Source organism: Actinophytocola gossypii (assembly GCF_025165815.1).
GTDB classification, from domain to species: domain Bacteria; phylum Actinomycetota; class Actinomycetes; order Mycobacteriales; family Pseudonocardiaceae; genus Actinophytocola; species Actinophytocola gossypii.
The window spans coordinates 56190-112468 of record NZ_JAFFZE010000012.1 but is presented as its reverse complement, the minus strand read 5'-3'; the positions used below and the strand labels follow the sequence as shown (position 1 = coordinate 112468).

The 56279-nt window shown below is 73.1% G+C and carries 53 protein-coding genes (2 of these 53 cut by a window edge); 28 read left to right on the top strand and 25 right to left on the bottom strand.

What is annotated here, in order from left to right:
- Window positions 1-505 carry the 3' end of a phosphoenolpyruvate--protein phosphotransferase gene (gene ptsP, locus JT362_RS14430; RefSeq protein ID WP_260191704.1) on the top strand. It extends 1139 nt beyond the left edge of the window, so 505 of the gene's 1644 nt are visible here — the last part of the coding sequence; its start codon lies beyond the left edge, outside the window; the stop codon is at window positions 503-505.
- Here ptsP and JT362_RS14425 read toward each other — a convergent pair.
- From JT362_RS14425 to JT362_RS14400, 6 genes are all read right to left on the bottom strand, one after another.
- Window positions 502-1413, bottom strand: coding sequence for a sulfite exporter TauE/SafE family protein (locus JT362_RS14425; protein ID WP_260191703.1), 912 nt, complete (start codon window positions 1411-1413; stop codon window positions 502-504). The genes ptsP and JT362_RS14425 overlap by 4 nt on opposite strands.
- Before the next feature lie 93 nt (window positions 1414-1506).
- Entirely contained in the window at window positions 1507-2442 is a 936-nt protein-coding gene (locus JT362_RS14420) for a hypothetical protein (protein WP_260191702.1), read from the bottom strand.
- Window positions 2443-2543: 101 nt separating this feature from the next.
- Window positions 2544-4844 (bottom strand): PEP/pyruvate-binding domain-containing protein, encoded by a 2301-nt coding sequence (locus JT362_RS14415; RefSeq protein WP_260191701.1) that lies wholly within the window; start codon window positions 4842-4844, stop codon window positions 2544-2546.
- 4 nt (window positions 4845-4848) lie between these two features.
- On the bottom strand, window positions 4849-8907 hold the full coding sequence (locus JT362_RS14410) for a TIGR02680 family protein (protein ID WP_260191700.1): 4059 nt from the start codon (window positions 8905-8907) through the stop codon (window positions 4849-4851).
- A complete protein-coding gene (locus JT362_RS14405; protein WP_260191699.1) occupies window positions 8904-10094 on the bottom strand; it encodes a TIGR02678 family protein in 1191 nt (396 codons plus the stop codon). Before JT362_RS14405 ends, JT362_RS14410 begins: the two co-directional genes overlap by 4 nt.
- A gap of 147 nt (window positions 10095-10241) precedes the next feature.
- Window positions 10242-11795, bottom strand: coding sequence for a TIGR02677 family protein (locus tag JT362_RS14400; protein ID WP_260191698.1), 1554 nt, complete (start codon window positions 11793-11795; stop codon window positions 10242-10244).
- Window positions 11796-11852: 57 nt separating this feature from the next.
- Between JT362_RS14400 and JT362_RS14395 the strand changes: the two genes are divergently transcribed.
- Both JT362_RS14395 and JT362_RS14390 read left to right on the top strand, forming a co-directional pair.
- Window positions 11853-12590 carry an isocitrate lyase/PEP mutase family protein gene (locus tag JT362_RS14395; RefSeq protein WP_260191697.1) on the top strand — a complete coding sequence of 246 codons (738 nt, stop codon included), beginning with the start codon at window positions 11853-11855 and terminating at the stop codon, window positions 12588-12590.
- A gap of 66 nt (window positions 12591-12656) precedes the next feature.
- Window positions 12657-13433, top strand: coding sequence for an SGNH/GDSL hydrolase family protein (locus tag JT362_RS14390; protein ID WP_260191696.1), 777 nt, complete (start codon window positions 12657-12659; stop codon window positions 13431-13433).
- On the opposite strand, the gene JT362_RS14385 is transcribed toward JT362_RS14390, so the two are convergent.
- Complete coding sequence (locus JT362_RS14385; RefSeq protein ID WP_260191695.1) at window positions 13411-14523, bottom strand: glycosyltransferase; 1113 nt, start codon at window positions 14521-14523, stop codon at window positions 13411-13413. The genes JT362_RS14390 and JT362_RS14385 overlap by 23 nt on opposite strands.
- Before the next feature lie 326 nt (window positions 14524-14849).
- Here JT362_RS14385 and JT362_RS14380 point away from each other — a divergent pair, with 326 nt between their 5' ends.
- The 8 genes from JT362_RS14380 (at window position 14850) to JT362_RS14345 (ending at window position 24513) form a co-directional block, all read left to right on the top strand.
- Window positions 14850-15191, top strand: coding sequence for a hypothetical protein (locus JT362_RS14380; RefSeq protein ID WP_260191694.1), 342 nt, complete (start codon window positions 14850-14852; stop codon window positions 15189-15191).
- 109 nt (window positions 15192-15300) lie between these two features.
- Window positions 15301-16287, top strand: coding sequence for a phosphate ABC transporter permease subunit PstC (gene pstC / locus JT362_RS14375; RefSeq protein WP_260191693.1), 987 nt, complete (start codon window positions 15301-15303; stop codon window positions 16285-16287).
- Between the two features lie 6 nt (window positions 16288-16293).
- Window positions 16294-17382, top strand: coding sequence for a phosphate ABC transporter permease PstA (gene pstA / locus JT362_RS14370; protein ID WP_260191692.1), 1089 nt, complete (start codon window positions 16294-16296; stop codon window positions 17380-17382).
- Window positions 17383-17412: 30 nt separating this feature from the next.
- Window positions 17413-19035, top strand: coding sequence for a phosphate ABC transporter substrate-binding protein PstS (locus JT362_RS14365; RefSeq protein WP_260191691.1), 1623 nt, complete (start codon window positions 17413-17415; stop codon window positions 19033-19035).
- A 25-nt stretch (window positions 19036-19060) separates the two neighbouring features.
- On the top strand, window positions 19061-21835 hold the full coding sequence (locus JT362_RS14360) for a hypothetical protein (protein ID WP_260191690.1): 2775 nt from the start codon (window positions 19061-19063) through the stop codon (window positions 21833-21835).
- Complete coding sequence (locus JT362_RS14355; protein ID WP_260191689.1) at window positions 21832-22833, top strand: sortase; 1002 nt, start codon at window positions 21832-21834, stop codon at window positions 22831-22833. Before JT362_RS14360 ends, JT362_RS14355 begins: the two co-directional genes overlap by 4 nt.
- Window positions 22830-23591, top strand: a complete 762-nt coding sequence (locus JT362_RS14350; RefSeq protein WP_260191688.1) for a lytic transglycosylase domain-containing protein — start codon at window positions 22830-22832, stop codon at window positions 23589-23591. Before JT362_RS14355 ends, JT362_RS14350 begins: the two co-directional genes overlap by 4 nt.
- A 151-nt stretch (window positions 23592-23742) precedes the next feature.
- Window positions 23743-24513, top strand: coding sequence for a hypothetical protein (locus JT362_RS14345; RefSeq protein ID WP_260191687.1), 771 nt, complete (start codon window positions 23743-23745; stop codon window positions 24511-24513).
- 68 nt (window positions 24514-24581) lie between these two features.
- On the opposite strand, the gene JT362_RS14340 is transcribed toward JT362_RS14345, so the two are convergent.
- A complete protein-coding gene (locus JT362_RS14340) occupies window positions 24582-25592 on the bottom strand; it encodes a substrate-binding domain-containing protein (RefSeq protein WP_260191686.1) in 1011 nt (336 codons plus the stop codon).
- Window positions 25593-25864: 272 nt separating this feature from the next.
- Here JT362_RS14340 and JT362_RS14335 point away from each other — a divergent pair, with 272 nt between their 5' ends.
- Together JT362_RS14335 and JT362_RS14330 are read left to right on the top strand one after the other, a co-directional pair.
- On the top strand, window positions 25865-26656 hold the full coding sequence (locus JT362_RS14335; protein ID WP_260191685.1) for a hypothetical protein: 792 nt from the start codon (window positions 25865-25867) through the stop codon (window positions 26654-26656).
- A gap of 1 nt (window position 26657) precedes the next feature.
- Complete coding sequence (locus JT362_RS14330) at window positions 26658-27503, top strand: phosphate ABC transporter ATP-binding protein (protein WP_260191684.1); 846 nt, start codon at window positions 26658-26660, stop codon at window positions 27501-27503.
- Between the two features lie 3 nt (window positions 27504-27506).
- On the opposite strand, the gene JT362_RS14325 is transcribed toward JT362_RS14330, so the two are convergent.
- The 4 genes from JT362_RS14325 to JT362_RS14310 all read right to left on the bottom strand — a co-directional run bounded on the left by JT362_RS14325 (window position 27507) and on the right by JT362_RS14310 (window position 30424).
- Window positions 27507-28541, bottom strand: coding sequence for a zinc-binding dehydrogenase (locus tag JT362_RS14325; RefSeq protein WP_260191683.1), 1035 nt, complete (start codon window positions 28539-28541; stop codon window positions 27507-27509).
- Between the two features lie 19 nt (window positions 28542-28560).
- The gene (locus JT362_RS14320) at window positions 28561-29334 is read right to left on the bottom strand and encodes a DUF8692 domain-containing protein (RefSeq protein ID WP_260191682.1); all 774 of its coding nucleotides are present in this window, start codon (window positions 29332-29334) and stop codon (window positions 28561-28563) included.
- A gap of 118 nt (window positions 29335-29452) precedes the next feature.
- Window positions 29453-29881, bottom strand: coding sequence for a DUF6292 family protein (locus tag JT362_RS14315; RefSeq protein WP_260191681.1), 429 nt, complete (start codon window positions 29879-29881; stop codon window positions 29453-29455).
- A 111-nt stretch (window positions 29882-29992) separates the two neighbouring features.
- Window positions 29993-30424 carry an Hsp20/alpha crystallin family protein gene (locus tag JT362_RS14310; RefSeq protein ID WP_260191680.1) on the bottom strand — a complete coding sequence of 144 codons (432 nt, stop codon included), beginning with the start codon at window positions 30422-30424 and terminating at the stop codon, window positions 29993-29995.
- Window positions 30425-30526: 102 nt separating this feature from the next.
- Between JT362_RS14310 and JT362_RS14305 the strand changes: the two genes are divergently transcribed.
- A complete protein-coding gene (locus JT362_RS14305; RefSeq protein WP_260191679.1) occupies window positions 30527-31144 on the top strand; it encodes an HSP18 transcriptional regulator in 618 nt (205 codons plus the stop codon).
- A gap of 21 nt (window positions 31145-31165) precedes the next feature.
- Here JT362_RS14305 and JT362_RS14300 read toward each other — a convergent pair whose 3' ends face one another.
- Window positions 31166-32872, bottom strand: coding sequence for a dihydroxy-acid dehydratase (locus tag JT362_RS14300; RefSeq protein ID WP_260191678.1), 1707 nt, complete (start codon window positions 32870-32872; stop codon window positions 31166-31168).
- A 28-nt stretch (window positions 32873-32900) separates the two neighbouring features.
- Here JT362_RS14300 and JT362_RS14295 point away from each other — a divergent pair, with 28 nt between their 5' ends.
- Both JT362_RS14295 and JT362_RS14290 read left to right on the top strand, forming a co-directional pair.
- Entirely contained in the window at window positions 32901-33941 is a 1041-nt protein-coding gene (locus JT362_RS14295; protein WP_260191677.1) for a zinc-dependent alcohol dehydrogenase, read from the top strand.
- A 102-nt stretch (window positions 33942-34043) separates the two neighbouring features.
- Complete coding sequence (locus JT362_RS14290; protein ID WP_260191676.1) at window positions 34044-34325, top strand: hypothetical protein; 282 nt, start codon at window positions 34044-34046, stop codon at window positions 34323-34325.
- Between the two features lie 56 nt (window positions 34326-34381).
- Here the strand turns inward: JT362_RS14290 and JT362_RS14285 are convergent, their stop codons facing one another.
- Together JT362_RS14285 and JT362_RS14280 are read right to left on the bottom strand one after the other, a co-directional pair.
- Window positions 34382-36592, bottom strand: a complete 2211-nt coding sequence (locus tag JT362_RS14285; RefSeq protein ID WP_260191675.1) for an FtsX-like permease family protein — start codon at window positions 36590-36592, stop codon at window positions 34382-34384.
- Window positions 36589-37257, bottom strand: a complete 669-nt coding sequence (locus JT362_RS14280) for an ABC transporter ATP-binding protein (protein ID WP_375546506.1) — start codon at window positions 37255-37257, stop codon at window positions 36589-36591. Before JT362_RS14280 ends, JT362_RS14285 begins: the two co-directional genes overlap by 4 nt.
- Before the next feature lie 549 nt (window positions 37258-37806).
- Between JT362_RS14280 and JT362_RS14275 the strand changes: the two genes are divergently transcribed.
- The 3 genes from JT362_RS14275 (at window position 37807) to JT362_RS14265 (ending at window position 40449) form a co-directional block, all read left to right on the top strand.
- Window positions 37807-39180 (top strand): MFS transporter, encoded by a 1374-nt coding sequence (locus JT362_RS14275; RefSeq protein WP_260191673.1) that lies wholly within the window; start codon window positions 37807-37809, stop codon window positions 39178-39180.
- Window positions 39181-39257: 77 nt separating this feature from the next.
- Window positions 39258-39665, top strand: a complete 408-nt coding sequence (locus tag JT362_RS14270) for a hypothetical protein (protein WP_260191672.1) — start codon at window positions 39258-39260, stop codon at window positions 39663-39665.
- A gap of 109 nt (window positions 39666-39774) precedes the next feature.
- Window positions 39775-40449, top strand: a complete 675-nt coding sequence (locus JT362_RS14265) for a DUF6766 family protein (protein WP_260191671.1) — start codon at window positions 39775-39777, stop codon at window positions 40447-40449.
- Here JT362_RS14265 and JT362_RS14260 read toward each other — a convergent pair.
- Window positions 40446-40979, bottom strand: coding sequence for an SRPBCC family protein (locus tag JT362_RS14260; protein WP_260191670.1), 534 nt, complete (start codon window positions 40977-40979; stop codon window positions 40446-40448). The two genes, JT362_RS14265 and JT362_RS14260, sit on opposite strands and share 4 nt — an antisense overlap.
- 109 nt (window positions 40980-41088) lie before the next feature.
- On the opposite strand from JT362_RS14260, the gene JT362_RS14255 reads away from it, so the two are divergent.
- Window positions 41089-42033 (top strand): TIGR03557 family F420-dependent LLM class oxidoreductase, encoded by a 945-nt coding sequence (locus tag JT362_RS14255; RefSeq protein ID WP_260191669.1) that lies wholly within the window; start codon window positions 41089-41091, stop codon window positions 42031-42033.
- 3 nt (window positions 42034-42036) lie between these two features.
- Here JT362_RS14255 and JT362_RS14250 read toward each other — a convergent pair whose 3' ends face one another.
- The 7 genes from JT362_RS14250 to JT362_RS14220 all read right to left on the bottom strand — a co-directional run bounded on the left by JT362_RS14250 (window position 42037) and on the right by JT362_RS14220 (window position 47618).
- Window positions 42037-42393 (bottom strand): DUF5313 family protein, encoded by a 357-nt coding sequence (locus tag JT362_RS14250; RefSeq protein WP_260191668.1) that lies wholly within the window; start codon window positions 42391-42393, stop codon window positions 42037-42039.
- A 29-nt stretch (window positions 42394-42422) separates the two neighbouring features.
- The gene (locus JT362_RS14245; protein WP_260191667.1) at window positions 42423-43103 is read right to left on the bottom strand and encodes a GAF and ANTAR domain-containing protein; all 681 of its coding nucleotides are present in this window, start codon (window positions 43101-43103) and stop codon (window positions 42423-42425) included.
- A 40-nt stretch (window positions 43104-43143) separates the two neighbouring features.
- Window positions 43144-43614, bottom strand: a complete 471-nt coding sequence (locus JT362_RS14240) for an STAS domain-containing protein (RefSeq protein WP_260191666.1) — start codon at window positions 43612-43614, stop codon at window positions 43144-43146.
- A gap of 225 nt (window positions 43615-43839) precedes the next feature.
- A complete protein-coding gene (locus tag JT362_RS14235) occupies window positions 43840-44382 on the bottom strand; it encodes a hypothetical protein (RefSeq protein ID WP_260191665.1) in 543 nt (180 codons plus the stop codon).
- A gap of 41 nt (window positions 44383-44423) precedes the next feature.
- Complete coding sequence (ligD, locus tag JT362_RS14230) at window positions 44424-45308, bottom strand: non-homologous end-joining DNA ligase (protein WP_260191664.1); 885 nt, start codon at window positions 45306-45308, stop codon at window positions 44424-44426.
- A 149-nt stretch (window positions 45309-45457) separates the two neighbouring features.
- Window positions 45458-46804, bottom strand: coding sequence for a DUF2252 domain-containing protein (locus JT362_RS14225; RefSeq protein WP_260191663.1), 1347 nt, complete (start codon window positions 46802-46804; stop codon window positions 45458-45460).
- An 88-nt stretch (window positions 46805-46892) separates the two neighbouring features.
- Complete coding sequence (locus tag JT362_RS14220; RefSeq protein ID WP_260191662.1) at window positions 46893-47618, bottom strand: anti-sigma factor antagonist; 726 nt, start codon at window positions 47616-47618, stop codon at window positions 46893-46895.
- A 181-nt stretch (window positions 47619-47799) separates the two neighbouring features.
- On the opposite strand from JT362_RS14220, the gene JT362_RS14215 reads away from it, so the two are divergent.
- Complete coding sequence (locus JT362_RS14215) at window positions 47800-48729, top strand: glycosyltransferase (RefSeq protein WP_260191661.1); 930 nt, start codon at window positions 47800-47802, stop codon at window positions 48727-48729.
- On the opposite strand, the gene JT362_RS14210 is transcribed toward JT362_RS14215, so the two are convergent.
- Together JT362_RS14210 and JT362_RS14205 are read right to left on the bottom strand one after the other, a co-directional pair.
- The gene (locus JT362_RS14210) at window positions 48726-49241 is read right to left on the bottom strand and encodes a hypothetical protein (RefSeq protein ID WP_260191660.1); all 516 of its coding nucleotides are present in this window, start codon (window positions 49239-49241) and stop codon (window positions 48726-48728) included. The two genes, JT362_RS14215 and JT362_RS14210, sit on opposite strands and share 4 nt — an antisense overlap.
- A gap of 170 nt (window positions 49242-49411) precedes the next feature.
- Window positions 49412-50983 carry an ABC-F family ATP-binding cassette domain-containing protein gene (locus tag JT362_RS14205; RefSeq protein ID WP_260191659.1) on the bottom strand — a complete coding sequence of 524 codons (1572 nt, stop codon included), beginning with the start codon at window positions 50981-50983 and terminating at the stop codon, window positions 49412-49414.
- Window positions 50984-51044: 61 nt separating this feature from the next.
- On the opposite strand from JT362_RS14205, the gene JT362_RS14200 reads away from it, so the two are divergent.
- The 7 genes in view from JT362_RS14200 to JT362_RS14170 are tightly spaced (at most 40 nt apart) and all read left to right on the top strand, a layout consistent with a single transcriptional unit that may run on beyond the window.
- A complete protein-coding gene (locus JT362_RS14200; protein ID WP_260191658.1) occupies window positions 51045-51734 on the top strand; it encodes a TetR/AcrR family transcriptional regulator in 690 nt (229 codons plus the stop codon).
- On the top strand, window positions 51731-52807 hold the full coding sequence (locus JT362_RS14195) for a calcium:cation antiporter (protein ID WP_260191657.1): 1077 nt from the start codon (window positions 51731-51733) through the stop codon (window positions 52805-52807). The genes JT362_RS14200 and JT362_RS14195 overlap by 4 nt, the downstream gene beginning before the upstream one ends.
- Window positions 52808-52839: 32 nt before the next feature.
- Window positions 52840-53364 (top strand): DUF1697 domain-containing protein, encoded by a 525-nt coding sequence (locus JT362_RS14190; protein WP_260191656.1) that lies wholly within the window; start codon window positions 52840-52842, stop codon window positions 53362-53364.
- A 30-nt stretch (window positions 53365-53394) separates the two neighbouring features.
- On the top strand, window positions 53395-54216 hold the full coding sequence (locus JT362_RS14185) for an endonuclease/exonuclease/phosphatase family protein (protein ID WP_260191655.1): 822 nt from the start codon (window positions 53395-53397) through the stop codon (window positions 54214-54216).
- A 40-nt stretch (window positions 54217-54256) separates the two neighbouring features.
- Window positions 54257-54466, top strand: a complete 210-nt coding sequence (locus JT362_RS14180) for a heavy-metal-associated domain-containing protein (protein ID WP_260191654.1) — start codon at window positions 54257-54259, stop codon at window positions 54464-54466.
- 1 nt (window position 54467) lies between these two features.
- On the top strand, window positions 54468-55361 hold the full coding sequence (locus tag JT362_RS14175; RefSeq protein ID WP_260191653.1) for a DUF8832 domain-containing protein: 894 nt from the start codon (window positions 54468-54470) through the stop codon (window positions 55359-55361).
- Window positions 55361-56279, top strand: the 5' end (the start) of a protein-coding gene (locus JT362_RS14170) for a heavy metal translocating P-type ATPase (protein ID WP_260191652.1). Its footprint extends 1352 nt past the window's final position; the window shows 919 of its 2271 coding nt (coding positions 1-919); the start codon lies at window positions 55361-55363; its stop codon lies off the right edge, out of view. The genes JT362_RS14175 and JT362_RS14170 overlap by 1 nt, the downstream gene beginning before the upstream one ends.

Below are 56279 nucleotides of genomic sequence, written 5' to 3'. Positions count from 1 at the left end.
GGTCGCGACCACGGCGGAGGCGGAGGAGTTCGCCGCCGCCGTGCGCACCGCGGGCCTGCCGGTCGCCGGCGCCATGATCGAGGTGCCGGCCGCGGCCCTGCGGGCGAACAAGCTGCTGGAGGTCGTCGACTTCGTCAGCATCGGCACCAACGACCTCAGCCAGTACACGCTGGCCGCCGACCGGATGAACGGCGACCTGGCCGACCTGCTCGACCCGTGGCAGCCCGCGGTCCTGGAGCTGGTGGCGTCCTGCGCCGACGCCGGCCGCTCGACGCACAAGCCGGTCGGCGTCTGCGGCGAGGCGGCCGGTGACCCGCTGTTGGCCCTGGTCCTCGTGGGGATGGGCGTCACCAGCCTGTCCATGTCCGCGCCGAGCGTGCCCGCCGTGCGCGCGATGCTGGCGGCCCACACGCTGGCCGAGTGCGAGCACCTGGCCCGCCTGGCCCTCGACGCCCCGGACGCCGTGGCGGCCCGCCAGGCCGTCGCCGCCGCCACCAACGGCTAGGACGCGGTCGCCGCCTCGGTCTCGGCGGCGGCCCGCTCCTCGCGGCGGTCGGCCAGGTAGGCGCGGACCGAGTGGGTGATGGCGGCGGCCCAGACGACGAGGACGACGCCGTACACCGCGTACCGGAGGCCGTCACCCGCGTCGATCCAGTCGCTCTTGAGCAGGGTGCGGACGTTGGTCAGGATGATGACGCCGCCGACCGCCGAGCCAAGGATCCTCGGCGGCAGGTGCCGGACCAGCCAGGCGGCGATCGGCGCCGCGATCACGCCGCCGATGAGCAGCGCGAACACCCAGGTGAAGTCGATGCCCGCGGAACCGAGGCCGACGAGGAACCCCGCGCTGGCGGCGACCGCGATCAGGAACTCGCTGGTGTCGATCGACCCGATCGTCTTGCGCGGCTCCAGGCGGCCGCTGGCCAGGATCGCGGGCGTGCCGACCGGGCCCCAGCCACCACCGCCGGTGGAGTCGACGAACCCGGCCACCAGGCCTAGCGGGGCGAGGAAGCGCTTGCGCAGCGGCTTGCCCAGGTTGTGCTTGGGCAGCCCGAACGTGGTGAACCGGGCCAGGATGTAGACCCCGAGCGCGAGCAGCAGGATCGACATCACCGGCGCCGCCGCGTCGGTGGACAGCGAGGACAGGAACGTCGCGCCGGCGAACGCCCCGACCGCGCCCGGCACGCCGATCTTCGCGACGACCTTCCAGTCGACGTTGCCGAACCGCCAGTGCGCGAGCCCGGACACCAGCGTGGTGCCGATCTCCGCCAGGTGCACGGTGGCCGACGCGGCCGCCGGGTTCGTGCCGATGGCCAGCAGCAGCGTGGTGGAGGTCACGCCGTAGGCCATGCCAAGGCTGCCGTCGACGAGTTGTGCGCCGAGGCCAACCAGGGCGAGTAGGACGAGCTGTCGCATCGGGCCACCTGTTCGGTCGGGTCTTCTCCGATGCCATTGTGGGAGGTGCTTCCAGAAAATGGCAAGCACGACCACAATGTGAAATACCCGTCGTCAGCGCCAGAGCGCCGGGTACCAGATGAGGTCCATGAAGGCGAGCAGCCGCACGTCCCAGTACAGGACCGTGAACACCCCGGCCGCCACCAGCCCGGCCGCGGTGACCGTGCTCGCCCGGGACGGCGTCCTGGACAGCCAGCGCGCGAGCCGCCCCCCGAACACACCGGCGACCAGCGCCAGCAGCACCGCCATCACCACGATGTTGCCGAGCGACTGCAGCACGAACGCGCCCGCGCCGTAGAGCGGGTCGCCGCGCTCGGCCGCGTCCACGAACATGTGCCGGAACAGCGGGAACGGCCGGCCGATGAGGAAGCCGCCGACCAGCGCGCCGAGGAACACCATCCGGGCCGTCGGGCGCTCGGCGAACGGGTCGGGCACGATCCGCAGCGCCGCGAGCCCGAGGTACAGCATGGAGAGCCCGATCAGCCCGAAGACGACCATCGACTGGACGAGATAACCGGGCACCACGCCCGGCGTCCTCGGTCCGGAGGCGAACTGCGGCATCGAGGTTCCCACCAGCCCGACGAGCACCCCGTACAGCGCCGACACCGCGACCATGCCGACCGACAGCCACAGCAGCGGCCGCAGCGTCGCCCTGGTCCGGTCCCATCCGGTGGGTGCCCGCCCGAGCATCGGCGCCATCGTGCCGAACACCGCGATGTTGCACGCGGTGAAGGTGCCCGCGAGCCCGGAGATGAACGCGAACAGCACCCCGGCACCGATCCCGCTGATCGCGGTGTTCTCCGCGTCGTGCCCGAGCAGCGAGTTCGCCACCGTGTCCCCGATGACGCTGTCGACGAACCGCGCCGACCACAGCACGGTCAGCAGGAACCCGGCGACCGCGGACCACCACACGACCCGCCACCGCCGACGCGGCAGGGTCTCGTCCACCCCGGGCTGTTCGGGGCTTGCCTGGATCTCCGCGATGCTCATGACACGCTCTCCCTCGGCGGGGGCCGGAAACCGTCGCGAAACGACCGTACGGCGAGAAACCCGCCGTGCCGACGGCGTTCCAGGCGCGGGCCAGCGCCGTTCTATGCCTCGTGGAGCGGGACCACAGTGCCCGCGGCCCCGTCGACCCGCACGCGGTCACCGGTCCGGATCCGGGTGGTCGCGTTGCCACAGCCGACCACCGCCGGGATGCCCAGCTCCCGCGCCACGATCGCGGCGTGCGACAGCGGCGCGCCGACGTCGGTGACCACCGCGGCGGCCCGCGGGAACAGCGGCGTCCAGCCCACGTTCGTCAGCGGCGCCACCAGGACCTCGCCGGGGCGAAGCGCCTCCGCCTCCTCGACGGTCGACACGACCCGGGCGGTGCCGGTGACCACGCCTGCGCCACCCGGGTGCCCGGCGATCGCGTCGTCCGCCGGGGGCGGGGTCGCGGTCTCGTCCCACACGTCGCCGCGGCGGTCGTCGCCGGCGGCCCAGGACTCCGGGTCGAAGCGGCCGCGGATGAACGTCGGGTACGGCGGCAGCGCGCGGTACCGCTCGTAACGCGCCCGGCGCTCCTGGATCGCCGGCGCGGCGGTCCGGTCGCCGCCGAGCAGGGCCAGCGTTTCGTCCACGCTCAGGAAGAACGTGTCCTCGCCGGTCAGCTCGGCCGCGCGGAGGAAGAACGCACGGAACACCCAGAACGATCGGACGAACTCCGAACGGGCGCGCTCCCGGTTCCGGCCGGACGCCGCCGCGCGGGCCAGCGCCCGACGCAGGCCGGGGGCCTTGCGCGGGTGCCGGGACTCCAGCCGCCGCCAGGCCGCCGCGCGCACCTCGGCCTGCCTGGCCAGCAGCTCCTCCGGATCGGTGCCCTGCTCGGCGGTCAGCTGACGGTCCAGCCACCCCGGGTCCTCCGCCGGCCGGGGTGCGGACAGTTCGAACTCGTCCGGCCCGCGATGCCCCCACGCGGCGACGAACTCCGCGCGGGACAGCGTGCCCCGGCGCACCGCGGCCAGCCCGAGCACCGGGCCGAGGCTCTCCAGCGAGTCCCCGGCGCCGTGCAGACCGGTCAGCAGCGCCGTGGCGTCCTGGTCACCGACGAGCCGGCGCAGGCGGGCCGCGAGCCGGTGGCCGCCCAGCACCGAGCGGGCGCCCGCCTCGAAGGCCGGGCACCGTTCCCGCAGCAGCACCGCCACCTCCGACCGCCACAGCGCGCGCAGTCCGTCGGCGTCCGCGACCGCGATCCGCTCGCGCAGCGCGCGGCAGTGCGCCGGGTTCGCGGCCACCAGCTCCGGCAGCCGCCGCCGGTAGACCGCCGAGGCCCGCACCATGGGCACCGCCGCCCGGACCGCGGCCAGGACGATCGCCGCGCGGGACATCGGCAGCGGCGGTACCTCGACACCCGGCGGGAGCGGACCGAGCGTCGCCTCGTTCGCGCGGCGCACCAGCCGCCCGAGGCCGAGCGCGGCGCCGGCCGCCAGCGCGGTGCTCAGGTTCAGGTAGTACCGACCGCCGATCCGCCCGGCCGTCGGGTGCGGCCCGACCGGCGGCGGGATCAGCGGCAGCGCCACCGACCAGGTCGCCGGGGTCATCACGCTCGGGATGCCCTCGCCGAGGTTCGCCGACGTCCACATGTAGTCGCCGAGCAGGCTGTCGTTCCAGGACTCGCGCATGGTGGTCACCGGGCGGGCCTGGAGGACCGCGACCCGTCCGTCGTGCAGTGCCCACTCGACGTCCACCGGCAGGCCGTACAGTTCTTCGATCCGCCGGCCGAGCGCGGCCAGCTCCAGCGCCCGGGCCTCGTCGAGCAGCGGGTTCGTCCGGGACGTCACCCGCCCGCCGGACACCACCGCCGTGTCCGGGGTGACCTCCCCACCGACCAGCGTGTCCCCCAGGCCGGGCGCGGCGTCGATCACGGTCTCGTCCCGCGCGCCGGTGACCGGGTTCGCGGTGAACAGCACGCCGGACACCTCCGCCGGCACCATGCGCTGCACCACGACCGCGAGCGCCAGTCCGTCCTCGGGGATCCCGTTGCGGGCGCGGTAGGCCACCGCGCGCTCGGTCCACAGCGACGCCCAGCAACGGGCGACCGCGTCGGTCACCGCCTCGGTTCCCGTCACGTCCAGGAACGTGTCGTGCTGGCCGGCGAACGACAGCTCCGGCAGGTCCTCGGCGGTCGCCGACGAGCGCACCGCGACCGGGCCGCCGCCGAGCGCGGCGTAAGCCGCCGCGATCTCCGCCGCCGGCACCGTGCCCGTCCGGAACGCGTGCGTGGTGACGTGGAAGCCCGGCGACACCGGCAGCCCGGCCCTGGTCAGCCGGGCGAGCGAGGCACCCTTGCCGCCCACCGTCGCGAGGTCCGCGCGGTAGTCGTCGAGCGGCAGCACCGCCGGCTGGTCCATGCGCTCAACGGTCCTCGGTCAGCGCGTTGCCGGTCCAGATCGCGTGCGTGCAGGCGATGCCGCGGCCGCCCTTGGGCCGGAGCACGTCGTAGATGTGCATCCGCGGGATCTTCTCCGACAGGCCCCAGCCGCTCGGCCAGGTGATGATCCAGTCCATGTCCAGGTCGACCAGCAGCCCGAGCATCCGCGCGATCGTCGGCTCGTCCAGCCGCTCGAACGCCTCGTCCAGCAGGACCAGCCGGACCGGCGGGCGCTCCGCGCCGGCGCTCACCGCGTCGTAGAACGCCGACGCGGCCGCGAACAGCGTGACGTACGAGATCAGCCGGGTCTCGCCGGAGGAGAGCTGGCGCATCCGCCGGGTGCGCGGCGCGCCGTCGGGGCCGTCGTCGCGGACCCGCACGGTGAACCGGTACCAGGAGCGGTAGTCCAACGCCCGGCCGAGCACCTCGGCGTAGTCGCCGGAGTGGCCGTCGCGTTCGGCGGTGATCCGGTCGGTCAGCGCCTGGCGCAGCCGCTCGTCCTCACCCTGGCCCCGGTCGGCGAACGGCGTGCGGACCAGCGTCAGCGCGTGCCGCATCTCCTCGTCCAGGTCCGGCGCGGGCTGCCACTCCAGCCGCACGTGCACGCCCTGGCTGGAGCGGGCCACGTCGAGGGTGTCGTTCATCCGCCGGCACAGGTCGTCGGCGACCGCGATCTGGGTGGCCAGCTTGTCGGCCAGGTCGCGGAGCATGAACGCGTCGAAGACCGACTGGTACTCCTCGGACAGCAGGTCCCGCTGGGTGGCCAGCCGGGTGGCCACGTCCCGCGCCGCCTCGGCCACCGGCTGCGGGCCGTGCGCGCCGGTCACCGTCACGGTGAGGATGTCGGCGCTGCGCTGGGCCACGATGTCGTGGCTGCCGGCCAGCGCGGTCTGCAGCGCCTGCAGGTTGTTCAGCACCGCGTCCTCGCTGACCGGATCGCGCGGCGCCGAGGTCAGCGCGGCGAACGCCGCCTCGTCGTCGTCCGGGCGGGGCGCGTCCACCGCCGCCGCCCAGACGCCGTCGGCGCCCAGCGCGTCCCGGAACCGGCGGCGCGCGGCGGACTCCCGCTCCACCAGCTCGGCGAGCCTGGCCTCGCGGGTGTCGATCTGGGTCTGGGTCTTGCCGGCCTTCACCCTGGCCTCGGTGGCCTGCTGCCGCGCGCCGGGCAGCCGCTGCCGCACGCCGGTCCGCTCCTCCTCGGCCGACGCCAGGTCGCGCTCCAGCTGCTCGGCGGCGCCGCCGATGGCGCGGACCCGCTCGTCGTAGCCGGTGGACTCGTTGGCGTGGTCAAGGCAGGCCCGCTCCGCGCCGGCCGCGACCTCGGCCAGCTCCTCGGCCGCCCTGGCGTGGTTGGCCACCGCCTTCGCCAGCGTGTCGACCGCGCCCGCGCACCGCCGGGTCAGCGCGGTGACCAGCGCGTCCGCCGCGGACCGGGCGTCCAGCGCGGAGGTCCTGGCCTGGCGCAGCGACTCCGGCGACGCGTCCAGGCCGGCGGTCCGCGCGTCGGCGACCAGCTCGTCCTGCCGCGAGCGGTGCCGGTCGGCCGCGGCGCCGTGCCCGTCGCGGGCGGCGAGCGCGCGGCCGGCCGCGTCGTCGGCGGCGTCCGCGGCGCCGCGGACGGTGACGTGCGCGGTCAGCAGCGCCCGGTCGTCCGGGTACGCGTCGATGTGCCGCTCCCACGACGCCGCCTGCTCGCGCGCGGTGGCGAGCGCCGCCACCGCCTCGTCGCGCTCGCCGGTCAGCCGGTCGACGGTCGCCACCAGCTCCTCGATCCGCCGGTGCCGCGCCGACTCCCGCGCGCCGGCGCCGACGAACTCCGCCGCCGGCTTGGCCGACGCCCCGGCCAGCACACCCGCCCGCCAGCTCCCGTCCGTCGACACCGCGAGCCCGGTGGCACTCGCCCCGAGCGCGATCCGGTCCAGCAGCCGGCCGACGACCTCGGGGGAGACCGGCGAGTCCGGCGGCACGGCCGGCACCAGCACGTCGGCCAGCGACGGTCCGGACGCCGCATCGCCCGCCACCACCGCGGTCAGGTCGGGCCGCGCCGGGTCGGCCAGCGTGCCGTCGGCGGTGACCCACGCGGTCAGCAGCCCGGACGACTCCAGGGCCGCCTCGCACCCCGCCCGCGCCGGATCGTCCACATCGGACGCGAAGTCCACCAGCCGGTAGAACGCCGCCCCACTCGCCGGATCCCGCTCCGCCGTGGCGAACGCCGGCCGCTCCGGGTGGGTGTCCACACCGGACCGGAGCGCGGTCAGCTCCTCGGTGGCGACGGCGATCCGCTTGTCCAGGTCGTCGACGAGGTGCTTGGTGCGGCCGACCTCCGCGTGCAGTGCGGGCAGTCGGCCGCGCAGCCACGCGTGCGCCCGCTCGGTCGCCCGCCCGGACGCGTCCTGGTCGGCCACCAGCTCGGCCACCGGCGGCGGCGCCAGCTCCGGCGCGTCCTCCGGGATGTCGGCCGTCCACCGGGTGACCGCGTCGAACCAGGTGTGCGCGACGTCGTCGAGGTGCTGGGCCGCCTCGTTCCGCCGCCCGGCCGCCTCGGTCGCGTTGAGCTGCGCGGCCCGCGCCTCCTGCTGACGCCGGCCCAGCTCGGTGCGTTCGGTCTCCAGCTCGGTGGCCCGCTCCAGCAGCGACAGGGTCACCGCGCACCGCTCGGCGAGCGCGCTCGCGGCTCGGGACGCCTGCTCGCCCGCCTCGGCCAGCGCCGCCCGCAGCGCGTCCGGGTCGAGGGTGGGCGGCAGCCGGCGGGTCAGCTCGGTCGGCGCGGCGTCCGGGTCGAGGGTCGCGCGGCCGGTCTCGTGCACCTCGGTGGCCTCGCCGTACGGGGCCTGCGGCACGGTCGGCGTCAGGCGGGGGTCGAGGCCGGCCTCCCGCATCCGCTCGGCGATGGTCACCGCGAGGTCGACGGCCTGCGCGGTGTCGTCGCGGTACCGGTCCAGCTCGGCGAGCACCGAGTCGACCAGCTGCTCGGTGTGCTCGCGCTGGGTACGCAGCTGCCGCAGCGCGCTGACCGCGGCCGAGCGGGCGGCCTGCACCACGCGCTTGCGGTCGGCCAGGTCGCGCACGCTGTCGTACAGCGGGGAGGTCTTGAGGTCGTCGATCCGGCCCTCGAGCGTGGTCTCCCGCTCCTCCAGCTGGGCGACCTCGGTCTCCGACTTCTCCGCCGCGGCCTCCTCGTCGCGCAGCCGGGTGACCAGCCGCTCGATCTCGGCGCGGGCCGAACCCAGTTCCCGGGTGGCGTCGGCGGCGCGTTTCCCGGTGGTGCGCAGGGAGCCGTAGGCGTAGCCGGCGTACCCGGTGAGGAACCGGCCGAGCGCGGCGTCCGCGGCGGCGAGGCCGCGGATGTTGTCCCGAATGGACTCCAGGTCCTCGAACGAGCTGGCCAGCCGCTCCACCACGGCCGGGTCCAGCGGCGGCAGCGAGTCGGACAGGATCTGCTCCAGCTGCCCTTCCAGGACCTTCAGCCCGACGTCCGGGTTGCGCAGCGTGCGTTGCAGGTGCAGCAGGTCGGCGTAGCGGGTGGCCGGGATCCCGTACACCAGCTCGGAGATCCGCGCGCGGAACGGCTCCTCGTCGTGCAGGCAGTCCGCGCCGATCAGGTCGCGCAGCTGGGTCGCGCCGACCGGGGTTCCGTCGGCGACCAGCTCGAAGTCCCGGCCGACGCGGCGATCGGTGACGAACCGCCAGGAGTCGTTGATCTGCTGGGAGGTCGCCGACGCCTTGATGCCGATCCCCGAGGTGAGGTACTCGGGCCGCCCGTCGACCTCGCGGCGCAGCTCGATCCAGGCGTAGCCGATCCGATTCGGGCCGCCGGTGTAGTCGTCGAGCATCAGCCGGCGCATGCTGACCGTGTCGTAGCCCTTGGAGCCGATCTGGTGCAGGTCGCCGTCCAGGCACAGCGGCAGCAGCAGCTCCAGCGTCCTGGACTTGCCGGACCCGTTGGTGCCCTGGAAGATCACCCGCCCGCCGGACAGGTCGAACGTCTCCACCGAGTACTGCCAGACGTTGACGATCCCGCCGCGGTGCAGTTGCCATCTCACGTCGGTTCCCCCTCGTCGAACAGCGACCACCCCTGCACCGGCTCGGGGGCAGACTCCTCCGGCTCGCCGTGCCGGGGGGTGGCGTCGGGTGCGGGTGCCCAGCGGTGCGCGGCCGGGCTGATCCGCCAGTCGTCGCCGCCCGGTCTGGCCAGGCCGAGCGCGGCCAGCAGGTGCAGCACGTCGTCGACCAGGCGCGGCACGCTGGTCTGCTTGGACCACGCCGCCGGGTAGGTCTCCACCAGCTCCCGGCACACCCTGGCGACCCGCTCCAGCCGCACCGGCACCCAGCCGTGCTCGTCCCGCTCGCCCTCCAGCAGCCTCGGCAGGGCCAGCAGCGCGACCCTGGCCACCGTCGACTGCCCGGGGAAGGCGATGTCGGTCAGGTAGTCCTCCGGATCGGTGACCGCGACGCCCTCCAGCCGGGTCTCGGTGACCAGCCCGAAGCAGCGCTCCAGCAGCCGCGACTCCGACCGCGCGCGCCGGCGCAGCCAGGTGGCCTCCTCGTCGGTGAGGTCGGCGTAGTGCGTCACCGGGTTCTCCACCAGCCGGCGGCGCACGGTGTGCTCGACACCGCGAGGACCGGGCCGGGCGGCCAGCCGGACCAGCTCGGTGGCCGACCGCGCGGACCCGATCGGGCCGGTGACGAGCTGGCCGAGCAGCGTGGTGTCGACGGTCAGCAGGGCCTCGTCGGTGCCGTCGGACAGCCCGGTCACGGTGCCCTCGATCTCGGTCAGGATGCCGAGGGAGACCAGGTACCGCAACGCGGCCGCGATCGCGCGCAGGTCGCCCAGGTCGTCGGTGACCGCGATGCCGGCCTGGCCCGCGGCCGTGCGGATGTCGGTGACCAGGCGGGACAGCAGCGTCTGTTGGCCGACGGTGGTGAGCGCGGCGAGGGCGAGCGCGAGGTAGGCGTAGCCGCGCGGGCTCAACGTCGGCTCGCCGCGGGTCGGGTCCTGACCGGGGCCCGTCTTGTAGAGCCGCGCGAACCGCCGCTCCACGACCAGCCGGTAGCCCAGCGTGCCGGCGAACAGCTCGGTCAGCGCCGCCCGGTGCCGGTGGACCAGCGGGAGCAGGTCGGCCTCGGGTCCGCCCGTGCGCAGCAGCGGCCGCCGCAGCAGCACCCTGGCGCACCGCACCACGTCCGCCTGGTCGATCTCGCCGAGCCGGTCCAACACGTCCGCGCTCACAGTTCCGCCTCTCCGGACTTATCCCTGTTGGTCGCGTTGAGGAGGGGGTGTTCGGCCTGGTCACGTACTTGTGGCTGGCTTGCGTCCCGTTCCCCTGAGGTGACGGTTCCGGAGGTTGTCAGAAGGTGTCTCACGACCCGCTCCGCCTCACGAGGTCACCTCGACGGTGGTGTCGTGGAGCTGCAGGGTGCCGGTGCGGGTGCGGATGGTCTGGGTGCGGCCGGGTTCGGGGCGCACGGTGAGGCGCAGGCCGCCGACCGGGTCGCCGGAGGAGCCGGTGTCGGTCACCCGCTCGCGCTGCGCCATCGCGTCGGTGAGCAGGCCGCACAGGGTGCCCAGGGCGTCGGGGGAGAGGGTGACCCGGTCCAGCCGCCCGTGCGCGGCGGCCAGCTCGGCCAGCGCGTCGGCGTGCCGGGCGTCGTCGCGGCGGGCCTCGGCCAGCAGCTGCTCGCGGCCGAGCGGGTCGTCGAGGATCCGGGACGTGCGGCCGCGCGCGCCCCGGTCGCCCCGGCCGCGCACGCTCACCGTCACGTCGAGCACCGGGCCGTCGGCCCACGCGGTGCGTTCGTCGTCGCCGCCGTCGTGCTCGGGGGCGGGCAGCAGGGAACGCGCCGAGTACAGGCCGAACGCGGCGGCGGCCAGCGTGTTCGCCTGGTCGGGGGTGGCCTCGTCGAACCACTTGGCCAGCCGGAGCAGCTCGGCGCGCCGCCCGGGCTCGGGGCCCCCGCCGGAGGTCGCGCGCTTGACCGTGGCGAGCAGGGTGCCGATCGCGCGGGCGGTGGCCTCGCGCAGCGCGGTGACCTGGCTCGGCCGGCCGGGGCGGTCGACGAACCAGTCGGTCAGCTCCACCCAGTCCTCGTGCCGGCGGCCCCGCGCCCGTTCCAGGTCGGCGCCGAGCGAGCCGGCCGGGGTGAGCAGCGTCAGCAGCTCGCGGACCGCGCCGGCGAACTCGGCGCGGGTGAGCACCTCCGCGATCGCCGGGGTGTGCCGCAGCACGTCCTCGACGACCTTCTGGATGTACTCGACGAGCAGGTTGCGGAACCCGGAGATCTCGTCGGCCACCAGGTGGTACCGGGTGACCACCTGGCCGAGGTAGGCGTAGAAGTCCCGGACCGTCGCGGCCAGCTCGCCGTGCTGCAGGAACAGCGTGGTGACCTGCTCGGCCAGCCGCTCGGTGGCCCGGCGCGCGGCGGCCGAGCGCGGGTCGCGGCCGTGTTCGAGCGTGGCCGAGGCGAGCCGGCACAGCATCTCGTCCAAACCGGCGGCGATGGCCGGCAGCAGCTCGCGGGACACCTCGCGGGCGCCCTCCGCGGTGCGCAGCAGCTCGTCGGCGGCCCGCTGCACCCGCACCCCGAGCTTGGACACCTGGTACCGCACGCTGCCGTGCTGGAACTCCGCGATGCTCGACGCCACGACCTCGCGCCGGCCCGCGACCAGGTTGCCCCACTCGACCAGCTGCTTGAGCCGCACGATCACGGTCTCCACCCGCGCCTCGCCCGGCGGCACGTCACCCCGGCGCTCGGCGGCGGCGAGCGCGGCCGACACCTCCCCGGCGGACAGGTCGGCGAGCAGCGTCGACGCGAACAGCCGCATGATCGCCAGGTAGGTGCGGCGGTGCTCCCGCGCGTCCAGGTAGGCGTACAACTTGAGCCGGCGCGCCTCGTCCGCCGCCCGATCGGGCTCGAGCGCATCCGTGGACATGGCACGCCACCCTACCCGCGCGCCCCGACACCGACCGGGTGATACATGATCCGGGGCATGCCGACCCACACCGCCCGGCTGCGTGCCCTGCACGTGCCGGGCGACCCGCTGCTGCTGCCCAACGCCTGGGACGCGGCGTCCGCGCGCCTGGTCGAGCGGGCCGGCCTGCCCGCCGTCGCGACCGGCTCGGCCGCGGTGGCGGAGTCGCTCGGCTTCCCGGACCACGAGGGCACCCCGCCGGACGTGATGTTCGCCGCGATCGGCCGGATCGCGGCCGCGGTCGACGTGCCGGTCACCGCCGACGTCGAGGCCGGCTACGGGCTCGCCCCGGCCGAGCTGGCGGACCGGCTCGCCGCCGCGGGCGCGGCCGGCTGCAACGTCGAGGACTCCGTGGCCGGCGAGCTGGTCGACCCGGACCGGCAGGCGAGCTACCTCGCCGGTCTGCGCGCGGCGGGCGACCTGGTGCTCAACGCCAGGGTCGACGTGTTCCTGCGCGCCGAGGACCAGCGGACAGTACTGACCGACGGGATCGAGCGGGCCCTGGCCTACCTGGCCGCTGGTGCCGACTGCGTGTACCCGATCATGGTCCGGGACGCCGAGGTGCTCGCCGCGTTCGTCGACGCCGTCCGGCCGGCCCCGGTCAACGCCATCCTGGCGCCGGGCGGGCCGGCCATGGCCACCCTGCGGGCGGCCGGGGTCGCCCGGATCTCCCTCGGGCCGCACCTGTTCCGGCTCGCGCAGTCCTATGTGGACACAGTAGTACGTGACCTGGTGGCGGGGAACTCGCCCTTTTAGCAGGATTTCGCTCCCTGCTCACCGGGTCATCACCGGTTGTGCGCATCGGCGGGGGATCGTGCTCCCGTGCTGGTTGACGCGGTTCGGGCACCCGCCTCCGTACGGACCGTCGCCGTCCTCGGCGACTCGGTCGGCGTCGGCATCGGCGATCCGGCACTGGACGGCGGCTGGCGCGGGTTCGCGCCGCTGCTCGCCGAGGCGCTCGGCGGAGCGCGGCTGACCAACCTGTCGGTCAGCGGCGCCCGGGTCGGCGGGGTGCGGACGGACCAGCTGCCCGAGGCGCTGGCGCTGCGCCCGGACGTGGCCGTGGTGGTCGCCGGCATGAACGACACCATGCGCTCGGACTTCGACCCCGCGCGGCTCACCGCCGACCTCGACCACACGGTCGGGTCCCTGCTGGCCGCCGGCGCACTGGTGATCACCGTCCGGTACCACGAGCACCACCGGGTGTTCCGGCTGCCGGGTCCGCTGCGCCGCGCGCTCGCCGCCCGGATCGCCGAGCTGAACGCGGTCCTCGACGGCGTCGCCGCCCGGCGCGGGATCGCGTGCGTCGACCTGGGCGCGCTGCCCGGCATCTACCAGCCCGCGGCGTGGTCGGTGGACCGGCTGCACCCGTCCGAGCTCGGCCACCGGATGCTCGCCGGCGCCATCGCGGCCAGGGTCGCCGAGGCCGGCCTCTCGGCGGCCGAGGTGTCGCTGGACTGCGCGGGCGGCCGCCCGGCCGGACCGCTGGCGCACTGGTCGTGGCTGGTGTGCAAGGGCGTGCCGTGGCTGTGCCGCCGGGGCCGCGACCTCGTTCCCTACGCGCTCAGCACCCTTCTCACCGCTCTTCTCCGCGGCTGAGGTGCAGGTCCACCATCGCCGAGATGGTGGCCGACCACGGGAACTGCTCGGCCCGCGCGCGGGCGGCGGCGCGCCGCGCGGGCGCTGGCCAGGACAGGATCTCCCGCACCCCGCCGGCCAGCCCGGCCGCCGTCGCCTCGACCGCGACCCCGGCACCGGGCGCCAGCAGCTCCGGGGCGCCGCCGGTGACCGAGGTGACCACCGGGGTGCCGCACGCCATCGCCTCCAGGATGGACAGCCCGAACGTCTCCGCGACGCTCGGCGCGAACGCCACGTCCGCCCGGGACAGCGCCGCCGCCAGCGCGTGCCGGTCGCCGACGTGGCCGTGGAAGGTCACCGGCAGGTCCGCGGCCTGCCTGGTCAGCGGCGCGCGTTCCGGCCCGTCCCCGTAGACGTCCAGCCGCACCGGCGTGCCGGCCGCGACCAGCTCGCGCACCGCGCCGACGACCGCGGCCGGGTTCTTCTCCGGGGACAGCCTGCCCGCGTAGACCAGCCGCGCCGGCCCGGTCGTCGCGGCACGCGGGCCGGGCCGGAACGTCGCCAGGTCCACGCCGAGCGGCACCCGGCGCAGCGCGACCTCGATACCGGCGAACTCGCGCTCCGCGTACCCGCTGGTCACCACGACCGTGTCGAACCGGGACGCGATGCCCTTGTTCCAGCCGCGCACCGCGGGCGCGAGCAGCGCACCGCCGGCGCCCCACAACCGGGGCATCCGCGCGGCGATCCACCGGTCCAGCCGCTCGTGCGAGAACAGCACCGTGCCGACCCCGCGCGCCCTGGCCCACGCGCCGGCCGCGAGCAGCGTGGTCTTGTCCGACACCTCGACCGACATCCGGCGCACCGCCAGCGCGTCGAGCAGCCGCAGTACCGCCGAGGACCGGGGCATCACCCGGTACCCGCCGCCGACCGGCACGCCGGGCACGGTGATCACCAGCCCGGTCTCGGTCCGCCGCCGCGCGGCGCGGGTACCGGGCACCACGAGGACGCGCTCGTGGCCGAGTGCGGCGTAGCCGCGGCCGAGGGTGTCCACGACCGTGCGCAGCCCGCCGGAGATGGGGCTGTAGAAGTTCGCCAGCTGCACGATCCGCATACGCCGACGAGCATCTGCCGGCTCGGTGCCGGCCAGGCGCCGAACCGGCGCCGGTCCGGTGAACGACGCATGAAGAACCGCACGAACGGAACCAGCGGTCTGTTTCCGCCCGGCCCGTACTGGGCGAACGTGAATGGCCGTGCACGTAACCGATAACTGATCGTGTCCGGTTCACTACGGCGGCGTGTCTGGTTCACCGCGATGTCCGGTTCGGTTGGTTCGACCCCCGATAGCCCGAGTGAAAGGTCGACCACACAGATCGGCAGGGGGACGACTTGTCACCGCGGTTCCGCTTCCGGCGATTAGCCGACGACTCCTACGGCTGGATGTTGCTCGGCGGCAACAACCGCCTCATCGGCGCCGCCCACGCGGGCGCGCCGACGCTGAGCGCGGCCGTGCTCGACGCCGAACGCGCCCGCGAGCTCGTGCCAGCCGCGGCCTTCACCTTCCACGTCGCCGAGGACCGGCAGTGGTACTGGCGCATGCACGACGAGGTCAGAACCGCCGGCCCGCTCGCGGCCTCCACGTCCGGGTTCGCCCGCCGCCTCGACGCCCAGCGGGCCGCCCGGCGGTTCTGCCGCGCCGCCGAGGGCGCCGACATCCAGCTCGGTCTTGTCGCCATCCCGGACCGGGTGCGGGAGCGCTACGGCCCGTCGCGGGGAGCGTGAACTCCGTGCTCCCGCGTTCGTGTCTCGTTCACCGCGTCGCCGGGGTCCGGCCACCGCGCCCCACTTCGCTGTGTGCGGCGCCGAAACCCGGTACCGGAAGGGCCTACCGTTGACCGACCTGATCGACCGTCCCCGCCGGCTGCGCGTCGGCCGCACCCTCGGTGACCGCGTCTTCCGTGGCATGGCACGGGGTTTCGGGGTGCTGGTGCTGCTCGTCATGGGCGGCATCGGCGTGTTCCTCGCCATCGAGGCGGTTCCCGCGTTCCGGGAGTGGGGCTGGGGCTTCTTCACCACCGAGGAGTGGAACCCGGAGAACGGCGTACTCGGCATCGCCGCCGTGCTCTTCGGCACCGGCGTGATCGCGCTGGTGGCGATGGTGCTGGCGTTCCCGCTCGCGCTCGGCACCGCGCTCTACATCTCCGAGTACGCCGCGCCGCGCGCCAAGCGCTGGCTGATCGCGATGATCGACCTGATGGCCTCGGTGCCCAGCGTCATCTACGGCCTCGTCGGCGCCTACCTGCTCCAGCCGGAGATGGTGTTCGTCTCCCGCTGGATCCACGACATGTTCGGCTGGATCCCGATCTTCGCGGTGGACACCGACCCGGACGCCGCGGTGTTCGCGCAGAGCCGCTACACCGCCTCCCCGATCATCGCCGCGATCGTGGTGGCGGTCATGGTGCTGCCCTACGCCTGCATGGTGATGCGCGAGGTGTTCGACCAGGCGCCGCAGGGGGAGCGGGAGGCCGCCTACGCGCTCGGCTCCACCCGCTGGGGCATGATCCGCTCGGTCGTGCTGCCGTTCGGGCGCGGCGGCATCGTCGGCGGCACCATGCTCGCGCTCGGCCGGGCACTCGGCGAGACGATCGCGGTGGTGCTGATCCTCGCGCCGCTGTTCGAGATCAAGGTGGAGATCCTGGAGAACGGCGGGATCACCGTGCCGACGCTGATCGCCACCCGCTACGGCGAGTCCACCGGCCTGCAGCTGTCCGGCCTGCTCGCCGCCGGACTCGTGCTGTTCGTCGTCACGCTCATCACCAACAGCATCGCCGCGGTCATCGTGACCCGCAGCCGCAGCGGCGCCAGCACGGAGATCTGAGAGCCCATGACCGCGACGTTGGCTCCACAAAGGACGGACGAACCCGCGCCACCCGAGGAGGTGCGCCGGGACCTGCGCGGCCGGACGCTCGACGACCGGGTCGCGCCGCTCGGTGCCGCGCTCGGCGCGCTCGCCCTGGTGTCGCTGCTCTACGACCGGCTGCTGCCGCTGTCCGGTGTGCTCGGCTTCGTCATCTGCTGGTACGTGGCGTTCGTCGCGCTGTACGCGCTGCTGTCCTGGTACCGGCACCCGTCGCCCGCGGTCACCGACCGGGTAGCCGGGGTGCTGATCCGCACCAGCGCGCTGCTCGTCGGCTCCGCGCTGGCCACCGCGATCGTCTACGTGTTCGTCCGCGGCGCGCCCGCCCTGGCGCACCTCAACCTGTTCACCCAGGACCTGACCGCCGGCCCGCAGGACCCGCTCGACATCGGCGGCGTGCTGCACGGGATCGTCGGCACCCTGATCCAGATCGGCATCGCCATCTCCATCACGCTGCCGCTCGGCATCGGGTGCGCGGTCTACATGACCGAGGTCGGCGGCCGGTTGTCGAAGATCGTCCGGACCATCGTCGAGGCGATGACCGCGCTGCCGTCCATCGTGTGCGGGCTGTTCGTCTACATCGCCCTGCTGCTCACCTTCGACATCCAGCGCAACGGGTTCGCCGCGGCGCTGGCGATCAGCGTGATGATGCTGCCGATCATCGCCCGCTCCGCCGAGGTGGTGCTGCGCGTGGTTCCCGGCGGGCTGCGCGAGGCGAGCCTGGCCCTCGGCGCGTCCCAGTGGCAGACCGTGCGCAAGGTCGTGCTGCCGACCGCGCGGCCTGCCCTGGTCACCGCGATGGTGCTGGGCATCGCCCGCGGCATCGGCGAGACGTCCCCGGTGCTGATCACCGCCGGCTACACCACGTTCATGAACGCCAACCCGTTCGAGGGCCCGATGGTGTCGCTGCCGCTGTTCGCCTACACGCTCGCGCGCTCGCCGGAGCCACTGTTCCAGACCAGGGCGTTCGGTGCTGCCGCGGTGCTGATGGTCCTGGTGCTGCTGGTGTTCCTGATCGCCCGGCTGGCCGCGTCCGGCCGGCGGAACCGGCGCTAGCCGTACCACGAGGAGAGGAAGAGAGTTCAGATGCAACGCTTCACCGCCTGGCGCCGCGCGCTGACCGTGGGGGCGGTCGCGGTGACGCTGCTGCTCGCCGGCGGCGGTGGTGCCGTCACCGCGCAACCCGCGTACGAGCCGATCACCGGCTCCGGGTCGACGTGGAGCCAGAACGCGCTCGACCAGTGGGTGCAGGACGTGCGCACGCGCGGCATGACCGTGTCCTACTCCGGCATCGGCTCCTCGGCCGGGCGCCGCGCGTTCGCCCAGGGGCAGAACGACTTCGGCGTCTCGGAGATCCCCTACCAGGGCACCGACCGGGGCCAGCCGGACAACTCCGACAACCGGGCCTACGCCTACATGCCGATCGTCGCCGGCGGCACCTCGTTCATGTACCACCTGCGGGTCGGCGGCCAGCTCTACCGGGGCCTGCGGCTGTCCGGCGAGACCATCGCGAAGATCTTCACCGGCGCGATCCGGAACTGGAGCGACCCGGCGATCACCAGGGACAACAACGGCCGCGCGCTGCCGAGCAAGCCGATCATCCCGATCGTGCGCGGCGACGGCTCCGGCACCACCGCCCAGTTCACCCGGTGGATGGACATCGAGCACCGGAACATCTGGCGCGGGTACTGCCGGTGCGAGGAGCTGACGTCCTACTACCCGGTGAACAAGGGCCGGGCGCCGCTGATGACCTCGCAGACCGGCTCGGACCGGGTGGCCGGCGCGGTCTCCGCGGCGGCGGGCGACGGCTCGATCACCTACGTCGAGTACTCCTTCGCCACCGCACGGAACTTCCCGGTGGCCAAGGTGCTCAACGCCGGCGGGTACTACACCGAGCCGACGCACTTCAACGTGGCCGTCGCGCTGACCCAGGCGCAGATCAACAACAACCCGCGCGACCAGGACTACCTCACCCAGGTGCTCGACCGGGTGTACCGGTTCGACGACCCGAGGACCTACCCGCTGTCGTCGTACTCGTACGCGATCATCCCGGTGGAGGGCAGGGGCGACCACCGGATCACCGCCGGCAAGGGCCGGACCATGTCCGACTTCATGTACTACTTCCTCTGCCAGGGCCAGCGCGCGATGCCGGCGCTCGGCTACTCGCCGCTGCCGGCGAACCTGGTGCGCGCCGGGTTCGACCAGGTGAAGCGGATCCCGCACGCGACGATCCAGGACACCGACGTCGCGCGGTGCGGCAACCCGACGTTCGACCCCGGTGACCCGACCAGCAACAAGCTCGCCCGCGAGGCGCCGATGCCGCCCGCCTGCGACCGGGTCGGCCAGGGGCCGTGCGCACCGGGCGGGGGCGGCGGTGGCGGCGCCGGCGGTGGTGGTGGCGGCGGCAACGCGGCCGGCGGTGGCGGCAACGGCGGCGGCGGGAACGGCGGCGCCGGCGGGAACGGGAACGGCGGCGGCGGGGACGGCGAGGTCCAGCGCGACCCGGAGACCGGGCTGCCGATCGGCGCGGAGGGCGACACCGGCGACGGGTCCACGCTCGCCGGCAGCGCCACCGAGCTGGCCGCGTTCCGGTCCGACGGCATGACCACCCTGCTCGGCGCGCTGGTCGGCGTGCAACTGCTCCTGGTGCTGCTGGTGCCGCCGTTCGTGGCCCGCGCGGCGCGCAGGCGGCGGGACGCGGCGGAGTGACGGGCACGTGACGAGGGGAGAAGACATGGGACGCCGCAACGGTCCTGCCCGGCTCGGCCTGGTGCTGCTGCTCGCCGTGGCGCCGGTCGCGGGTGCCGCGGTACTGCCCGACGCCGCGCCGGCGCACGCGCAGGCCGACTGGGCGTTCGAGCAGAGCAAGGACATCACCAACCAGGGCACCGGCGAGGTGCTGCCCGCGACCGTCCGGGTGAACCGGATCGCCGACCTGTTCGACCGCCAGCAGGTGGCGATCGAGCTGGAGGGGTTCAAGGCGAGTCACAACACGAACGCCTCGCAGGAGGTGCTCATCGAGTACCCGGTGGTCGTGATGCAGTGCCGCGGTACCGAGCCGACTCGCGAGACGTGCCTGAACCGGTATCGCGGGCGGTGGTACTCCGGCTTCGACACCGCCGCACCGCCCGAGCAGCGCGCGGTGTCCGACCTGCAGAGCCGGCCAACGGAGCCCCGCCCGTACCCCGGTGACACCCAGGACGAGCAGGTTCGGAACATGATCCGGGCCGAGCAGGAGCCCTTCGTCGCTGCGGACGGTGTCCGCTATCTGTGGTCCGGTAGGGAGAGCACCGAGGACGGCGGCCCGCTCATCAACACGCCGACCCTGAAGAGCTTCGCGCCGACCGACGTGACCTGGACCGGCGCGAGCCGGATCGCCACCCGCTCGGTGCCGATCCGGCCGGACGGCGGGAACGAGTTCCTGTTCGAGCTCCGTCAGCAGGCGTCGCAGCCGAGTCTGGGTTGCACCGACACCGTGGCCTGTTCGATCGTCGTCGTGCCGATCATGGACCTGCCCTGTGTCGAGGACGCGCGGGACGACTGCTCGGAGGGCCCCAGCGGTCCGGAGCCGGGCGGCCCCAACTTCACCAACAATCCCAACGAGTTCGTCGGCATTCATACCTGGCTCGCCGAGTCCAACTGGGGGAACCGGTTCGTCGTCCCGCTCTCGTTCGCCCCCGACCTGCGGGCCTGCGACGTGCGGGACAGCCGGCCGACGATCCCGGCCTACGGCTCCGAGTTGATCGACGTCGCCCAGCAGCGTTGGGGCGCCGCCTACTGCACCGGCGCCCGCCGCTCGGACTACCTGCCCGTCTACACGCAGGGCGGCGAGTACGAGGCCCGACGGCAGTTCACCACCCGCCTCGGGTCGGAGTACCAGCAGAACGCGATCTACACCACCCAGCCGGTCACCGGCTCTCCGAGGCCGGTCGCGCACGCGCCGAGCGCCCTGACCGGGTTCGCCGTGGCGTTCACCGTCGACGGCGCCGACGGCCGTCAGGTCCAGCGGCTGACCCTGTCCCCACGACTGCTCGCCAAGCTGCTCACCCAGAGCTACAACCCGACCGTCATCCCGCCCCGTGACCGGGAGGGACGACAGCCATACACCGGCGAGCAGGAGATCACCGACGACGCCGACGCCAGGGCCTACTACGTCGCCCACCCGTACCTGCTCGACAACCCCCGAGGGTTGTTCGCCGACCCCGAATTCGCCGAGCTCAACCCGGACGTCGCGCTCACCGACGAGAACGGGGCGCTCGCCGGGCACCTGATGAACCTCCGCAACCCGGTGATCTTCACCGAGGAGTCGGACATCGTCCTCGAGCTGTTCCGGTACATCACCAGCGACCCCGCCGCGCGTGCCTGGCTCGACGGCCGGCCGGACCGGTGGGGCATGCGGGTCAACCCGGCGTGGCGCGGGACGGCGGCCACGCAGCTCTACACCCTGCTCGACACCTGGGTGCGCACGCCGGCCCCGCGCAAGCCGAACTGGCTCGAGACTGCGGACCACAACCGCTACTTCGTCTACGGCGGCGGCGACACCTGCGACGAGTTCTTCGCCACCCCCTACCTCACCCGGCTGGCGAACATCACGGACTCGGCCGAGTCGTCCGCCACCTCCCTGCTCGACCGGCGCGGCTCGGCGACCCCGGCCTGCGCGTCCGACTCGGTGCCGATCCCCGAGGACGAGCAGGCGGACGAGCCGCAGTTCCCCGGTGACAACGTCACCAGGGACGTGGTGTTCGAGGAGGTCGAGAACAACCCGGACGAGTACGGCCAGCGGGCGCTGCTCGCGATCACCACCGTGGCACACGCGGCCCTGTACGAGCTGCCCACCGCGCGGCTGGTCAACTCGGCCGGCCGGCCGGTCGCCCCCACTCCCGGCACCATGGTGGCCGCGCTGAACGCCGCCGTGCAGGACCCGACGAGCGGCACCGTCCGCGTCGACCACCGCCGCGTCGCGGGCGGCGCCTACCCCGGCACCATGGTCGCCTACACCGCCGCGCCGACCTCGGGCCTGGACCGGACGACCGCCGCCCGCTACGCCGACCTCATCGAGTTCATGGCCACCGACGGGCAGACTCCCGGCGACACGCTGGCCGACCTGCCACCCGGCTACGACCCGCTGCCGCCCGCCATGGTCCGCCAGGCCCTGGACGCCGCGGCCGCGGTCCGCGAGCAGCAGGGCCGGGTGCCGGTGCCGCCCGCCGGCGGCCCGCTGGGCGACGGCCCGCCGGACGCCCTGCCGGCCGCCCAGGAACCCGGCCCGGGCAGCGGCGTGCCGCCCGAGACGACCACCAGCCCCCAGGACACCGGGCCGGAGTCCGCCGAGGAGGAGGTGGCGCAGGTCGCGCGGACCGAGGGCGAGGAGTCCTGGCTGGCCCGCTGGGCGATCCCGCTGCTCATCGGATTCGGCCTGCTGGCCGCGCTGGTCGCGTTCGGCACCCAGGTCGCCTCCCGCCCCGACCACCCGCTGCGCCGGGCGCTCGCCGGGCTGGTGCGCCGATGACCGTCCAGGCGAGCCCGCCGGCCGAGGCGGTGCCGGCGGTCGAGGAGGCGGTGGCACCGCCGCCGCCACCCGCGCCACCCGCGCCGCCCGCGCGGCCGGAGTCGTTCGCGGCGAAGGTCGTCACCCGGGTGTTCGCGCTGCTCGCCGCCGGTGTGCTCGGCTTCGCCGGGTACCTGGTGCTGCTCACGCCGCTGGAGCAGGACGCCAACCAGGACGTGCTGTACTCCGAGCTGCGCGGCCCGATCGCCGAGGCGGTGCCGCCCTACGCCGGCCGCGAGGAGAGCGAGGACGGCATCATCAGCCGGGCCGTGCCGCCGATCTACGCCGACGGCGAGGACACCCTGATCCCGGCCGGCGCGCCGATCGCGGTACTGGAGATCCCCGCGATCGAGCTGCGTCAGGTCGTGGTGGAGGGCACCAGCTCCGACGACCTGACGGCCGGGCCCGGCCACCGCCGGGACACGGTGCTGCCCGGCCAGCAGGGCGTGTCGCTGGTCTACGGCCGGGCCGCCACGTTCGGCGCCCCCTTCGCCGACCTGCCGCACCTGCGCCGGGGGCAGGCGATCACCGTGGTCACCTTCCAGGGCGAGTTCACCTACCGGGTGGAGGGCGTGCGGCGCGACGGCGACCCGCTGCCGGACATCGAGCCGGTCACCGAGGGCGGCAGCCGGCTCACCCTGGTCACCGTCGAGGGCGGCAACCCCCTGCAGCCGGAGCGGACCGTGTTCGTCGACGCGCTGCTCGACGGCGAGCCCCAGCCCGCGGCTGAGCGGCCGGGCCTGATCCCGCCGGAGGAGCAGTCGCTCGCCTCGGACCGGCCGGCACTGCTGCCGTTCGTGCTGTGGACCCAGGCGCTGGTCGTGGTGGCCGTCGCGCTGGCCTGGGCCAGGGTGCGGTGGGGCCGCTGGGAGACCCACCTGGTCGGCGTGCCGGTGGTGCTCGCCGTCCTCTGGTACGTGTACGAGGCCGCCGCGCGCCTGCTGCCCAACCTGGCGTGACCGGCCGCCGTCGCGCGGCCCTGCTGTGGACCCTGGCGGCGGTCGGGCTCGCCGGCCCGCTCGCGGTCGTCGGCGTGGTCGCCGCGACGCACTCGCCGGCGACCGTGCCCCTGGTGGTCGCCGGCGGCGTGCCGGCCGACGTGCCCGCCGTGGTGCCCGAGGTTCCGCCCGCGCCGACCGCCGCCGACCCCGCCGCAGACCCCTACGCCGCCTGGGCGTCCGAGGTCGGGGCCAGGACCGGGATCCCGCCGAGGGCGCTGACCGCCTACGCCGCCGCCGAGGTCCGGCTCACCGCCGAGCGGCCCGGCTGCGGGCTGAGCTGGGTCACCCTGGCCGGCATCGCGCGGGTGGAGTCCGACCACGGCCGGCACGGCGGTCGCGTCCTCGACGCGGACGGCCGGCCGGACCGCCCGATCGTCGGCGTCGCACTGGACGGCTCGCCCGGTGTCGCGGCGATCGCGGACACCGACGGCGGCGCGCTCGACGGCGACCCGGTGTGGGACCGGGCGGTCGGCCCGCTCCAGTTCCTTCCGTCCACCTGGGACACCTACGGCGTGGACGGCGACCGGGACGGGGTCGCCGAGCCGCAGGACCTCGACGACGCCGCGCTGGCCGCCGGGCGGTACCTGTGCGCGGCCGGCGGCGACCTGTCCACCGGCGACGGTTGGTGGCGGGCGGTGCTGGCCTACAACCCGTCGGCGGAGTACGCACGGGACGTGCTGGATGGCGCGAACGCCTACGCCGAGCGGAGTCGGTAGGCGAGGCGTTGGGCGGATCGGTAGGTGTAGATCACGCTTCGGACATGTCCGGACAACCAACCGTTCCGCGCTCGTTGCCCCGCCCCCGGCGGCGTTGGTCAAGACTTCCGGTCGGGAGATTTCCCTTACTCGGCAACAGAAAGATGGTGACATGAGCAGGAATCGGAACCTGGCTCGGGCGGCCGTGCTGGCGGGTGCCGCCGCGGTCGCGTCGATCGCGATGGCGTTGCCGGCGCAGGCGCACGGGTCGCACGCGGTCACGTGCGACGGCACGCTCGGCGAGCGGGTCGTGCGCGGTGGCGTGGTCGTCGCCGACGGTACCGCGTGCGTGCTGGACGGCACCTCGGTGCGCGGCACGGTCACGGTCGGTGCCGGCGCCTCGCTGGAGCTGGTGGACGCCAAGGTCTACGGCGGCGTGACCATGTCCGGCAGCGGCCGGGTGAACGTCACCGGCAGCTTCGTGGCCGGCGACGTCGACTCCACCGGCACCGGCGTGGTCCGGCTGACCGACACGCTCGTCGTCGGCGACGTCGACGTGCGGGAGCAGACCTCGTTCGCGGCCAACGGGCTCACCGCCGGCGGCGACGTGCGGGGCACCACGGTCAACCGGTTCGACGTCCGCGACTCCGCGGTGCTCGGCTCGGTCTCGGCGACCGAGTCCTTCAGCGGCGGCAACCTCTGCGGCAACGTCGTGTTCGGCGACGCCACGTTCGCCGGCAGCGGCGGCGCGGTGCTGGTCGGCGGCGCGGAGTCCTGCGCCGGCAACCAGGTCGGCGACGACGTGGTGGTGCGGGACAACGTCGCGTTCACCTCGATCGGCGGCAACACCGTCCGCGACGACCTGAGCTGCACCGGCAACGAGCCGGCCCCCCAGGTCGGCACGAACACCGTGAAGGGCGACCGGATCGGCCAGTGCGCCTGAGCGTCCACACAGGAGAAGGGGCCGGGATCACCGGCCCCTTCTCTGCTCTCAGCTCAGCGGGGTGTCGATCAGATCACGCCGCAGTCGGCGCCGAGGCCGCCGAAGCCCTGGCGGAACAGACCGCTGTCGAAGCGGTCGCACAGGTAGCCGTCCGGGCCGAAGAGCGCGGGCAGCGGCGAGCCGGGGGCGTCGTAGTCGTTCACGCGGACCACGTTGTAGATGGTCCGGGTGGTGTAGAAGACGCCGGCCGTCGGCGAGGTCGCGGCGATGTCCACCACGGCGCTCGGCGGGTTGGCCGGGTTCGGCGGGTTGCTCGACCAGCGAGCGGTGGAGAACGGCGCGATGGCGAGCGGGTCACCGTCCACAGCGGACGCGTCGTGCTCCTGCACGTTCTGGTCGACACACGGACCGATCTCGTTGTTCTCCAGGCCGATCTGCTCCAGGAAGAACGAGCGGGTGCCCGAGCCGGACTGCGGCAGCTTCGGGTTGAAGCCGCGGGTGTCGGTGCAGCGGTAGATCGCGGCCAGCTCGGCCGTGTCGAGGCTGCGGATGTCCGAGCCGGCCGTGTCGTCCACGACGTAGCTCAGCCCGTCGGACAGCGCCGGGATGAAGTAGAGGTCGTTCACCTCCTGCGGGTCGTCGGCGTCGGCGCCCCGGGACGAGCGGGCGAAGTCGACGTTCGGGTTGTTCAGCAGCTCGTTGATGCCGGCCGAGGAGCCGTTCGGCCGCGGGATGACGACCTCGTCACCCGAGCCGGCGACCTGGTCCGCGTCCCGGATGACGATGTCGTCACCGGTCACCGGGCCGTTGGCCTCGGAGCCCGGCTGGAACGCGTTGAACGACGCGAGCCGCACAGCCGGGTTCGTCGACGACTGTGCCTGGGCGGCGGTGTTGATGACGTACTGGCTGGTGTCCGAGCCGGTGCCGACGACGTCGTCGGAGTCCGGGAGGTAGCCGGGCAGCGCGCCGCCGGCGTTGTTCAGGTTGGGGTCGGCGACGGCGATGCCGCCGAGGGCCAGGCTCAGGATCGCCGACGCACCCACGATGGTGACGGCACCCTTGCGCAGGGTGGAACGCATGGAATGTTCTCCTTGTGTGTCAAGGACTTTTCCTAGCTCGCCCCGGTTGGGGCACTATCCACGATGCACGTGAGATCCGCCCGTGACCACGACGAAACCTGAGCGGGACAGCGAGCGGGACACGGCCTTTCGTTGAACAAGGCGCCAACCGGGCCGCCGCGACCGGACCGCAGTGTCCCGAGAACCCGCCGTTCACCTGCCGGACCGGCGGCGTTGTCCCGCGCCGACAAGGGTCACGGCGGGTATTTCGCGGACATCCAGGAGGAGATCCAGTGCACGCCAGATCCGAGTCGCGGCGCGGTCAGCTCGCCGCCGGGCTCCTCGTCCTGCTGATCCTCGTGGTCGCCGCGGTGGGCGTCGTCCTCGCGCGGACCGAACCGGCGAGTGCCCAGGAGGAGCTGCCGGAGATCGCCACCCTCACCGGCGAGTGCGTCGACGCGCGGGCACATTTCCACCTGGTGATGCCGAACCCCCAGGAGTCCACCTTCGCCTTCGCCTTCGAGATCGCCGCGGACGGCGCTGACGAAGGCACGGGTCAGGGGGTCGGCGAGGGCAGCGTGGCGGCGGGCGCGACGTTCACCCACGACTTCGCCCCGCTCGACACGCCCGCGTTCGGGCACCCGGCGTGGCGCGTCTACGTGTACAACATCCCGGCCTACCTCCGGGTCGGCCAGTCCAACGCGTTGCCCGACCCGTGTGCCGGCACCACAACGACGACGACCACGACCACCACCACGACGACGACCACCACCGACGAGTCGTCCGACCCGCCGACCACCTCGGACACGACGACGGACTCCACGACGGACACCCCGGACGAGTCCTTCCCCGAGACCACCACCGACCCGGACGGGTTCGGCGACCCCGACGGGTTCGGCGACCCGGCGCCCACCGACACCACCGACCCCGGCGCGTTCACCCCGACCGCCGCCGACGGTGACGGTGGCGGGCTGGCCCAGACCGGTGCCGCGATCGCCGTGCTGGTCGGCATCGGCGCGGTGCTGCTGCTCAACGGCGTCGGCCTGGCCAGGATCACCCGTCGCGGCTGGGGTTTGAAGGACTGACATGCACACCGCTCTCGACCTGGAACCGTTGGAGCCCCTGGAGCCGAGCGGCAACGGCCACCACCCGCCGGGTGGCGCGACGCTGTCCGCGCGGGACGTGTCCGCCTGGTTCGGCGACCGCAAGGTGCTGGAGCGGGTGTCGCTGGACATGAACGCCGGCTCGGTGACCGCGCTGATCGGCCCGTCCGGCTGCGGGAAGTCGACGTTCCTGCGGATCCTCAACCGGATGCACGAGCTGGTGCCGTCCGCGTCGCTGGCCGGCGAGGTCCGGCTCGGCGACGACGACATCTACGGCGCGGGGCGGCGGATCACCGACACCCGCAAGCGGATCGGCATGGTGTTCCAGAAGCCGAACCCATTCCCGGCCATGTCGATCGCGGAGAACGTGACCGCCGGGCTCAAGCTCACCGGCACCAAGGTGTCCCGAGGGGCCAGGGCCGACCTGGTGGAGGAGTGCCTGACCCGCGCCGGGCTGTGGGCCGAGGTGCGCGACCGCCTGCGCCAGCCGGGCGGCGCGCTGTCCGGCGGCCAGCAGCAGCGGCTGTGCATCGCGCGTTCGCTCGCGGTGCGCCCGGACGTGCTGCTGATGGACGAGCCGTGCTCGGCGCTGGACCCGACGTCCACCCGTCGGATCGAGGAGACCATCCACGACCTGCGCCAGGACGTGACGATCGTGATCGTGACGCACAACATGCAGCAGGCCGCGCGGGTCTCCCAGCACTGCGCGTTCTTCCTGGCCGAGCAGGGCACCCCGGGGCACATCGTTGAGGCAGGCCCGACCGAGCGGATCTTCGGGGACCCGGCCGACGAGCGCACCAGCGACTACGTCAACGGCCGCTTCGGCTGAGCCTCACGGCACCAGGATGAGCCGGACCGGATCGCCGGTCTTGTCCCGCAGCGCGGCCACCGCGTCCGCGGCGTCGGCCAGCGGAACGGTGCCGGAGACCGACCGGGCCAGGTCGAGCCGGCCGTGCCGGACGAGCGTGATCAGCTGCTCCACCGCGCCCGGCACCGACCCGTAGTGGCCGAGGACCTGCTGGCGGCGCACGCTCAGCGCGATGCTGTTCTCGATGGTCAGTGGTGCCGGCGCCAGCCCGGCCAGCACCAGCCGCCCGCCCGGCCCGAGACAGCGCACCGCCTGCTCGCGTACCGCCGGCACCCCGGCCATGTCGAACGCCACGTCCAGCCCGCCGCCGGTCAGCGCGGTCACCGTCGCGCGCAGCGCCGGGTCGGCCGGGTCGAGCGCGACGTCCGCGCCGAACTCCAGCGCCCGCTCCCGCGCCGCCGGCAGCGGATCGACCGCCACGATCGGGGCAGCGCCGATCAGCCGAAGCAGTTGCACGGCGTGCACGCCGAGGCCGCCGACACCCCACACCCCGGCCGGCCGCGCCGGTGCCGCCCGCCCGGTCCCGGTCACCGCGCCCCATGGCGTGGACACCGCGTCCGGGACGATCGCGGCCTGCTCGAACGGCAGCTCGTCCGGGATCGCGACCAGGGTGTGCTGGGTGGCCAGCGCGTACTCCGCCCACCCGCCGTCGTAGTCGACACCCCGGGTGCGCACGGCCAGGCACGGCTCGCGGAACCGCAGGCAGTTCGGGCACACCCCGCACCGCTCCCCGGCCTGCAACACCACCCGGTCGCCGATCGCCCACTCGTGGACGTCCGACCCGACGGCGTCGATCTCACCCGCCACCTCGTGACCCAACGTCACCTCAGCCGCGCCGAGAAAGGCCGGTGTGAGGTCCCCGTCGATGAGATGCACGTCGGACAGGCACACGCCGGCCGCACGTACCCGGACCAGCACCTCGCCCGGCCCCGGTTCCGGCACGGGCACCTCGCGGACGGTGAACGTCCGGCTCGCGATCTCCAACCGTCCGGCGAGCATCGGGCGCCCTCCCCGCGAGTCAGCGAATGGCTTCCTGGTGACCGTACTGGATGCCGAACCGCCCGGCGTGGCTCGTGATCGTCACCGACCGGACCGCGGCCGCGATCATCAGCAGCACGCCCAGGTTCTCGCCGAGCTCCTCCGCGTGCAGGACCAGCACGTAGATCGGCCCGCTCTCGCCCTGCGCGACCAGCAGGCCCTGCACCAGTTCCATGCCCATGGCCGACCCGAGCAACAGCCCGAGCCCGAGGATCATGCACCACCGCGTCATCCCGGACAGCCGCCACGCCAGCAGCCCGAGCGCCACCGCGATGACCACACCGGCGATGATCCCCGGCACCAGCCAGTACCCGGGGAAACGCTCGAAGGTCACCCAGTCCTTGCCGATCCGCTCCAGCCGCTCGTGCAGCGAGGTGTGGTCGTCCAGCGACAGGGCGCCGAGCACGACCGCGCTCACGAACCACGCCCACGCGCCCCGCAGCCGCGCCGCCACCGCCAGCCCGCCGGCGACCGCGTGGCTCACCGCGGCCAGCACCAGCAGTGCCACGCTCCACCAGGTCGGCAGGTTCCCCTCGGAGAACACGTCGAAGTACACCCGGATCTCGCCGCGCTCGGTGGTCAACGGGTGATCGATCAACGCGGGGATGGCCATGCTCAGCACGTTCAGCAGGACCGTCACGCCGAGCACCCACCACGCGACCTTCCGCAGCCGCACGACCCTCGGTTCGTCCTGGTCGGTGTCCCGGACCGCCGGGATCACCTCGGTCCGCTCGTCGCCGACGCTCGCCACCATGACGGGCCCCCATTCTGAACCAGTGGTGGCCAGCACATTAAGGCATGGCGAACACCGCTCGTCACTCACTTCCGGGAAGTGTGCCGGGCGACGATGAAGACCAGATGAGAAGACCGGCTCAGATCGGCTGGAGGTCCGGAGCGGGGGAGTAGCCGGCGAGCCGCTCGACGAGGTCGTCGTCGGCACCCGCGACGCGGAACGCGGGCGGCTCCGCCTGGCCGGGTCCGCTGCCGGACACCAGGTCAGCGGTGAACCGGGCGACCGTCCTCGGTGGCGGCAGGATGTCGACCCCGAGGTAGGACAGCACGATCAGGTCCTCGCCGGACGCCGTCTCGATCGCCCCGCACCAGCCGTGTCGCTCGTCCCACAGCAGCGCGAGGTCCCGGTCCGGGAAGGCGGGCACCCGCTCGTCCAGCGGAACGTAGACCGTGGCCGGTGACTCCGCGTGCACCCAGTAGGCGTCCCCGGTCTGGCCGAGCGCGTCGCTCACCAATGCCGCGTACCGGCGCAGCCCGCTTGCGGTCCGGCTCCGAGGCTCCAGCTCCATCGGTTCTCCTCCTGTGTGGTTGTGGCCCCCGGACGGGTCCTCCGATCATGGGTGTACCCAGCGTCAAACCTCTGGCGCCCGACCATCCGATCGGGCGCCAGAGGCTCACCGTCAGGCGTCGATCTGCTTGCGCTCCGTGTTGCCGTTGATCGAGATCCTCCGGGGCTTGGCGGCCTCGAGCACGGGGATGCGCAGGGTGAGTACGCCGGCCTCGTACGAGGCGTCGATCCGGCCGCTGTCCAGGGTCTCGCCGAGGAACAGCTGGCGGGAGAACGCGCCGAGCGGGCGTTCGGAGACCTGCATCTCGACCTGCTCGTCGGTGGTGGGTCGGCGCTCGGCCTTCACGGTGAGCACGTTGCGCTCGACCACCAGCTCGACGGCGTCCGGGTCGACGCCGGGCAGGTCGAAGACGACGACGAACTCGTCGCCGGAGCGGTAGGCGTCCATCGGCATCGCCGTGGGGCGCGACCAGGTGCCGGGGCCGCCGAACACCTGCTGGGCGAACCGGTCCAGCTCACGGAACGGGTCGGTGCGCATCAACATGGCTTTACCTCCTCGACTCGTTGGGGGATGTCAACGCGCTGATACCGTTGTAGCATGTCGTCATAAAGATGACAAGTGCGACGTCGTCGAAAGGGTGACGTGATGGCGAACACGGAACGCGACGTGCCGGCGGCTCGCGCGCTCGCGCTGGTCGAGGCGGTACTCGGGGACGTGCGCGGAGGCGGCGGCTCCACCCCGGAGGACGTGCTCGCGGGGCTCGAGGTGCTGCGTCGGCTCCGGGAGGAGCTGGCGGCCTGGGAGCCCGAGCTGATCACCGCCGCGCGCGAGCATGGCGCGAGCTGGGCCAGGATCGCGCCCGCGCTCGGCGTGACGAGCCGGCAGGCCGCCGAGCGCCGCTACCTGCGGCTACGCCCGTCGGCGACCGGCGAGGCGACCGGCGAGGAGCGGGTCCGCGCCGAACGCGACAAGCGCGCTGGCGACCGCGCGGTCGCCCGGTGGGCCCGGGTCAACTCCGCGTCGCTGCGCCGCCTGGCCGGCCAGGTCAGCGCGGTCGAGGGCCTGGGCACGGCCGGCCAGGCCACCGTCGACCAGGTCCACCAGGCCCTCGCCGAGGACGACGCCAACGCACTGCTCACGCCCCTCGCCGACGCCCACCCGCACCTGCGCGACACCCACAGCGCCCTGGCCGACGAGATCAGCTCGCTCACCCGGCGCACCGACCAGCTCCGCCAGGACACCCGCCAGCGCCGCGACCGCTGACCCCCGTCGGCCGGCGTAGCGTCAGTGGGACTCGCGGGCGACCTCGTTGCCGCTGGCGCCGACGAGGAAGTCCAGGTCGGCGCCGGTGTCGGCGCCGGTGACCGTGTCGACGTAGAGGCGTTCCCAGCCGCGGCGGGGCCGGGCGAGGGCGGCGGCCATCTCGGGAGCCGGCTCGCGGGTGGCCAGGTCGGACTCCGAGACCTCGACGTCCAGGCGGCGCGCCGCGACGTCCAGGGTGACCACGTCGCCGGTGCGGATCCTGGCCAGCGGACCACCGGCGGCCGCCTCGGGGGCGACGTGCAGCACGACCGTGCCGTACGCGGTGCCGCTCATCCGTCCGTCGCAGATCCGGACCATGTCGCGCACACCCGCACGCAGGAGCTTGCGCGGCAGCGGCAGGTTCGCCACCTCCGGCATCCCCGGGTACCCCTTCGGCCCGCAGCCGCGCAGCACCAGCACCGAGTCCGCGTCGACGTCCAGGTCCGGGTCGTCGATGCGTGCGTGCAGGTCCTCGACCGAGTCGAACACCACCGCCCGCCCCCGGTGCGCCAGCAGGTGCGCGGACGCCGCCGCCGGCTTGATGATCGCCCCGTTCGGCGCGAGGTTCCCGCGCAGCACGGCGATCCCCGCGTTCGGCAGCAGCGGCTCACCCCTGGTCCGGATCACCGACGGGTCCCAGATCGACGCGTCGCCCAGGCTCGCCACCAGCGGGCGGCCGGTGACCGTCACCGCGTCCGGGTCGAGCAGGTCGACGACCTGACCGAGCACCGCGTGCAGCCCGCCCGCCCGGTGCAGGTCCTCCATCAGGAACCGGCCGGCCGGTTGCAGGTCGACCAGCAGCGGCACGTCGCCGCCGATCCGGTCGAAGTCCTCCAGGGTCAGCGGGATCCCCAGCCGTCCGGCGATCGCCAGCAGGTGCACCACCGCGTTCGTCGACCCGCCGATCGCGGCCAGCGCCACGATCGCGTTCCGGAACGAGCCCTCGGTCAGCACCTGACTCGGCCGCCGGTCGGCCCGCACCATCTCGACCACCTGCCGCCCGGTCTCCTGCGCGTGGGCGAGCAGCCTGCTGTCCGCGGCGGGCGTGCCGGCGACCCCGGGCAGCGTGGTGCCCAGCGCCTCCGCGAGCAGGCCCATGGTCGACGCGGTGCCCATCGTGTTGCAGTGACCCCGGCTGCGGATCATCGACGACTCGGACTCGAGGAACGCCTCCCGCGTCAGCGTGCCGGCCCGGACCTCCTCGGACAGCCGCCACACGTCGGTGCCGCAGCCCAGCGGCGTCCCCCGGAACGTCCCGGTCAGCATCGGGCCGCCCGGCACGACGACCGCCGGCAGGTCCACCGACGCAACCGCCATCAGCAGCGACGGGATCGTCTTGTCGCAGCCGCCGAGCAGCACCACGCCGTCGACCGGGTTCGCGCGCAGCATCTCCTCGGTCGCCATCGCGGCCATGTTGCGCCACAGCATCGCCGTCGGCCGCACGTTCGTCTCGCCGAGGGACACCACCGGGAGGTTCAGCGGCACGCCGCCCGCCTCCCAGATTCCCTGCCGGACGCTGTCGGCGACCTCGTTCAGGTGCGCGTTGCACGGCGTCAGGTCCGACGCGGTGTTGGCGATGGCGATCTGCGGCTTGCCGTCGAAGCTGTCGCCCGGCACGCCGCGGCGCATCCAGGCACGGTGGATGTAGGAGTTGCGGTCGTCACCCGCGTACCACGCGGCACTGCGCATCGGCTGCCCCTCGATCTACGTTGCACTGGTGGACAACGCTACCTCCGCCGGCAGCATGCGGGCCTTCGTCGTGACCGGACCGGGAACGGCCGAGGTCCGGGAGGTGCCGGTGCCGGTCGCCGGTCCCGGCGAGGTCGTCGTGGACGTCGAGCGCGCCGGCGTGTGCGGCACGGACACCGAGTTCTTCACCGGCGAGATGTCGTACCTGCACACCGGGCAGGCGGCGTACCCGCTGCGGATCGGGCACGAGTGGGCCGGCGTCGTCTCGTCGGCCGGACCGGGGGTGGATCCGGCGTGGCTCGGCCGGCGCGTCACCGGGGACACCATGCTCGGCTGCGGACACTGCCCCCGGTGCGCGGGCGGCCGCCAGCACCTCTGCGCGGACCGGTACGAGATCGGCATCCGGCGCGGCTGGCCGGGCGCGCTGGCCACCCAGCTCCCGGTCCCGGTCCGCGCCCTGCACCCGCTTCCGTCCACTGTGGACTCGGTGGCCGGTGCGCTGGTCGAGCCGGGCGGGAACGCGCTGCGGGCGGTGCGCGGCGCGGCGCTGTCCCCGGGCGAGCGGCTGCTGGTGGCCGGCCCCGGCACGATCGGGGTGCTGTGCGCGCTGCTGGCCGAGGCCGACGGGATCGAGACGCACCTGCTCGGCGTGTCGGCCGAGTCGCTGGCCTTCGCGCGGTCACTGGGAGTCACCGCGACCTGGACGGCCGAGACGCTCCCGCCACTGCCGTTCGACGCGGTGATCGACGCCTCGGGCGCGCCGTCGCTGCCGGCTCGGGCGGTGGAGCTGGTGGAGCCGGGGCGGCGGGTGGTGTTCATCGGCATCGCGGGGGAGCCGAGCCCGCTGGACAGCCGGGAGCTGGTGTTCCGGGACGTCACCGCGGTCGGGGTGCTCAGCGCTTCCGGCGGCCTGGCCGGCACGATCGACCGGTACGCCGCCGGCGCGGTGGACCCTCGGCCGCTGGTCGCGGCCACCGTCGGACTGGACGAGGTGGCCGCCGTGCTGGCCGGCGAGCGCCGCCCGGCGTGGGGCGCGGCACCCAAGATTCACGTCGATCCCCGGCGGTAGCAGTCACCCGATGGGGCGCCGTTCACCGCGATTCGGTTTGCTGGTCCAATGTGGAGGCACACAGCCAACACCGATCGACGTCTCAAAGGAGAGGCAGGGGTCATGACGATCCAGGACGCGGTGCCGGACATCCGGCCCAGGGCCGGGCACGATCTGCTGAAGGGGATCGACACCGTACTGTCGAGACTCCCCGCGGACACCGACCACGACCGCGCCGCCGAGGATCTGATGACCGCCCTCGTCCGCTGCGCCACCTGCGGGGACATCTCCCGGGTCCGCACCCAGGCCGAGGCCGTCCGGCTCGCCGCCGCCTACCTGCGCGAAGGCCGCGCCGACCACGCCGGAACCGTGCTGAACCTGGCCCGCGCCGACCTGCTCCCGTAACGCGACGAAGGACGCCTTCACCGCGTTGAGCGCGGCGAAGGCGTCCTTCACTGCTCTCACTCGTCGGCCAGGGGCTCCGCCCGCACCCGCCGCAGCGCCGGCGCGCACACCGACGCGGCGATCAACGCCACCAGTGCGCCGAGCACCACCGGCGCGGCCAGCCACGGGCTGAACACCGCGGGACTGCCCGACACCAGCCCGAACAGCCCGACGCCGACCGCCGTACCGAGCGCCCCCGCGCCGACCGTCGACACCAGCGCGGGCAGCGCGGCCTCCGCCCGCAGCGCGCGGGCGAGCGTGCGCACCGGCGTGCCGGCGGCCATCAGCGCGCCGAACGTGCGCCGCCGGTCCATCACCGAACCCGCGGTGGCGATCGCGGCGCTGACGCCGGCCAGCAGGGATGCGGTGACCAGGCCGATCACCGTGACCCGGCGCAGATCCGCGAGCTGGGTGTCCTGCTGGCCGAGCTTCATCTCCTTGCTCACCACCTGCTCGCCGCCCGATCCGGCGAGCAGCGCCGTGCGCACGGTCTCCCGGGTCCTCTCGTCGGCCGGCACGGCGACGTTCACCTCCAGCAGCGGCGCGTCCGCCGGCCACAGCGCCGGGTCGACCAGCAGGAGCCCCGCGGTGTCGGTCGACACCACCGGCGCGTCGGCCGGCAGCGGCACGGCCGAGCCGGTGCTCGCGTCCGGCACACCGGCGTCGGCCACGTCGAGCGCCGGGTCGACGTAGATCGCCGGGGTGTCCCGGCACGGCAGGTCGCCGACGCCGGCCAGCAGCCGCTCGGCGTCCGCGCAGGTCGCGATCGTCGCGGTGTGGTACTGGTCGCCGCTCACCAGCTCCGCCTGGTCCACCCGGGAGGCGCGGGCGTCCAGCCCGTACCGGGCGAGCTTGTCGTCGACGGCCGCGGCGATCGGCCCGGCGCGGTCCTCGTTCGTGTCGAGGTACAGCACCTCGTCCCGGAACTGGCTGTAGTACCCGGCCTCCGACTCCAGGCTCGGCATCAGCGTCAGCGCCATCGACCCGGCGAACGCGGCGAGCACCACGCCGGCGGACGCCCGGTACGCGGCCTTCGGGTCGTCGCGCAGCCGCCGCCCGGCGAGCAGTGCCGCTGGCCGCCGCCACGACCGCACGAAGATCCCGCCGAGCGCCGAGGTGGCCCACGGCCCGACGACCGTCGGCGACCACATCAGCACCCCGAGCGCGACCAGGATCGGCAGCGCGCCGTCGCCGGTGTTCGCCCGGCTGAGGGTCCAGAAGAACAGCGCGAGCGCGGCCGGCACCAGCAGCAGCCGCCAGCCGGACAGCGGCTTGCGGGTGTGCCCGCCGGTCGCCATCAGCGGCGTGCTCACCACCCGGCGCAGCCCCACGACCGCGGCGCCGACGACCAGCACGGCGACCGTCACCGCGATCGCCGCCACCAGGCCGGGCCCGAGCACGAAGTCGTGTGCGAACCAGGTGCCGCCGTCCCACGGCACCGTCGTCGCCGCCCGGTGCAGCAGCGGCGAGATCGCGACGCCGAGCGCGCCACCGGCCACTGCGGCGATCCCGGTCTCGGCCGCGACCATGGCGGTGACCTGCGCGGGCGTCGCGCCGGCGAGCCGCAGGGCCGCGAGCCGCCGCTCCCGCCGGGCGGCGATCAGCCGGGACGCCGAGGCCACCAGCACCAGGCTGGGCACCAGCAGCACGACCAGCCCGACGCCGGCGAGCAGCGTGAGCAGCTGGTCCGGCCGCGGGTCGCCCGTGCCGAACGCGGTCAGCTCCAGCGCGTTGGCCGGCATCGTGTCCGGTGTGTGCCCGACCAGCACCACGAGCTGCTCGGGGAACCGCAGCGCCTCGTCGCCGAGCACCCCCACGGGCTCGGCGGCGAACCGGTCGGCCAGCTCGGCGGGCGGGCGGCTGTCGGCGAGCGCGGCGAGTTCGGGGGAGCGGAGCAGCTCGCCCGGCTCTGGCAGCCGGTCGATCCCCGGCGGCAGGGCGATGTCGCCGTCGGTGAGCGGAGCGATGTCGACCCGGGTGATCTGCCGGCCGTCGATCTCGTCCACGCTGAAGCTCCAGGCGATCGTCGGAGCCACGCCGGTGGACAGCTCGTACCGTGGCTCCTGCCACAGGGCCCGCTCGGCGCGGGACTCGGTGGCGAACGGCAGGCTGGCCAGCAGCAGCACCAGCGCGGTGGCGACGGCGACGCCGGCCGCGGTGAGCAGCGTGGCGACCTGCGTGCGGCGATCGGCGCGCAGCACCTTCCACGCCAACTGGACCGGGTTCATGCCGCCGGCACCGCCTGGTCGATCGCGCCGTCGCGGATGGCGACCGTGCGCGGCACGGAGGCGGCCAGCTCCCGGTCGTGGGTCACGATGACGACGGCGGTGTTGGTGGTGCGCGCGGAGTCGATCAGCGCGTGCACGGTGGCGTGCCCGGTCCGCGTGTCCAGCGCCCCGGTCGGCTCGTCCGCGAAGATCACCTTCGGCCGGTGCGCGATCGCCCTGGCGATGGCGACGCGCTGCGCCTCGCCGCCGGAGAGTTCGCCGGGCCGCCGCTGCTCCTTGCCGGCGAGCCCGAGCCGGCCCAACCACTCCCGCGCCGCGTCGGTGGCGGTGGTGCGGTCGCGCCCGCCGAGCAGCAGTGGCAGCGCGACGTTCTCCTCGGCGGTGAGCTCGGCGACGAGCATCCCGGACTGGAAGACGAAGCCGAACTCGGTGCGCCGCAGCTCGCTGCGCCCGGCCTCCCCGAGCTGGTCGATCCGCCGCCCGTCGAGCGCGATCCGCCCCTCGTCGGCGCGCAGGATGCCGGCGAGCACGTGCAGCAAGGTCGTCTTCCCCGACCCGGACGGCCCGACGATCGCCAGCACCTCCCCGGCGGAGACGTCGATGTCGACGCCGGCGAGCGCGTGCTGCTGGCCGTACCGCTTGACCAGCCCCCGCCCCGTCAGCAACGGTGTCGGTTCGGTGTGCACCTGAGTTCTCCCTGAGTAATCGGATGTGTCGGCGCACAGCCTGGGGGAGAGCGGCACGGTCGGGCTTCGGGCAGATGGCCATGCCCGGCCCGCACGAGGTCAGCCGATCGGCCGAGGACTCCCAGCCGATCGGCGCGTGGCCGCCGCCGGCGGGGCAGTCCCCGGCGACCGGAAGGACACGGCGTCCGGCGGGAGTTCCGTAGCGCGGGTCGGTTCGCGCCGTGCCCCCGGCAGCGCACGTAGGCGTGCCAGTGCACGCCGACCGACTGCCACTCGTCCGACGGTCGAACCCGGCAACCGATCGGACAAGAGTGACAGCTGATCACGTTGCGTGACGGCGTGGTCGGGACCGGTGGCAGGTTCCTGCTGAACTGGACGAAGTGGACACGCTGGGCGTGCGCGTTCCGGTGTTCCAGGCGTACTCTCCCTGGTCCAACGCGAATTTTTCTTACCTGACGTTTGAACACTTGGTTGCTGGGTATCCTGCGCAACGCTTCGTGTGTCCGAACTACCAGCGGGAGGCAGGTCATGGCAGAACGATCGGAGGGCGGCTCGACAACGGCGAGCGAGCCGGACAAGAAGACGTTGCACCGGGCGATCGCCGCCTCGGCCATCGGAAACATGACCGAGTGGTTCGACTACGGTGTCTACGCCTACACCGCTGTCCACATCGGAAACACGTTCTTCCCCAGTGAGAACGACGCGGCGTCCACTTTGGGCAGTCTGCTGGTGTTCGCGGTGTCCTTCCTCATCCGGCCGCTCGGTGGGCTGGTCTGGGGGCCGCTCGGTGACCGGCTCGGCCGGCAGAAGGTGCTGGCCACCACGATCCTGCTGATGGCCGGTGCCACGTTCTGCGTCGGTCTGCTCCCCGGTTACGTCAGCATCGGCATCCTCGCGCCGATCGGCCTGATCGTGCTGCGGATGATCCAGGGCTTCTCCACCGGCGGCGAGTACGGCGGCGCGGCCACGTTCATGGCCGAGTACGCCCCGGACCGCAAGCGCGGCCGGTACGGCAGCTTCCTGGAGTTCGGCACGCTCGGCGGGTTCACCCTCGGCGCCGCGCTGGCGCTGGTCGTCGAGCAGGTCGTCGGGTCCGCCGCCATGGCCGACTGGGGCTGGCGCCTGCCGTTCCTGGTCGCCGGGCCGCTCGGCATCATCGGCCTGTACCTGCGGTCCAAGCTCGAGGACACGCCGGTGTTCCGCGAGGCCGCGGCCGAGGGCAAGATCGACCACGAGGCCAAGACCCACCTGCGTGACCTGATGAGGTACTGGCAGCCGCTGCTGCTGCTCGTCGGTCTCGTGGTGACGCTGAACATCGTCAACTACACGCTGCTCGCGTACATGCCGACCTACCTGGAGACCGAGATCGGCCTGTCCTCGACCGAGGCCCTGATCCTGATCATCATCGGGCAGACGGCGATGATGTTGTTGGTGCCGTTCGCCGGAGCCTGGTCGGACAAGGTCGGTCGCAAGACACTCTGGTGGATCTCGCTGATCGGCCTGTTCGTACTGGCGATCCCGATGTTCCAGCTGATGGCGTCCGGCTTCACCGGTGCGATCATCGCGTTCGCCGTGCTCGGCCTGTTCTACGTGCCGCAGCTGTCGACGATCTCGGCGATGTTCCCGGCGATGTTCCCGACCCACGTGCGCTACGCGGGCTTCGCCATCGCCTACAACGTGTCCACGTCGATCTTCGGCGGCACCGCGCCGGTGGTGAACCAGGGGCTGGTCAACGCCACCGGCGACCTGCTGTTCCCGGCCTACTACATGATGGCCGCGTGTGTCGTCGGCGCGGTGGCGCTGTACTTCGTGCCGGAGACCCGCGCCTGCTCGATCCGCGGCCGCGGCATCCCGGGCATCGACACCAAGCCGCAGCTGGAGCCGGTGAAGGTGGGCGCCTGACCCGCGATCGGGAGCCTGGGCCGGGGCCGCCGCACGTCGAGTTGACAACGTCGTGCGGCGGCCCCAGGCTTGGCGGAGTGAAGATCCACCGGACGTGTGGGGCCGGGGCCATCTTGGTGGTCCTCACGCTGCTGTGCGTCGGCTGTGCCGCCGGGGAACGCGCGGCCACATCGTCCACTGTGGCCGACGACTTCCTGGCCGCGGTCGAGGCAGGCGACGCCCGGGCGGCGTGCGCGCTGATCGCTCCGAAGACCCGCGAGGCGTTCGAGTTCGGCGAGGGTGAGTCCTGTGTGGACAGCCTCGGTTCGTTGGACCTGCCCGCCGGCGGCACCGTGGACGAGGTCGAGGTCTGGGGTGACCGCGCCCAGGCGATCGGCGAGACCGACACCCTCTTCCTGGTCGAGACGCACAGCGGCTGGCGAGTCGCCGCCGCGGGCTGCCTGCGCACCGAGGACGAGACCTACGACTGCCTGCTGAGCGACTGACGGGGGGGAGCGATGCGGCGCACGATCTTCGTGCTGTACCTGGGTTTGATCGTCGCCGGTGTGGCGTACTTCATCGTCGTCGGTCTACTGCGGATGTAGGAGGACGGGCATGAAGCGCTTTCTCCGGGACAACGGACTCGGCATCGCGTTCGGGTTGCTGTTCCTCGGCACGCTGGTCGGCCAGGCCGTCGCCGGGCACGCCGACTTCAACAACCGCCAGATCGTCGACGGCGGCTCGGAGATCTCGTTCTGGTCGTTCCTGACCACCTCGGAGTTCGCCGTGGACGTCGCGGAGAACTGGCAGTCCGAGTACCTGCAGTTCCTGCTCTACATCTTCGCCACCGTGTGGCTGATCCAGCGGGGTTCGCCGGAGTCCAAGTCGCCGGAGACCATCGGCGTGGAGACCGACGAGCAACAGCAGATGGGGCGGTACGCCACCGAGGACTCCCCGAAGTGGGTCCGGGCCGGTGGGTGGCGCACCGCCGTGTTCTCCCGCTCGCTCGGGATCACCATGGGCGTGTTGTTCCTGCTGTCCTGGATCGCCCAGTCGATCGCCGGGTTGGCCGCCTACAACTCCGAGCAGCTCGCCCAGCTGACCGACCCGGTGACCTGGCCGCAGTACGTCGGCAGCGCCGACTTCTGGAACCGGACCCTGCAGAACTGGCAGTCCGAGTTCCTCGCCATCGGTTCGATGGCCGTGCTGAGTGTCTACTTGCGACAGCGCGGGTCGCCGGAGTCCAAACCGGTCGGCGCCGCGCACGCGGTCACCGAGGACACGGGCTAGCCGATCCCGCCCGGCGGGATGCTGCGCGCGGAGTTGCCGCCGACGTCGCCGGTCTCGTGGCCCTCGCCCCGCTGCGGTGCACGGGTCACGTCACCGCGCCACTCACCGGTCTCCTGACCGCGGCGCTCGATGAATTCCTTGAAGCGCTTGAGATCGCCCTGGATCCGCGTGGACACCACGCCCAGCGCGGAACCCGCCTTCTCGGTGAACGACTCGGGCGAGTACTCCATCTGCAGGTGCACCCTGGTCGTCCGGTCGTCGATCCGGTGGAAGGTGACGACGCCGGAGTGCGGCGGGCCGTCGACCGTGCGCCACGCCACCCGCTCGTCCGGGTGCTGCTCGGTGATCTCGGCGTCGAACTCGCGGGCGACCCCGCCGATGCTGGTCTGCCAGTGGGTACGGGTCGCCGACTCCTGGGTGATCCGGTCGACGCCCTCCATGAACTCGGGGAACGACTCGAACTGCGTCCACTGGTTGTACGCGGTGCTCACCGGCGCGGTGACGTCGACCGACTTCTCGATGGTGGTCATCGTGGGCTCTCCCTGTTCCAATCGGGTACCCCACCGGCTACCCGTACCGGACGGGGCTGACACGTCCGGTACGGGGGTTGCGTCGGGTCCGTCCGGGTATCCGCAGCTCATGCCCAGCATCGGATACTTCCTGTCCTGCGAGGAGTTCGGCCCGCGCGACCTGGTCCGGCAGGCCAGAATGGCCGCCGACGCCGGTTTCGAGCGACTGTGGATCTCCGACCACTACCACCCCTGGAACTCCGAACAGGGCCAGAGCCCGTTCGTCTGGTCGGTCATCGGCGCCATCTCCGAGGCCGTCGACCTGCCGGTCACCACCGCCGTGACCTGCCCGACCGTGCGGATCCACCCCGCCGTGATCGCCCAGGCCGCGGCCACCGCCTCGGTACAGCTCGACGGGAGGTTCGTACTCGGCGTCGGGTCCGGCGAGGCGCTCAACGAGCACATCTTCGGCGACCCGTGGCCACCGGCGGCCGTCCGGCTGGAGATGCTGGAGGAGGCGGTCGAGGTCATCCGCGAGCTGCACCGCGGCGGCGTGGTCAACCACCGGGGCAAGCACTACACGGTCGAGGGCGCCCAGGTCTTCACCCTGCCGGAGCGGCCGGTGCCGATCTACGTCTCCGGCTTCGGCCCGAAGGCGGTGAAGCTGGCCGCCCGGATCGGTGACGGCTACGTCGCGGTCATGCCGTCCGGGGACCTGGTGCGGATGTTCCGCGAGGAGGGCGGCGGCGACAAGCCGGCCCAGGGCGGGTTCAAGGTCAGCTACGCGCCCACCGAGGACGAGGGCCTGGACACCGCGCACCGGATCTGGCCGAACACCCAGCTGCCGGGCGAGCTGGGTCAGGTGCTGGCGCAGCCGAGCCACTTCGAGCAGGCGTCGCAGCTGGTCACCCGGGACATGATGGCCGGGACGCTGCCCTGCGGCCCGGACGTGGAGGCCTACCAGCGGACCCTCCAGGCGTACACGGACGCGGGCTTCGACGAGGTCTACGTGGCGCAGATGGGCCCGCGCCAGGAGGAGTTCTTCGACTTCTGGCGCACCAGGGTCCGGCCGTGACGGCTACCCGTGCTGTTGGCGCTGTTCCTTGCGCAGGCGCTTCCCGGTTCCGGCGCGGAACCCGTGCTTGACCAGCCGGGCCTCGGTCAGCTCGTCGGCGCTGGTCACGGTGAAGAACAGGCTGGTGACCAGCGCGAGCGCCAGCGCGGCGAGCACGAGTCCGACCGGCACCGGCGTGACCAGCACCAGGACAAGGAACCCCAGCACGAGCCACGGCAGGGTCTCCACCACCACCCGCAGCGCGAACCGCAACAGCCAGTGTCGGGAGGTGGTGTCGTACAGCACCCAGTCCCGGTACCGGTCCGGGAGCCGCCCGCCGAATGCGTAGCGTGTCCACTGCACGGGATTCGGTCGTTCCATGCCGCCCGGGTACCCGCTCGGCCGGGCGACTACCCGCCGACCTCGCCGGTCTCGGTGACGGTCCGGGCCACGTCGCGCAGCTTGATGTTGCGGTTCTGCGACTCCCGGCGGAGCAGGTCGAAGGCGCGCTCCTCCGGCATCTTGTACCGCTCCATCAGGATGCCGACCGCCTCGCCGATCTCCTGCCGGGTCGCGACGGCCGCGCGCAGCTGGTCGTCGGTGCGCGCGTTGGCGAAGGCGACCGCCGCGTGCGAGGCCAGCAGCCAGCCGGCGTGCCCGGTGTCCTCGGGGAATGCGTGGGTACGCCGGGCGTACATGTTCAGCGCGCCCAGGTTCTCGTCCTCGGTGAACAGCAGGAACCCGAGCGCGCTGTGAATGCCCAGGTCGACGGCCCTCGGACCGTACTTCGGCCACCGTTTGTCATTGGCGACGTCCGGGATGCGGAAGATCTGCTCCGCCCGCAGCGTGGCGTCCAGGCACGGGCCCTCGCCCACCTCGCCCTGCAACATGTCCGACTCGCGGGCGAGGTCGTCGGTGGCGGCGAGGGACTGCGTCTCGCCGCGGCGGACGATCAGGATGCCGGCCGACTCGCAGCCGTCCACGAGATCGACCGCGTGCGCGACGATGCGGTCCAGGGTCGCCTGCAGCGTCGGCTGAGCCAGCAGGTCGCGGGCCATGTCGGCCAGCGCGGTCGAGAGGTCGTCCGCCATGACGTACCAACCTACCCGCCTACGATACGCGCGTGCGTGGCTACGAGCAGCGAGCGAGCGCGCATACCGCGTCGACCGCGACGGGCACCGAGTCGTAGGTCGGCAGTTGGTCACGCAGGCCGAGCAGGTCGAGCGGGCGGATCACCGGCCGGGTGTTGGCCACCACCGCCCAGGCAAGGTTCTCCCGGCCGGCCCGGTGCTCGGTGTCGGCCAGCACGGTCACCCCGGCCGCGGCCAGGAAGCCGACCCGGCTCAGGTCCAGCACCATCCCGTTGCCGTCGGCGCGTGAGCCGTGGATGCAGTCCTCGACGCAGACACGCAGCGCCGGGGCGGTGAGCAGGTCGATCGAACCGGTCACGTGGGCGATAACCGGCTGTTCCGGTTGTCGTTCGACGGCGATGTCGAAGTCGAGGACTTGGGTACGACGATTGCCGTGGGTCTCACGCTCGCCCGGCCTCCTCGGACTGGGCGTGCGGACCTCACCTTCCGTCCACAGGGAGTAGTTGTGCACGACGACCGCCCTTCTCGTTGGATGACGAGTAGCGGTGAACGCCTGCTTCACAGTGCGCCGCCACCACGGGAGCCGACCCGCTCCCGAATCTGAGCACGGCTACGTGCTGAACCGCACTGCAATCCACCGTAGGCCCGTTGCCGGTCCTTCTCAAGTCGGCAAGTGAAGGCGAAGCCTATTGAGGGACAAGCCAATCGCACACACGTTCCGTCCACAGAGGACGTATCAGCGCCCCTCGGCGGCCGCCTGGTCGGCTTCGGCGAGGGCCGCCGCGATCCTGGTGACCACGTCCGGATGGCCGAGCGGCAGGGGGGCGGCCACCCGGTCCAGGTCCGGGTCGATGTCGCCGGCGTGGGTGTCCCCGCCCTGCCCGGTGCTCCTGGCCACGACCGTCGCCAGCGCCGAGTCGGGCGTGTCCTCGCCCGGGTCGACGAGCAGCACCAGCTGGACCAGGTCGTCGAACTGCCCGGCCAGCGCGACCGCCGCCGCGCACGCCTCACCCGTGGCGACCAGCGCGACCCTCGGCGGCCGGCGCTCGGCCAGCGACTCCAGCACGTCCTCGACGTCCTCGAGCGATCGCTGGCTCGCCGGCAGCCGGCACCAGGCGATCTGATGCGTCCGCTCCAGCGTGTGCCAGGTCGCGGGCAGTTCCGCGTGCTTGGCGGTGCCCATCGGGTCGATCACGACCAGCGCCGGTCCCAGGTCCGGGCCGGCCCACACCACCGGCGGCCCCTCCGCGCGGGGCCCTTCGTCGTCGAACTCACGCACGTGCATCACCTCGGTGGCGGAGTACCCAGAATCAACCCCACCTACCGGGTCTCCCGGACGACCTCCTCGGCCGGCTTGTCGGTGCGCAGGCCGCCGTAGCGCGGGTGGCGCAGCCGGCCGATCCGCGTCCACTCGGTGAACCCCACCTGCACCACCAGCTCCGGCCGGACCCAGTGCGCGGTCGGCTCGGGCACCTCGTCGGCGAACGGGCACCTCTCCTGGGCCATCGTGTCCAGCCGGGCCCGCAGTTCGCGCAGCGTGGCGTGGTCGTAGCCGGTACCGACCTTGCCGGCGTAGCGCAGCCGGCCGTCCTCGTGGTAGCCGATGAGCAGGGCGCCGAACCCCGCGCGGGAGCCCTGCGGGTCGGTGAACCCGCCGACCACGAACTCCTGGTCACGGACGCACTTGAACTTCAGCCAGTCGCCGGACTGCCCGCCCCGGTACGGCGAGTCCGCGCGCTTGGCGATCAGGCCCTCCCAGCCCTGCGCACAGGCGTGCCGGTAGTAGTCCTCGCCGTCGCGGTCGCGGTGCTCGGAGTAGCGCAGCGGGTCGCGGAAGTGGAAGGCCCTGCGCAGCAGCCGCTTGCGCTCCCGCAGCGGCCGCCCGCGGAGGTCCTGGCCGTCGAGGGAGAGCAGGTCGAACAGGTAGTAGTAGATCCGGGTCCCCGGGCCGCGGGCGTGCAGTGCCGCGAAGCTGTCCGTCCCGTCGAACGCGACGATCTCGCCGTCGGCGACGAACCGGGGCCCGCCGAGCTCGGCGAGCGCATCGACCAGCTCCGGATGGGCGGCGTCGACGCGCTTCTGGTCGCGGCTCCACAGCTGCGGGCGCCAACCGTCCCGTATGGACACCGCGCGCAGGCCGTCCAGCTTCCGTTCGAAGACCCAGTTCTCGTCGGAGAACCGGCGGTCGGTGATGGTCGCGAGCATGGGGTTCCGCCAACCGTTCATGACACGACCCGCCGGCAGCCGGACATGCACGTACGGTACCCGCTCGCGCAAATTGCGAAACGCACATTCCTCTCAACGAGGTGGTGACCAGAAGGATACGAACGGTGACGAAAACCGCGGTTTTCGTCTCAGACCGGGTCGGCCGAGCTGATGCCCGGGATCTGGCCGCCGCGGAAGGCGTCGACGAACAGCCGGTGGTCGGCGCGGGTCTGCACCGCGTAGGCCATCGCGAACGACGTCACCGCCTCGACCAGCCGGTCCTCGTCGTCGATCACCGCCGCGATCGCCTCCTCCACCTGGAAGTCCACAAGGGACTGTTCGGAGTCGGAGTCCGACACGCAGTGCGTCTTCGCCGTGGCCCGGCCGAGGTACTCCAGCACCGGGTCCATGTCGGCCGGTTCGGTGAGCTCCGACCAGTCCAGGTCGTTGGTGTACGGGGACAGCTCGGCGACCACGAAGCCGACGCCGCCCAACTCGGTGTGCCCGAGCCACGGGTCGGCGTGCGCCTGCAGCGCCCGCTGGGAGACGGCGGTGCGGTGGCCCTCGTGCTCGAAGTAGTCGCGGATCCGCCGCTCGTCCACGATCCGGCTCGGTGCCGGCACGTTGCCCTGCTTCATCGACAGCACCACGTCGTTCTCCAGCGCCTGCGTGTTGCCCTCCACCAGCACGTTGTACGCGGGCAGCCCGGCCGACCCGATCCCGAACCCGGAGCGGCCGACGATGTCCTTGACGTGGTAGGTGTTCCGCCCGAACCGCTTGCCCCGCGGAATGGTGTCCAAATAGGACTCAAAGGCGCTGGTGACCCGCGTCCGCTCGTCGTCACCCAGCTCCCGCACGCCCATGCCGCGGGTGAAGCGCCGCTCGTAGGCCTCCACCGCGGTCATCGAGTCGAGCAGGTCGATCCGGGTGCGCAGCCGCGCCCGCAGGAGCACGTCGTGGATCACGCCCTCGGTCGAGTCGAGGTGCAGCCGCACCATCTCGTCGCCGGGGTTCGCCACGAACGCGCGCACCTGCCGGACGTAGGCGCGCACGAAGGTGCCGATCAGCGCGGCGATGTCGCGGTCGGAGATCGCCTTGCTCCACGCCATCAGCGCCACGCTCGCCGCGAGCCGTTTGAGGTCCCAGGTGAAGCAGCCGAGGTAGGCCTCGTCGAAGTCGTTGACGTCGAACACCAGCGTGCCGGAGGAGTCCATGTAGGTGCCGAAGTTCTCCGCGTGCAGGTCGCCCTGGATCCACACCCGGCTGGTGCGCTCGTCGGCCCACGGGTCGTCCTCGTGCGCCATGTCGGCGTAGAACAGGCAGGCCGTGCCCCGGTAGAACGCGAACGGCTCCGCGGCCATCTTGCGGAACTTGCGCCGGAACGCCACCGGGTTGGCACGCATCAGCTCGTCGAACGCGTCGACGAGCACCTCGACGATCTCCTTCTCCCGCGCCTGCTCGCCGCGCTCCCGGATCCGCTCCACCGCACGTGCCATTCCCGCACCCTCCCGGGCTCGTCGATCAGTCGTGTGCCTCCACACTGCCATCAGGAGCCGGTCGCGACCAGGACGATCGCGCGGTGCTTCAGCTGGGCGGTTCGGCGTCGCGCAGGTGGCCGAGGTCCTCGACCGCGGGGGCGGCCAGCAGCGCGCCGGTGACCAGGTGGTTCTGCAGCACGCGCAGGTCCTCGACCATGTCGGCGAGGGCGTCGGCCGGCTTCCAGTGCTCGCCCCGGTCGTCGACGAGCCGGCCGGCGTCCACGGCGGCCACCCGCTCGGCCAGCCGCCCGCACAGTTCGGCCAGATCGTTGGCCTGCGCGACCGCCGCGTCCAGTGCCGTCCGCAGGTGGGCCAGGGTCGGCGCGGTGTCCGGCCGCTCCGGCGGTGCGACGAACCCGCTGAGCGCGGCGGTGAGGTTCGGCCGCAGGCCGAGCGGCTCGCGCTGCTCGGTGGCGTCCAGCACCCGCAGTACCGCCGTCTCGGTGGCGACCACGCGGAGTAGCGCACCGCGCGCGTGCACGTCCGCCCCCGCCTCGACGAGCACGGACACCCCGGAGCAGGCCAGGAAGCCCACCCTGGTCAGGTCGCAGACGACGAGCCGGAGCTCGGGGTCGGCGGCGGCCGAGGCGAGTGCCTCGGCGAGCGCGTGCCGGTTGGCGAGGTCGACCTCGCCGTCGACGGAGATCAGCACGACGCCGCTGTCCACGGTGGACGTCCGAAGATGGAGCCTGGTGTCCGGCGAGGTGAGCCGCTGGCGGCGCCGGGTCCTGGAGCGGACCTCGTGCCGGACGAGGGGGAACGGTTCGGCCATGTGAACCTCCATGCTGCGGAAGGACACACGGCTGGCTGCGTAACCGTGGAGATGTGCCACCAACCCTAACTCCGGTTCCCCAGGGGAGAAAAGACCGGCTCTAACGCACCCGGCGCCCGTCGGCCAGCCGGCTCGACCCGGTCTCGAGGGCGGCACGATCGAACGGACCTAGCGTCGATGTGTGACCCGTCACAGGGAGGCCGACATGGGATCGTCCCGGCACGTGCTGTTCCTCAGCCGTCCCGACACCGACCACCTGTACCTGACGCTCGCCGTCGCCGAGGAGCTCGGCCGGCGCGGGCACGCGGTGACGTTCGCGACCAGCGACCCGTTCGCCGACGAGGACGCCGACGCGGGTGTGGTGCTGCTGCGGTACGGGCGGGACGAGCGGGCGTTGGCCGCACTGCCGGCGTTCCGCGCGCGGGGGCCGGTCGACCTGGTCGTCGCCGACCCGCGTACCCGCGACGCGGCGGTCGAGCTCGCCGCCGGCTGGGGCGCCCGGGTCGTGGTGGCGCACGCGAACCTGGCGGTCTGGCCGGGGGAGCGCCAGTTCGGCGAGAACGGCGAGGGCCACGTCTACGTGCACCCGGCCGGCCGCGGCACCGTGTTCGGCGACTGGACGCCGGCCGATCCGCGCCCGGTGCTGGTGGTGGCGCACGACGGCGTGCCGCTGCCGGTGCTCACCTCGGCGTTCGGGCCGGTGTGGCAGGTCGTGCTGCTCACCGACACCCCGCCGGCCGACCTGCCGGAGCACGTCACCGCGGTGCCCCCGGGCTTCGCCGCGCTCGCGCACGCCGACGTGCTGCTCGCCGACGGCGGGCTCCCGGCCATCGGCGCGGCGGTGCGGCACGCCACCCCGGTGGTGCTCGTGCCGCGGTCGCCGGAGGAGCACCGCAACGCCGCGCGGGTCACGGCGCTCGGCCTGGGCGAGGTACTGCCCGAGCTGACACCGGAGTCGCTGCGCCGGACGGTGTCCCGCGTCGCCGCGGACGAGGCGACCCGCGCCGCGGCCCGCCGGTTCCGCTCGGTACTGCGCGAGGCGGGCTCCCCGACCCGTGTCTCGGACACCATCGAGTCGGCCCTGGACGCCGAGACCCGGCGGGCGGCCTAGGCGTACGGCCGTCCCGGCATCGGCCGGCCCTGGTGTGTGGCGGCGCGTCGCCACCGCTTGGCGACCATCGCCCGGGAGGTCGGCGGCAGCCACCAGAGCAGCGTGAGCACGAGCGCGGGGACGGTGAACACCAGGGCGAACGCGTTCTCCGGATGGCCGTCGGCGATGTCGTGGATGACCCCGAAGGTGACCACCACGACCGCCGGGAGCATGAAGACCGTGGCCAGCACCCGCGCCCAGCCGCGGCCACCGAGCGCGAGCAGGCCGGCCACCACGAGCGGGATCGTGAGCGCCGCCCCGACACCGAACACGACGGTCGCCAGCTCGTTCTCCTCGACGGACGCCGCGAGGTCCTCGTAGGTGTTCGTGATGTTCGCGGAGCCGTTCTCCTTGAGCCGGACGAGCTTCTCGATCGTCTCGATCTCCGCGGCGGCGCTGATCGACATCAGCACGAAGAGACCGACATAGGCCAGTCCCGCGATCGCGCTGAGCACCGAGGTCACGGTGAGCATCGCCGTGGACGGTCGCCCGCCGGGTCCGGTGGGCGCCGGGGGCGCCATGCCACCCGGTGGCCACCTTTGCTGCGGGTGGGCATGGCTCATCGTCGAAGTTCCTTCCGCCGCTGGTGTGGCGGCCACGATGCGCGCGCCGCTTTCCCGGCGCTTTCACCGCGGTGAAAGCACTAGCGCCACACGGCCGCCGGCGTTTCCCGCACCCGGCCGTCCGGACCGAAGTGGAGGTACCGGTCGAAGTCGGCGGCGAACCAGCGGTCGTGGGTGATCGCCAGCACCGTGCCGGTGAACGCGCGCAGCCCGTGCTGCAGGGCGTCCGCGCTCGCCAGGTCCAGGTTGTCGGTCGGCTCGTCGAGCAGCAGCAGCGTCGCCCCGGTCAGCTCGAGCAGCAGGATCTGCAGCCGCGCCTGCTGCCCGCCGGACAGCGTCTCGAACGGCTGGTTCCACGCCGGCGCGATCTCGTACCGCGCGAGCGCCGACATCCCGTCGTCACGGTCCAGCCCCAGGCCGTCGACCACGACCTCCGCCGGGGTGCGTCCGTGCAGGTCAGGGCGGGTGTGGGTCTGCACGAAGTGCCCCGGCTCCACCCGCGCGCCCAGCTCCACGGTCCCCGTGTTCGGCACCTCCCCGCCGGCCAGCAGGGTCAGGAACCGGGACTTCCCGGTGCCGTTCGCGCCGAGCACCGCCACCCGCTCGCCGAACCACACCTCGAGGTCGAACGCCTCGGTCAGCCCGGTCAGCGCGAGCCCCGTGCAGGTCAGCGCCCGCTTCCCGGTCCGGCCGCCGCGCAGTCGCATCCGCACGTTCTGCTCCTTCGGCGGCCGGCGCGGCGGCCCGGCCTGCTCGAACCGCGCCAGCCGCGAGCGCGCCGCCTTGTACGCCGAGGCGACCGAGTCGTTGCGCGCGGCCTTCTGCCGCAACGTGTTCGCCACGTCGCGCAGCCTGCGGTGCTCGTCCTCCCACTGCCGTCTGCGCGCGTCGACGCGGGCCACCCGCTCGGCTCGCGCCTGGGCGAACGTGCCGAACCCGTCGCCGTGCACCCACACGTCCCGGCCCTCGACGGCGACGACCCGCGAGGTCGCGTTGGCCAGCAGCGCGCGGTCGTGCGACACCAGCAGCACGGTCTTGCCGCACGCCAGCAGCTCGGTCTCCAGCCACTCCTTCCCCGGCACGTCCAGGTAGTTGTCCGGCTCGTCGAGCAGCAGCACCTCGTCCGGCCCGCGCAGCAGCGTCGCGAGCACCAGCCGCTTGCGCTCGCCGCCGGACAGCGTCCCCACCGGGCGCCCGGCGGCCGCGTCGAACGGCAGGCCGAGCGCGATCGTCGTGCAGGTGTCCCACACGACCTCGATGTCGTACCCGCCAGCGTCGACGTGCTCGGCGATCGCCGCCGCGTAGGCCAGCTGGCTCTCCTCGTCGTCGCCGAGGGCCCGTTCGGCGTCCGCGAGGGCACGGGTCGAGGCCCGCAACCGCGCCGGCGCCACCGAGAGCAGCAGCTCCCGCACCGTCGTCGTCGGCGTGGCGACGAACTGGCGCAGCACGCCGACCCCGCCGCTGGTGCCGACCTCCCCGGCGGTCGGCGTGAGGTCGCCCGCGATCAGCCGCAGCAACGTCGTCTTGCCGGCGCCGTTCGGGCCGACGACGCCGGCGATCACCCCGGCGGCGACGCGGAACGACACGTCGTCGAGCAGCGGCCGGCCGTCGGGGAGCGTCTGGGTGAGGTGCGAGACCTCGACATGGCCCACGAACGTTGGTCCTATTCTCGAACGTTGGTCTAGTGGTCGAGCGTCATACTAGTCTCGGAGAGTGAACGAGTCACGGGCCGGCGGCCGAGGCGGCCGCAGCAGTGGGATCGCGGGCGAGGTGTGGCTGCGCGAGCCGCGCGCGTACCGGTCCGCGCCACCGCTGACCCGGGACCGGATCGTCGCCGAGACGGTGGCGCTGCTCGACGAGGAGGGCGCCGCCCGGCTCACCATGCGGCATCTCGCCGAACGCCTCGGGGCCGGGTCGACCACCCTCTACTGGCACGTGCGCACCAAGGACGACGTCCTCGACCTCGCGCTCGACGCGATCTTCCGCGACGTGCCCCTGCCCGCCGCGCCTGGCCACTGGGCCGACGACGTGCGCGGCCTGATCACCGCCTGGTACGCGGTGATGCTGCGGCACCCGTGGGCGCCGGGCCTGCTCGGCCGCCCCATGCTCGGCCCCAACGTGCTGGCCCGCACCGAGTTCCTGCAGGCGACCCTGGCCCGCGGCGGCCTCACCGGCGTGGACCTGGCCGCCGCGACGCACGGCCTGGCCAACTACGTCATCGGCTCGGCACTGACCAGGACGGCGGGCGGCCCGGAAGATGTGGCCGACCAGCACGTGCGCGCGCACGCCGACGAATATCCGACGCTCGCGGCCACCGGCCACCTGGGCGAGCAGGACTGGAACGAGCTGTTCCGGCGGGGGCTGGACGCCCTGATCGCCGGACTGACCGGGAGTGGTGCATGAGACAGTTGCTGAACTGGACGGTCGCCGTCCCGCTGCTCGCGATCGTCGCGCTGGCGCTGACCTGGGGGCGTGACCTGGGCGCGGTGCTGGTGGTGGTCGTCGCGCTGCTGCTGGCCGGGGCGGTGCTCGCCGCGGTGCACCACGCCGAGGTGGTCGCGCACCGGGTGGGGGAGCCGTTCGGTTCGCTGGTGCTGGCCGTCTCGGTCACCGTGATCGAGGTCGGGCTGATCGTCACGCTGATGGTGTCCGGCGGCCCGGAGACCGCCTCGCTCGCCAGGGACACGGTGTTCGCCGCGGTGATGATCACCACCACCGGGATCGTCGGCCTGTCGCTGCTGGTCGGCGCCCGGCGCTACGGGATGACGCTGTTCAACGCCGAGGGCTCCGGCGCGGCGCTGGCGACCGTGGCCACGCTCGCCACGATGAGCCTGGTGCTGCCGACGTTCACCACCAGCCAGCCCGGCCCGGAGTTCTCGCCCGGTCAGCTGGCCTTCGCCGCGCTGGCCTCGCTCGCGCTCTACGTCGCGTTCGTGCTCACCCAGACCGTCCGGCACCGCGACTTCTTCCTGCCGGTGGGCCAGGACTGCGGCGAGGACGAGCACGCCGCGCCGCCAAGCGACCGCACCGCGCTGACCAGCCTGGGACTGCTGGTCGCCGCGCTGGTCGCGGTGGTCGGCCTGGCCAAGATCGAGTCCCCGGCGATCGAGGACGCGGTCGAGGCGGTGGGCTTCCCGCACTCGTTCGTCGGCGTGGTGATCGCCATGCTCGTGCTGCTGCCGGAGACCCTCGCCGCGGTCCGCGCCGCCCGCCGGGGCCGGATCCAGACCAGCCTCAACCTGGCGTACGGGTCGGCGATCGCGAGCATCGGCCTGACCGTCCCGACGATCGCGCTGGCCTCGGTCTGGCTGGACGGCCCGCTGGTGCTCGGCCTCGGACCGACCCAGATGGTGCTGCTCCTGCTGACCGTCGTGGTGAGCGTGCTGACCGTGGTCCCCGGCCGCGCGACCCGCCTGCAGGGCAGCGTGCACCTGGTCCTACTCGCCGCGTTCCTCTTCCTCGCCATCAACCCGTGAGAACTGTCGTACCCCGAGGCTAGGTTCCGACCATGACCACGTACGTCGCGTTGTTGCGGGGCATCAACCTGGGTGCGAAGCGGCGGGTGGCGATGGCCGACCTGCGGGCCTGGCTCGCCGACCTCGGCTACACCGACGTCCGCACGCTCCTGCAGAGCGGCAACGCCGTGTTCGGCACCGACAAGGACCCCGACACCGTCCGCGCCGAGTTGGAGCGGCGCCTGGCCGACGGCGCGGGCTTCCCGATCGACTGTGTCGTCCGCACCGCCGACGAACTGCGCGCGGTCGCCGCGGCCGACCCGTTCGGCCACGTCGCCGACGACCCGTCCCGGTACCTGGTGTCGTTCCTGCGCGGCCGGGTCGTCCCGCCGGACCACGCGCCGGACGCCTTCGCGCCGGAGCTGTTCCACCTGGGGGAGCGGGAGGTCTACTTCTGGGCCCCCGGCGGCGTCCGGAACTCGAAGGTGCTCGCCGCGTTCCCGGACCGGAAGGGTGAGGTGGCCACCGTGCGGAACTGGAACACGGTGATCAAGCTGCTCGCCATCACCCAGGAGTGAACCCCGGACCCACCTCTACCATCAGGCTTCATGTCCGGTCTCAGCCTGATGACCTTCAACATCGGTAGCCCCTCGGAGGAGCGTGCACACCGCCAGCTGGCCTGGCTCGCCACCCGGCACGAGGACGTGTTCGTGCTCACCGAGACCCGGCAGTCCGACGGCTGCCGCCACCTGGCCGACGCGTTCCGCACGGCCGGCTGGGCCGTGGTCTACCCGAAACCGGGCCCGACCGAGTACGGCGTGATGATCGCCAGCAGGCTGCCGATCCAGCCGGACCCGATCGCCGCGCACCTGTCCTTCCTGCCCGAGCGGGTGGCCGGCGTGCTGATCTCCACCGCCATGGGCCTGGTCCGGGTGATCGGCGCCTACGCGCCCACCAGGGACGCCACCGCAGAACGCACCGAGCGCAAGCGCCGCTGGCTCTCCGAGTTCTCCACCGCCCTCGGCGCCAACGGGCTCAGGGACTCGGGGGCGGAGACCGTACTGCTGGGTGACCTCAACGTGCTCGAACCCGACCACCAGCCGAGCTACACCACGTTCCGCTGGTTCGAGTACGACTTCTACCGAGGACTGACCGACAAGCACGGCCTCGTCGACGCGTTCCGGCACACCGAGCCCGACCTGGTGGAGCACAGCTGGATCGGCCGCACCGGCGACGGCTACCGCTACGACCACGCGCACTGCACGAAGAAGCTCGCCGCCGAGATCGAGGAGTGCGAGTACGTGCACGAGCCGCGCACCACCCGGCTGTCCGACCACTCCGCGCTGACCCTCACCTTCTCCGCGCTGCCGTCGGACGAGCTGAACACCATGGACCCGTTCGAGGCCGCGAGCCCGCCGACGTTGTTCTGACCGCCTCGCATACCGTGCGGGGGTATAGTACGCTGTGGTCATGACGACGACAGCTACTTACACCGTGACCGGGATGACCTGCGAACACTGCGTCGGCGCGGTGCGCGAGGAGGTGGGCCGGATCGCCGGCGTCACCGACGTCTCGGTCGACCTGTCCTCCGGGCGGGTCACCGTCACCAGCGACGGCCCACTGTCCACCGACGACGTCCGCGCGTCGGTCGACGAGGCCGGCTACGAGTTGGCGAGCTGAGATGGCGGCGGCGAGACTCGGCGGGTTCGCGCTGGTGCTGGCCGTGGCGTTCGCCGGCGCCTACGGCATCGGGCAGGCCTTCGGGCCGGTCGACTCGATCGACTCAGGCGACTCCCCCGCCGAGCCCGCCGCCGCCGGGCACGGCCACGGTGGCGGCGGGGAGTCCGGCGGGGAGTCCGGCGGGCACGCCGAGGGCGAGCCGCTGCCGGCCGGGCTGCGGGTCACCGCGGACGGCCACACCCTCGAGGTGGTCGATCCGCGCGGGTTCGCCTTCCGGATCCTCGACGAGTCCGGCGATCCGGTCACCCGCTTCACCCCGAACCACGACAAGCTGATGCACCTGATCGTGGCGCGCCGCGACCTGTCCGGCTTCCGGCACGTGCACCCGGAGATGTCCGCCGACGGCACCTGGCGCGTTCCCCTTGACCTGCGCGACGCCGGTGACTACCGGATGTTCGCCGACTTCGTACCGGCCGGCCGCACCGAGCCGGTCACGCTCGGCGTCGACGTGCCGGTGCCCGGCGACTACCGCCCGGTGCCAATGCCGCCGCCGGCGCTGACCGCCGAGGTCGACGGCTACCGGGTGACCCTGTCCGGCCACCTCGACGCGGGCACGACGAGCAGGCTCACGCTCACCGTCGACAAGGGCGGGGTGCCGGTCACCGACCTGCAGCCCTACCTCGGCGCGTACGGGCATCTGGTCGCGCTCCGCCAGGGCGACCTCGCCTACCTGCACGTCCACCCGCACGATGGCGCCGCGGCCGGGCCGAGTGTCACCTTCGACACCGAGGTACCCAGTACCGGTACCTACCGGCTGTACCTGGACTTCAAGCACGGCGACGTGGTGCGCACCGCGGAGTTCACCGCGGTCGCCGAGCCGCACGAGGAGAGATGATGGATCGGGTCGAGCTCGTGATCGGTGGGATGACGTGCGCCTCGTGCGCCGCGCGCATCGAGAAGAAGCTGAACCGGCTCGACGGTGTCGAGGCGACCGTCAACTACGCCACCGAGCGGGCCAGGGTGAACGCGACCGCCGAGGTGTCCACAGAGGACCTGGTGGCCGTGGTCGAGAAGCTCGGTTACACCGCCGCCCCGCCCGCCCCGGCACCGGTCGCCGCCGACGAACCGGAGGACCGGGGGCTGCGCACCCTGCGCACCAGGCTGTTCGTGAGCCTCGCACTGGCGGTGCCGGTGGTGGCGATGGCCATGGTGCCGGCGCTGCAGTTCGAGTACTGGCAGTGGGCGTCGCTCACGCTGGCCGCGCCGGTCGTGGTGTGGGGCGGACTGCCGTTCCACCGGGCCGCGTGGACGAACCTGCGGCACGGCGCGGCCACCATGGACACGCTGATCTCCATGGGCACGCTGGCCGCGTTCGCGTGGTCGCTGTACGCGCTGTTCCTCGGGACGGCCGGGATGCCCGGGATGACCCACCCGTTCCGGCTGACGATCGAGCGCACCAGCGGCGAGGGCTCGATCTACCTGGAGGTCGCCGCCGGGGTGATCACGTTCATCCTGGCCGGCCGGTACTTCGAGGCGCGGGCCAAGTCCCGGGCGGGATCGGCGCTGCGCGCGCTGCTGTCGATGGGCGCCAAGGACGTCGCCGTACTGCGGGACGGCGTCGAGACCAGGATCCCGGTGGAGAGCCTGGCCGTCGGCGACCGGTTCGTGGTGCGGCCGGGGGAGAAGGTCGCCACCGACGGCGAGGTCGAGGACGGCTCGTCCGCGGTGGACGAGAGCATGCTTACCGGCGAGTCGGTGCCGGTCGAGGTCGGCCCGGGCGACCGGGTGGTCGGCGCGACCGTGAACGCCGGCG

What these genes read in the sequence shown, in the direction of transcription:
- JT362_RS14425 (WP_260191703.1), bottom strand. Translation starts at nt 1,413, where the DNA reads ATGCGACAGCTCGTCCTACTCGCCCTGGTTGGCCTCGGCGCACAACTC.
- JT362_RS14420 (WP_260191702.1), bottom strand. Translation starts at nt 2,442, where the DNA reads ATGAGCATCGCGGAGATCCAGGCAAGCCCCGAACAGCCCGGGGTGGAC.
- JT362_RS14415 (WP_260191701.1), bottom strand. Translation starts at nt 4,844, where the DNA reads ATGGACCAGCCGGCGGTGCTGCCGCTCGACGACTACCGCGCGGACCTC.
- JT362_RS14400 (WP_260191698.1), bottom strand. Translation starts at nt 11,795, where the DNA reads ATGTCCACGGATGCGCTCGAGCCCGATCGGGCGGCGGACGAGGCGCGC.
- JT362_RS14395 (WP_260191697.1), top strand. Translation starts at nt 11,853, where the DNA reads ATGCCGACCCACACCGCCCGGCTGCGTGCCCTGCACGTGCCGGGCGAC.
- JT362_RS14385 (WP_260191695.1), bottom strand. Translation starts at nt 14,523, where the DNA reads ATGCGGATCGTGCAGCTGGCGAACTTCTACAGCCCCATCTCCGGCGGG.
- JT362_RS14380 (WP_260191694.1), top strand. Translation starts at nt 14,850, where the DNA reads ATGTTGCTCGGCGGCAACAACCGCCTCATCGGCGCCGCCCACGCGGGC.
- pstA (WP_260191692.1), top strand. Translation starts at nt 16,294, where the DNA reads ATGACCGCGACGTTGGCTCCACAAAGGACGGACGAACCCGCGCCACCC.
- JT362_RS14365 (WP_260191691.1), top strand. Translation starts at nt 17,413, where the DNA reads ATGCAACGCTTCACCGCCTGGCGCCGCGCGCTGACCGTGGGGGCGGTC.
- JT362_RS14360 (WP_260191690.1), top strand. Translation starts at nt 19,061, where the DNA reads ATGGGACGCCGCAACGGTCCTGCCCGGCTCGGCCTGGTGCTGCTGCTC.
- JT362_RS14355 (WP_260191689.1), top strand. Translation starts at nt 21,832, where the DNA reads ATGACCGTCCAGGCGAGCCCGCCGGCCGAGGCGGTGCCGGCGGTCGAG.
- JT362_RS14345 (WP_260191687.1), top strand. Translation starts at nt 23,743, where the DNA reads ATGAGCAGGAATCGGAACCTGGCTCGGGCGGCCGTGCTGGCGGGTGCC.
- JT362_RS14340 (WP_260191686.1), bottom strand. Translation starts at nt 25,592, where the DNA reads ATGCGTTCCACCCTGCGCAAGGGTGCCGTCACCATCGTGGGTGCGTCG.
- JT362_RS14330 (WP_260191684.1), top strand. Translation starts at nt 26,658, where the DNA reads ATGCACACCGCTCTCGACCTGGAACCGTTGGAGCCCCTGGAGCCGAGC.
- JT362_RS14325 (WP_260191683.1), bottom strand. Translation starts at nt 28,541, where the DNA reads ATGCTCGCCGGACGGTTGGAGATCGCGAGCCGGACGTTCACCGTCCGC.
- JT362_RS14320 (WP_260191682.1), bottom strand. Translation starts at nt 29,334, where the DNA reads ATGGTGGCGAGCGTCGGCGACGAGCGGACCGAGGTGATCCCGGCGGTC.
- JT362_RS14315 (WP_260191681.1), bottom strand. Translation starts at nt 29,881, where the DNA reads ATGGAGCTGGAGCCTCGGAGCCGGACCGCAAGCGGGCTGCGCCGGTAC.
- JT362_RS14310 (WP_260191680.1), bottom strand. Translation starts at nt 30,424, where the DNA reads ATGTTGATGCGCACCGACCCGTTCCGTGAGCTGGACCGGTTCGCCCAG.
- JT362_RS14305 (WP_260191679.1), top strand. Translation starts at nt 30,527, where the DNA reads ATGGCGAACACGGAACGCGACGTGCCGGCGGCTCGCGCGCTCGCGCTG.
- JT362_RS14300 (WP_260191678.1), bottom strand. Translation starts at nt 32,872, where the DNA reads ATGCGCAGTGCCGCGTGGTACGCGGGTGACGACCGCAACTCCTACATC.
- JT362_RS14290 (WP_260191676.1), top strand. Translation starts at nt 34,044, where the DNA reads ATGACGATCCAGGACGCGGTGCCGGACATCCGGCCCAGGGCCGGGCAC.
- JT362_RS14285 (WP_260191675.1), bottom strand. Translation starts at nt 36,592, where the DNA reads ATGAACCCGGTCCAGTTGGCGTGGAAGGTGCTGCGCGCCGATCGCCGC.
- JT362_RS14275 (WP_260191673.1), top strand. Translation starts at nt 37,807, where the DNA reads ATGGCAGAACGATCGGAGGGCGGCTCGACAACGGCGAGCGAGCCGGAC.
- JT362_RS14265 (WP_260191671.1), top strand. Translation starts at nt 39,775, where the DNA reads ATGAAGCGCTTTCTCCGGGACAACGGACTCGGCATCGCGTTCGGGTTG.
- JT362_RS14260 (WP_260191670.1), bottom strand. Translation starts at nt 40,979, where the DNA reads ATGACCACCATCGAGAAGTCGGTCGACGTCACCGCGCCGGTGAGCACC.
- JT362_RS14255 (WP_260191669.1), top strand. Translation starts at nt 41,089, where the DNA reads ATGCCCAGCATCGGATACTTCCTGTCCTGCGAGGAGTTCGGCCCGCGC.
- JT362_RS14250 (WP_260191668.1), bottom strand. Translation starts at nt 42,393, where the DNA reads ATGGAACGACCGAATCCCGTGCAGTGGACACGCTACGCATTCGGCGGG.
- JT362_RS14245 (WP_260191667.1), bottom strand. Translation starts at nt 43,103, where the DNA reads ATGGCGGACGACCTCTCGACCGCGCTGGCCGACATGGCCCGCGACCTG.
- ligD (WP_260191664.1), bottom strand. Translation starts at nt 45,308, where the DNA reads ATGCTCGCGACCATCACCGACCGCCGGTTCTCCGACGAGAACTGGGTC.
- JT362_RS14225 (WP_260191663.1), bottom strand. Translation starts at nt 46,804, where the DNA reads ATGGCACGTGCGGTGGAGCGGATCCGGGAGCGCGGCGAGCAGGCGCGG.
- JT362_RS14220 (WP_260191662.1), bottom strand. Translation starts at nt 47,618, where the DNA reads ATGGCCGAACCGTTCCCCCTCGTCCGGCACGAGGTCCGCTCCAGGACC.
- JT362_RS14210 (WP_260191660.1), bottom strand. Translation starts at nt 49,241, where the DNA reads ATGCTCACCGTGACCTCGGTGCTCAGCGCGATCGCGGGACTGGCCTAT.
- JT362_RS14195 (WP_260191657.1), top strand. Translation starts at nt 51,731, where the DNA reads ATGAGACAGTTGCTGAACTGGACGGTCGCCGTCCCGCTGCTCGCGATC.
- JT362_RS14190 (WP_260191656.1), top strand. Translation starts at nt 52,840, where the DNA reads ATGACCACGTACGTCGCGTTGTTGCGGGGCATCAACCTGGGTGCGAAG.
- JT362_RS14185 (WP_260191655.1), top strand. Translation starts at nt 53,395, where the DNA reads ATGTCCGGTCTCAGCCTGATGACCTTCAACATCGGTAGCCCCTCGGAG.
- JT362_RS14180 (WP_260191654.1), top strand. Translation starts at nt 54,257, where the DNA reads ATGACGACGACAGCTACTTACACCGTGACCGGGATGACCTGCGAACAC.
- JT362_RS14175 (WP_260191653.1), top strand. Translation starts at nt 54,468, where the DNA reads ATGGCGGCGGCGAGACTCGGCGGGTTCGCGCTGGTGCTGGCCGTGGCG.